Consider the following 57,671-nt stretch of genomic DNA (forward strand, 5'->3'; position numbering starts at 1 on the left):
CGTATGAATTCACGAGTCACTTACTTTGATAAGTCTTTGTGATATTCCGAAGAATATCTGCTGTCCTATCCCAGCAAGTGCCCACACGAATTGCATGGTCGATTTGTTAAAGAGCGTTGCTTGGCGCGCCGTCTGGCTGCTCAAGCGAGGGTCGAAATTATACATCTCAAAACCCGTGAGTCAACGCTTTTTTGCGATCTTTTTTCGTTGTGTTTTTCGAAACAAATCGTCGAAAAACCGCGTGAAAAAAGGGCTCCCAGTAACACCGAAATATCACCTGGAAGACCGACTCCGCTGCCACCTCAGCGGCAACGTGGGGGCGCATTCTACAGACCTAAGAACTGCCGTCAACGACTTTTGTGAAATATTTTTTACGAATTTAAAAGCGGTCAAAAAACCATCAAAACCCGCTCAAACAGCAGAACCAAAAAAGGCGCCTGACGGCGCCTTTTCATTATCTCGAACTGACTGGTTAACGAGTAAACAGATGGTGTTTCTTCTTACCCAGCTTGACCAGGTAGTACTTTCCGAACAGCGCTTTGTCTTCAGCAAAAACGTCAGCCGCTGCCATATTCTGATCCGCACCGATCGCTTCACCGTTAATCAGCACCGCTTTTCGTTGCAGTGCATCCTTGGCTTCACGGCCCGCTTTAACCATACCCGACTCGGTAAACAGTGTAGTCAACGGCTGCTCGGCCAACTGATCCAACGGCAACGCACTGGAAGGCAGACCGTCCAAGCTCAACTGCTGATAATCATCTTCGCTCAATGCAGAGGTATCGCCGCTGAACAGTGCTTGAGTAATCCGCTCAGCCGCCTGCAGACCTTCTTCACCGTGAACCAACCGAGTCACTTCACGCGCCAAAATACCTTGGGCCTGTGGCCGGCCCTGGGCCTGCTTGTCTTCCGCTTCAATCTGCTCAATCTGCTCGATCGGCAGGAAGGTAAAGTAGCGCAGGAACTTGTACACATCGGCATCCGCAGTACCGATCCAGAACTGGTAGAACGCGTAAGGCGATGTCTTACGAGGATCCAACCACACTGTACCCGCTTCGGTCTTACCAAACTTGGTGCCGTCGGACTTGGTAATCAGCGGCAGGGTCAGACCAAACACCTGGTTACGGTTCATCCGACGAGTCAGCTCGGTACCGCCGACAATATTGCCCCACTGATCACTACCGCCGATCTGCAGCGAGCAATCGTGACTCAGATTCAGCTGCTGGAAGTCATAAGATTGCAGGATCATGTAGGTAAATTCGGTAAAGGAGATACCGGCACCTTCACGATCGAGTCGTTGCTTGACCGACTCCTTGTGGATCATCGAGTTGACCGCGAAGTGTTTACCCACATCACGCAAGAACGTCAGCACATCGACGTTCTGAGTCCAGTCCAGGTTATTCACCACTTCGGCGGCATTGTCACCGGCATCGAAATCGATAAAGCGACTGACCTGTGACTTGATCCGCTCAACCCAGGTATTCACAACATCGGGCGTATTCAGCTTACGCTCCTCCGCCTTGAAGGAAGGATCACCAATCAGACCGGTCGCACCGCCGACCAGGGCCAGCGGCTTATGCCCGGCCATCTGGAATCGCTTCAGCGCAAGCAGCGGCACCAACGAACCGATATGCAGACTATCGGCGGTGGGATCGAAGCCACAATAGAGCGTTTGAGAACCTTCACTAAGGTGTTTATCCAGCTCGTCATTACCGGTGACCTGTGCGATCAACCCGCGTGACTCCAGATCCTTTAATAGTGCATTCTCAAACGTCATTTCTCTCACCCAAAAACAGAACCGCGACTGCGGTCGCAAAAAAGTCGCCGTATTCTACCGACTGGCTTCTATCGGCACAATTCAGCCTCTAACTGATTAAATAGATTTAAAACTGCTTATTTATTGAACTATTCCGCCGATAACGTACCTAGATCATGGATCGCTCACGTCGATTTTTTTATACTCGGGCGAATAATCGCCACCCAAGCCAACACTACAGCTGAGCCAATCCACAAGAGCCAATGCGACAACATCTCCAACTACTACGAATTTTGCCAACCCGCACCCATCTGATTGCAATTTCAGCCTGCGTGCTTTTCTTCGCAGGCGCGATGCTGCTGCCTTCCAGCGACGTGGCTGCTAACAAACAGCAGAGCATCACCCTCAAAGCACCGAAGAGCGACACAGCAGCCCCGCAGCAACTGGCGCCAATCCCAAAGCCGATCAGCGCCACCCCGGCTGCGACAACCGCCAGCCCAGCCAAAACCACGCTGGCTATGGTCACACCGATAGAACAACCGAAAGCTGTAGCGGCACCCACGGCAGTAGCGCCTGCTGCAAAGGCTGCCGAACCCGAGCAGCCTGCCGAAGAGTGGCTCAGCATTCAGATCCGCTCCGGTGACAACCTGACCACGCTGTTTAAGAAAGCAGGATTGGGGCCCAACCAGCTGTACCCGATGTTGAACGGCATAAAGCCCAGCAAAGCGCTGGCTCGCTTGAAACCGGGGCAATCTCTGGAGTTTTTGATTGAACAGGGCGAGCTGATCAAGCTTCGCCATATTACGTCACCACTGACACAGACCCTGGTCAGTCGTAGCGACGATAGCTATAAAATCGAAGCGATCGAATTCACCCCGGAGATCACCCACAGCTATCGTCAGGGCACCATTGAAGACTCGCTATTTCTCAGCGCCTCAGACGCCGGCCTCAGCCAGACCAAGATTATGGAGCTTGCCGGCATCTTCGGCTGGGATGTCGACTTCGTGCTGGATATCCGTAAGGGTGACAGCTTTGAAGTCGTCTACGAAGAGCGCTGGCTTGACGGCAAGAAGATCGGTGAAGGCAATATTGTCGCCGCCGAGTTTGTCAATCAGGGTAACGCGTTTCAGGCGATCCGCTACACCGACAGCAATGGTGACAGCAACTACTTCACCCCCGAAGGCAAAAGCATGCGCAAGGCGTTCCTGCGCACACCGGTCGACTTCACCCGCATAAGCTCCCGCTTCAACCCCAACCGCAAGCACCCGATTTTTAAAACCAAGCGGCCCCATCGCGGAGTGGACTATGCCGCGCCCACCGGTACCCCGATCAAGAGCGCGGGCGACGGCAAGGTTATTTTTGCCGGCCGCAAGGGCGGCTACGGTAAAGTGGTTATCGTCCAGCACGGTCAGAAATACACCACCCTGTATGCCCACATGAGCCGCATCAAGCCGGGCATGAAGCGCGGCAAGCGGGTCAAGCAGGGCAACACCATCGGTTACGTCGGCAGCACCGGCTATGCCACCGGCCCACACCTGCACTATGAGTTCCGACTCAATGGCGTGCACCGCAATCCGTTAACGGTAAAACTCCCCCAGGCAGCGCCGCTGCCCAAGAAGGAGATGAACCGCTTCAAGCAGCAGGCAGCCGAACATCTGGCCATGCTTGAAGGTTATCGCCAGACCCAACTGGCGAAGAACTAACGATGGCCGAGTTATCGGGCTACTTTATCGGCCTGATGTCGGGCACCAGTCTGGATGGCATCGATGCGGTAATTGTCCGCCTGGATTCTGAAGCCACCGCTGCGGAGCAAAGCACCCGGTTGGAGCTGATCGACAGCATCTCCCAGCCTTTGCCCACCGAGCTACGCCAACAGATCCTGCAACTGACACAGCCCGGCGACAACGAGATAGAGTTGCTGGGCCAGGTCGATGTGGCTTTCAGCCGCCTTCAAGCCGAGATCGTCAATCAACTTCTGCAGCAATCCGGCATCAAACCGGAGCAGATCCGCGCCATCGGCAGCCACGGCCAGACGCTGCGCCACCGCCCCGAACAGCCGATCCCTTTTACGCTTCAGGTTGGCGACCCGAACACCCTGGCCGAGGCGACCGGCATCTGTGTAGTCGCCGATGTCCGCCGTCGCGACCTGGCCGCCGGAGGCCAAGGCGCACCGCTGGTGCCGGCCTTCCATGCCCAGTTGTTCCGCCACCCTGAGCATCAACGGGCGATCGTCAATATTGGCGGTATGGCCAATGTCACGCTGCTACCGGCGGATGCATCCAGCCCGGTTATCGGTTACGACACCGGGCCCGGCAATGTGCTGCTGGACAGCTGGATTCAACGCCACCAGCAACAACCATTTGATCGCAACGGAGACTGGGCCGGTTCCGGTCGCTGCGATCAACAGCTGTTGCAACAACTGCTGTCGTTGGATTATTTCCGCCAGCCCGCACCCAAGAGTACCGGGCGGGAGCAGTTTAATATCGACTGGCTCGACCAGCAGCTAAGCCTGCAGTCCCTTTCGTTACGCCCCGAGGATGTACAGGCAACCTTGTTGGAATTCAGCGCCCGTACCATCGCCGACGCCCTGCAACAGCACCAGCCCGGCCCCAGCCAGCTGTTTGTCTGCGGCGGCGGCGCCCATAACCAGCTGCTGATGCTACGTCTGCAAAACCTGCTTCCCAAGATAACACTTTCCAGTACCGCAACGTTGGGACTGGAGCCAGATTGGGTCGAGGCCTGCGCCTTTGCCTGGCTGGCACAGCGCTGCCTGGCCCAGCTACCCGGCAACCTTCCTGCTGTAACAGGTGCCCGCGGCGAGCGGATCCTGGGCGGTATTTACCCGGCCTAAACAGCCCACCTATTCCCATCCCAATCGACTATCCTAAGCAGCGTATCTAGATGTAGATACGCAACAATCGGTTATTTATTCACATCAAGGACGATGCGATGAACAAATTTCCCACACCGCTGTTGGTGGTTATGCTCTGCACACCGCTACAGGTTCAAGCGGGCGATATCGGCCCCATCGATCAAGCCGGACAACGCCCAAGCGACAGCTTGCCAGCAATCGAGAAAAGGCAACGACCCGCGTTGATGCTCGCCTCGATCTATCATCCCGAGCCTGCCCCCGATACCTTCTGGATCAGTGAAAAATTCGATGGAGTTCGCGCCTATTGGGATGGCAAACAGTTGTTATCCCGCCAAGGCTACCCAATCCGGGCACCCGGCTGGTTTACCAAAGACTTCCCGTCTACCCCGCTGGATGGAGAGCTCTGGATCGGCCCTGGCCAATTCGAAGCCGTTTCGGCCGCTGCACGACGCTTTCAACCACTGGAGCATGAGTGGCGCCAGATTCGCTATCTGCTGTTTGACCTGCCGACCAGCCCACAACCCTACTGGCAGCGTCGTCTACAACTGCAAGCGCTGACCGAACGACAGCAGATCGCTCACTTGCGGGTGCCTGAATACTGGCGGGTGAAGAGCCAATCGGCGTTACAGCAACTACTGCAACAGCGGCTGGCGGCGGGTGCCGAGGGGCTGATGCTGAACCAGGCCGATGCACGCTACCAAGCTGGCCGCAGCAAAGCGCTGCTAAAACTGAAGCCTTACTTTGACGCCGAAGCCATGGTGCTCGCCCATCTTCCGGACAAGGGGAAGTACAGCGGCATGCTGGGGTCTCTGCTGGTACAGAACGATCAGGGGGTTCGCTTCAAAATCGGTACCGGCTTTACCGATCAACAGCGCCGGATTCCGCCTGCCATCGGCAGCCGAATCAGCTACCGCTACCGCAGCCTGACAGCGAAGGGAAAGCCCCGACACGCCAGTTTTCTGCGACCCTTTGAGCCGCTGTAGCTCAGACGGGATAGAAGCCCAAAAGAAAAAACCCCGAGCGGTAGCCGCTCGGGGTTTTGGGTAACACGCAATGGGTCGGCGATCAGACCGAGAATGAAGATCCGCAACCGCAGGTAGTGGTGGCATTCGGGTTCTTGATTACGAACTGAGACCCCTGCAGGCCCTCTTTGTAATCGACCTCGGCACCAGCCAGGTACTGGAAGCTCATCGGATCGACCAGCAACATCACGCCGTCTTTTTCCACCGAAGTATCATCTTCCGCCATCTCTTCGTCGAAGGTAAAACCATAAGAGAACCCAGAGCAGCCACCGCCGGTGACAAACACCCGCAGCTTCAGGTTGTCGTTCTCTTCTTCTTCGATCAGGCTTCGGACCTTGGCTGCTGCGGCGTCGGTAAACACCAGCGGAGTTTCCGCTTCGTCAGCATCCCAGGATTCAACCGCACTCATAATTCCTCCGGACGGTACGTCATATCTGTGCGCAATTATGCTATTAACCGATTAAAACAGTCAAGAATTAAGCCTTGAACAAGGAGCTGATCAGGGCAACAAGCCAACCAGTTCCAGTCCAGCCGTCTCCTCGAGGCCAAACATGATATTCATGTTCTGAACCGCCTGTCCGGCAGCACCCTTGACCAGGTTATCGATCACCGACAGCACCACCACGGTATCGTCATCCTGAGGCCGGTATACTGCGATACGGCAATGGTTGGCGCCCTTAACACTGCGGGTCTCGGGCAGGCTCCCTGCCGGCATCACATCGACGAAGGGCTCATCGGCATAACGCTCCTCGTAGATCTGCTGCAGGTTGTCACTTGGGTCTTTCAACACCCCGTACAGGGTGGCATGAATACCGCGGATCATCGGTGTCAGGTGCGGTACAAAAGTCAGCCCGACCGGGAAGCCCGCGGCTTCGGCTAAACCCTGCTTGATCTCCGGCAGGTGACGGTGACCGGCAACGCCGTAGGCCTTGAAGCTTTCGCTGGCTTCACACATCAGCATCGGCACACTGGCACCCCGACCGGCGCCGCTGACTCCAGACTTACAGTCCGCCACCAGCCGACGACGGTTGATCAGCCCCTGCTCCAGCAAAGGCAGGAAGCCCAGTTGAGCTGCGGTCGGATAGCAGCCCGGGTTGGCCACCAGCCGTGCATCGCGAATCTGCTCACGGTAAACCTCCGGCAGGCCATACACCGCCTCAGCAACCTGCTCCGGACAGGCGTGCTCCATGCCATACCATTTGGACCACACATCCAGGTCCTTGATCCGGAAATCCGCCGCCAGGTCGATCACCCGTACACCCCGTTCCAGCAACGCCGGCGTCTGCTGCATCGCGATCCCGTTGGGGGTTGCAAAAAACACCAGGTCACATTGAGCCAGCGTCTCCAGATCCGGCTCGGCAAAGGCCAGGTCTACATGGCCTCGCAGGTTCGGATACAGCTCGGATACCCCCTTGCCCGCTTCGGAACGGGAGGTAATTACACTGAGCTCGACCTGCGGGTGGCGGACCAGCAGGCGCAATAGTTCTACTCCGGTATAACCGGTTCCGCCGACAATCCCCACCTTAATTGCTGCCATCGTTCTGATCCTATCTATTCGTTTCAAGCAGTACAGCGCCACCTCAGCGGCTGTACGATAAAGAGGCCGTATAATAAGATGCCTGCTTGAAAATCAAAAGCGACGATTCCAACCTCACCCGCCCCTGGCCGCAAGAGACACCCACCCAATGCGCATGAACTCCCTGAGTCTTAACCATTTACGGCTTCGCCTCGGGGATACTGACGCTCTACCGCAATGGTTGCTGGTTGGACTACTGTCGGGATTACTTACCGGTCTGGTGATGCTGGCGTTTCACCACGCTCTCAACGCGCCTTTGGCGTGGTTCCTACCCGACGGTGATCCGGAAAATTTCGAGGCACTCCCCGCCTGGCTCCGATTCTGCCTGCCTATATTGGGTAGTCTGCTCCTCGGGCTGCTGATGTGGCGTTTTGCCAAGCACGCCCGGGTCGGCATCCCCCATGTGCTGGAACGATTGAGTTATCACCAGGGCCGGCTGCCCCTCCCCAACCTGATCATCCAGTTTGTGGCAGCCGTTGTCAGTTTGGCCAGCGGCCATTCGGGCGGCCGCGAAGGGCCGGCGGTGCATCTGGGTGCCGGTACCTCCAGCCTGCTGGGCCAGTATCTGCGTCTGCCCAATAACAGCCTGCGCACCCTGGTCGGCTGCGGCACCGCCGCCGCCATCGCTGCCGCCTTCAACACCCCGGTGGCCGGTATTATCTTCGCGATGGAAGTGGTGATGATGGAGTACACCGTGGCCGGCTTTATCCCGGTGATGATCGCCGCCATCAGCGCCACCCTGCTACTGCAACTGACTCTCGGCGACGACGTGGTATTTTCGGTCGCCTCGCTGGATATCCACCGGCTCGAAGAGGTCCCCTTTATCGTACTGCTGGGCATCGTGGTCGGGTTGCTGGCGGTGCTGTTCAGCAGGGTGCTGGTCACTACCGCCCGCTGGAATCGTCCCCCGCTGTTTCTGCGCCTGCAACTAGCCGGGCTACTGACCGGACTGTTGGCGCTACTGGTACCGGAGATCATGGGGGTTGGTTACGACAGTATCGGCACCATCCTTGATGGCCAAGGCGCCATCGGCTGGCTATTGACGCTGGCGATCGCCAAGCTGCTGATCACCGCGATAGTCATCGGACTCGGCGTTCCAGTCGGGCTTATCGGTCCGACTCTGTTTATCGGTGCCGCTGCCGGGGCCGCGTTGGGACTTATTGTCCATACCCTGAGCGCCGAAACCGCCTCCAGCCAGGCGCTCTACGCCATGCTCGGCATGGGAGCGATGATGGCCGCCACCCTGCAGGCGCCACTGGCTGCACTGCTGGCATTGCTGGAATTGACCCTGAATCCGAACATCATCTTCCCCGGCGCGCTGGCCATCATTACCTCGACTCTGACCTACCGCTACTGCTTCCGTCAGGGCTCGGCCTTCCAGGCTCTGCTGCTCAGCCGTGGCCAAGACTGGCGTCAGGCACCGCTGGAGCGTTTTCTGGAACGCACCGCGGCCCATAGCCTGATGCTGCCCAAGCCTCCAAATTGTGAGCGCCTGGTCGACCACGATCGTGCCGCTCAACTGGCCGGACTACCCCAAGAGTGGCTGCTGATCGACGGCGAGAACGGCCCCGCCGCTGTCCTGGCCCGGAGTGATCTGGAGCTATTCCTGCAGCAGCACAGAGAAGGGGCCGGCGGCCGGGTTCTGCAGGCCGACGAATTGATCGACCTGTTGGAGCTGCCGGGCCTGCGCCACGACCTTAGCGAACTGGACGCCCGCGCCACCCTGCGCGAAGCCCTGACCCGGATGAATGAAGACAATCGTGACGCCCTGTACCTGATTGACGACAAGGGCAATCCGATGGGCCTGCTGCTACGCAGCGATATCAACCACCATTTCAGCAACCAAAAGAGCGAATAATGCGACAGGGTCTTTACGCCATCACCGATTCAACACTGACACCGGATTCAACCCTGCTCGACCAGGTGGAGCAGGCACTGCGCGGCGGCGCGATGATCGTCCAGTACCGGGATAAATCCGATCAAGCCGACAAACGACTGCGTCAGGCCACAGAGCTGGCACAGCTATGTCGCCGCTACCAACGCCCGCTGTTGATCAACGACGATGTCCAACTAGCCCTAGACAGTGGTGCCGACGGTGTCCATCTGGGTCAGACGGACGGCAGCCTGGAGCAGGCGCGCCAACGCCTGGGGAACGACGCCATTATCGGCATCACCTGCCACGACTCGCTGGAGCTGGCACAACAAGCTCAGCAGGGTGGTGCCGACTATGTCGCCTTCGGCGCCTTTTTCAGCTCCGCCACCAAGCCCGACGCCCGTCCGGCGCCGATGAGCCTGCTAACCGAGGCTAAACAACAACTGTCGGTGCCGGTGGTAGCGATCGGCGGCATCAACAGGGATAATGCGGGCCAACTGATTGAGCAGGGAGCCGATATGATTGCCGTGATCGGCGATCTGTTTGGCCACCCGGATGTGCAAGCCAGCGCCCAAGTCCTGAGCGCTTGTTTTGCCTCCGAGTAGACCACCAACCGGCGGTGCCTAACATAGATCATGTTGTGACCGATGAAGGCATGATTTCATAGGCGACCATCCGAACACAGAACCAACGTATACGCTGTTACGACTTTTTACTGGAGTATCTTCATGTCCCGATCTGACACGCTGTTCGAACAAGCCAAGCAGTACATTCCCGGTGGAGTTAACTCCCCGGTCCGCGCCTTTAAGGCCGTTGGCGGTACCCCGGTGTTTGTCGACCGTGCCGAAGGCGCCTACCTGTACGATGCCGACGGTAAGCGCTATATCGACTACGTCCTGTCCTGGGGCCCGATGATTCTGGGTCACGCCCATCCCACAATCACCAAGGCGGTGATGGACAAGATGCAGAAAGGCCTGAGCTTCGGCACCCCCACCGAGATCGAAACCACCCTGGCCGCCAAGATCTGCGACATGCTGCCCAATGTCGATCTGGTCCGGATGGTCAACTCCGGCACCGAAGCGACCATGAGCGCGATCCGCCTGGCCCGTGGTTTCACCGGTCGCGACAAGATCATCAAATTCGAGGGCTGCTACCACGGCCACTCCGACTCACTGCTGGTCAAGGCCGGTTCCGGTGCTCTGACCCTGGGCGTGCCCAGCTCTCCGGGTGTTCCCGAAGGACTGGCCCAGCACACCGTGACCCTGACCTACAACGATATTGAAGGGGTTCGCCAAGCCTTCAGCGAAATCGGCGAGCAGGTTGCCTGCATCATCGTCGAGCCGGTAGCCGGTAACATGAACTGCGTGCCGCCGATCCCCGGCTTCCTCGAAACCCTGCGTGAGCAGTGTGACCAGTACGGTTCACTGCTGATCATCGACGAGGTCATGACCGGTTTCCGCCTCGGACCGCAAGGTGCCCAGGGCCACTACGGCGTTAAGGCCGACCTGACCACGCTGGGCAAGGTCATCGGTGGTGGTATGCCGGTCGGTGCCTTCGGTGGTCGTCGCGACGTGATGGAGCAGATTGCCCCGCTCGGCCCGGTCTACCAGGCCGGCACCCTGTCCGGCAACCCGATCGCGATGGCGGCGGGCCTGGCACAGATGGAACAGATCACCCAGCCCGGCTTCTACGAGCCGCTGTTCGAAAAGACCGAAACCCTGGTCCAAGGCCTGCGTCAGCGCGCCGAGAAAGCCGGTATCCCGTTCACCACCAACCATGTCGGCAGCATGTTCGGCGCCTTCTTCACCGATGTCGAGAAGGTGGTCAACTTCCAGCAGGCGATCAATTGCAATGCCGAGCACTTCAACCACTTCTTCCACGGCATGCTCGATGAAGGCGTCTACCTGGCTCCGGCCAGTTACGAAGCCGGCTTTATGTCAGCCGCCCACAGCGACGAAGATATCCAGGCAACCCTGGATGCGGCCGAGAAGATCATGAACTCAATCTGAGTCAGAACTCTGCGCGGTTAAGCGCCGAATCAGCCGGGTAAGGAGTCTCTCCCTACCCGGTTTATTTTGCTTTACAGCCCCCCATAACAGCGCAACATGAATCAACCTCACGTTGCGACGCAGCAAGCAATTCTCACCGGTCTTCCCGGCAATTACTGAACATTCCACCACCCCTGCCTGTTTGCACAGTATTTTTTTCACCTGTGCGACATCAATTTAGTCTTTTCGATCAGCGATCCTGTCGCCAACCTTTGCTGCATCTGCGCAACCATCGGAGAACCGGATCGGGGCATCGTGAAATATTAACAGCCATGATCGGCAGGCTTTCGGTTGGCCAAAAATAGTCAGGTGATACACTTTCAAATCAAATAGTTGTACTAAAGTTCAAACACCGGCCTTCCGGTGTTTTGTTTTTCAATCACCCCGTCAATCACCTAAAAACAACAACACGGCCCCAAAATCCATGAACAGATCGGTCAAAGCCAAACACCCTGAAATCGTCAATGTCCAGGAATTGCTGGCTAAGCGTTTGCCCAAAACCCGCGTCAAGGACGCCCAGCAGCTGGCGAGTCAATATTACAGCTGCAGCGTTTCCCGGGAGATCGCCCGTCTCGCTACCGAAGATCTCTACGGCGCGATCCTGTGTCTTTGGGATCTACTTCAACAACGACGCAGCGGGCAGGCGCTGGTTCGGCTTTATAATCCGACCCCGGAAGATCATCGCTGGCACAGCACCCACAGTATTCTCGAAGTGCTATCGGACGACATGCCGTTCCTGGTCGCCAGTATTTCGCTGGCGTTGGATAATGCCGGTATCACCATTCACCAGATCACCCATCCGGTGATCCAGGTCGAGCGCGACAAACAGGGTAAACTGAAGAAACTGCTGGAGTTGAATCAGCAGAGCGATAAGTCCCAGCCCGAAGCACTGATGCGGATCGAGATCGACCATCAACCGGACGAAGACTCCCGCCGCAAGGTGATCGAGACCGTCGAGCAGGTGATTCAGCAGGTTCGTCAGGCGGTCGAAGACTGGCCGCAGATGTGCGACACCCTGCGCCAGGCGATCGAGTGGAGTCGCAGCGAGGCGCGCCACTCCGACGGTGACGAGGCCGACGAATCGCTGGCGTTTCTGAACTGGCTACTGGATGATCATTTCGTCTTTCTCGGCTACCGCTATTACGAACTAGATCAAGGTAAGCAGACCCAAACCCTGCGCTATCAACAGGATAGCGGCTTGGGGCTATTCCGCGTGGTGCCCGAGGATCAGCAGGAGGTCCAACTCGACGGCTACCTGGGGCAACTGGCGCTCAAGCCGGACCTGCTGGTACTGACCAAATCCACCAGCCGATCCACGGTCCAGCGTCCGGCCTACCTGGATCGGATTGGCGTCAAGAAGATCGACGCCGACGGCAAGGTGCTGGGCGAATGGCGCTTCTACGGACTCTACTCCTCCACCGCTTACAGCGTGCCGCTGGAACAGGTACCGCTGCTGCGTCGCAAAGTCTCGAAACTGTTTGAGCGGGCCCACCTGACGCCCAACAGCCACAGCGGCAAGAACCTGCGCCATCTGGTCACCACCTTCCCGCGGGACGAGATGCTGCAGGCCGAATACGATCAGCTGGAGCAGATTCTGCTGGGGATGCTGGAGTGCGAGGAGCGCCGCCAGTTGCGGCTGTTCCTGCGTCCCGACACCTACGATCGCTACATCACCGCCCAGGTTCTGGTTCCGCGGGATCACTACGATACTGAGCTGCGCCAGAAGATGCGGCTGATTCTGCTGGAGGCCTTCGACGGCCATGCCAGCGAATTCACCGTACGCCTGAGCGACCATGCACTGGCCCAGATCCAGTTCACCGTGCACTGTCACAACGCCCACGAGAAGGCGGTCGATATCGAAGCCCTCGAGGCACGGATGAACGAGGCGATGGCCTCCTGGCAGGACCAGCTCCATGCCGCGCTGTCGGAGAAGGCCGGCGAAGCCGAAGCCAACCGACTGCTGCGCCTGTTCGCCAACGCCATGCCGGTGGCCTATCGCGACGATTTCAGTCCGCGTCGGACCGTCACCGACCTACAGCGACTGGCCGAGCTGCAGCCGGGTGAGTTGTCGACCTATCTGTACCGCCCACTGGAGGAGTTCGACAGCCTCCACTTCAAGGTCCTAGGCGCCGGTGACAGCCTGGCCCTGTCCGATGTACTGCCGATCCTGGAACATATGGGGGTTCGGGTTCTCAACGCCCGCCCCTACAGCATCAACTGCAGCAACGAGGATGAATTCTGGATTCTCGACTTCCGCCTGTCGGTGGCCGGCAGCTTCGATCCGGAGGACAGCCACCTCAAGCAGCAGTTCCAAGAGACCTTTACCCGCAGCTACTACAACCAGATCGAGGACGACGGTTTCAACGAACTGGTGATCGCCGCCGGGCTGAGTTGGCGTCAGGTGATGGTGCTGCGGGCGATCTGCAAATACCTGCTGCAACTGGCGATCCCGTTCTCGCAGAAATACATGGAGGAGACCCTCAGTCACAATCCACACGTGGCCCGCAATCTGGTCAAACTGTTCGAAACCCGTTTCGACCCAGATATGCGCCACGATCGCGACGACCGCAGCAAGATGCTGATCGAATCGATCGACGAGGCCCTGGAAGCGGTGGAAAACCTCGACCAGGACCGGATTCTGCGCCACTACCTGAGCGTGATTCAGGCGATGCTGCGGACCAACTTCTACCAGGTCGAGGCCGATGGCCTGACCCCGAAGGGTTACGCCTCCTTCAAGCTGGATACCGATTCGATCCCGGCCGCCCCACAACCGCGGCCCAAGTTTGAAACCTTTATCTACGCCCCCTGGGTTGAAGGGGTTCATCTGCGCGGCGGCAAGGTCGCCCGCGGCGGTCTGCGCTGGTCGGATCGGCGCGAGGATTTCCGCACCGAGGTGCTGGGACTGGTCAAGGCGCAGATGGTCAAGAACGCCGTGATCGTGCCGGTCGGCGCCAAGGGCGGCTTCGTGCCCAAGCAGCTGCCGACCCACTCCCGTGAGGCGATGATGGAGGAGGGAATCCGCTGCTACGAGACCTTTATCCGCGCCCTGCTCGACCTGGCCGATAACCGCCAGGACGGCAAGATCATCCCGCCGGAAAATGTGGTGCGCTACGACGACGACGATCCCTATCTGGTGGTCGCCGCCGACAAGGGAACCGCAACCTTCTCAGATATCGCCAACCGGATCTCAGTCGAATACGGCTTCTGGCTCGGTGACGCCTTCGCCTCCGGCGGCGCCAACGGCTACGACCACAAGAAGATGGGCATCACCGCCCGCGGCGCCTGGGAATCGGTCAAGCGGTTGTTCCTGGAGCGTGGTATCGACTGCCAGACCCAACCGTTCACGGCGGCGGGGATCGGCGACATGGGTGGCGATGTGTTCGGCAACGGCATGCTGCTGTCGAAGCAGACCAAGCTGGTAGCAGCCTTCAACCACCTGCATATCTTTATCGATCCGGATCCGGATCCGGCAACCTCCTGGGAAGAACGCAAGCGCCTGTTCGACCTACCCCGCTCCAGCTGGGAGGACTACAACAGCGAGCTGATCAGCCATGGCGGCGGAGTGTTCTCTCGGGCATCGAAATCGATCACCCTCAGTGACGAGATCCGCAAATTGCTGGATGTCAGCGCCAAGCGGCTGGCGCCCAACGAGTTGATCCAGGCGATCCTGAAAGCCCCGGTCGATCTGCTCTGGAATGGCGGTATCGGCACCTACGTCAAATCCGAGGGAGAAACCAATGACGCGGTCGGCGATCGCGCCAACGATGCACTGCGGATCAACGGCAACGAGCTGCGCACCAAGATTGTCGGCGAAGGCGGTAACCTGGGGATGACCCAGCGTGGCCGGGTCGAATACGCGCGCCAGGGCGGCCTGCTCAATACCGACGCGATCGACAATGCCGGCGGGGTCCACTCGTCGGATTACGAGGTCAACCTGAAGATCCTGCTCGACCAGGAGGTGGCGGCGCAGGATCTGACCGCCAAGCAGCGTAACCGACTGCTGGCCAGCATGACCGACGAAGTAGCCTCGCTGGTGCTGCAGCAGAACTACCACCAGAGCCAGATCCTGAGCCTGGTCCGACGTCGTTGCTCGGATCTGATCGACGACCATCGCCGTCTGATCCATATGCTCGAGAGCGAAGGTCGACTGCGCCGCCGGCTGGAGTTCCTGCCCAACGACGAGCAGCTCGAAGAACTGTCCCGCAGCGGAGCCGGCCTGACCCGTCCGGAGATCGCCGTGCTGCTGGCTTACAGCAAGCTGCGCCTGTTCGATCAGTTGATCGAAGGCCAGATCGGCGATGACGAGGATCTGGCCAAGGAGCTACCGAGCTACTTCCCGGTACCGATCCAGCAACAGTATCCCGAGCAGCTCGACCAACACCCGCTGCGTAGCGAACTGATCGCCACCCATATCACCAACCTGATCGGCAACCGCTTCGGTTCTACCATCATCCACTACCTGGAGGAGGAGACCCGGTGCGATCCGCTTGACGCGGTACGGGCGCTGTTGGCGGCACGGGATATCCTCGATATTCCGACACTCTGGCAACTGCTCGAAGAGGCCGAAGTCCGACTCGACAACGACCTGTTCAGTGATCTGATGCTGGAGCTGCAACAGGTTCTGAAACGCTCGGCGCTATGGCTGTTACGCAACAACGGCGCACCTTTGTCGATTGCCCGAATGCGGGGACTCTACCGCGATGGGGTGAAACAGGTCCTGGAGGCACTACCGGAACTGTTGAGCACGCAGCAGCAGGCCAACCCGAGGGACGCGCTGGTCGACGAAGCGGGTCTTCCCGACAGTTTGAAGCAGCTCGAGCGACTCTACTATCCGCTCGATATCGTGATGCTGGCTCACCAGTCCGGCCAGGGTGAACTACCGGCAACCGAAGCCTTTATCCTGCTGGAGAAACAGCTGGGGCTGTGGCAGCTGCGCGATCATATCGAGTCACTGCCGGGTAACGATCTGTGGGAACGCAAGGCCCGCATCAGTCTGGAAGACGAACTGGACCGGGGATTGGCCGGCACAGTGGCCAAGCTGCTCAACAGTACCGACCCGGAACTGAGCGTGGCCGAACGTCTGAGCCAGTGGCAACAGAGCAACCAGAACCTGCTCAAACACTTCCAGTCCACCTGCGACGAGGTCAACAGCCAGGATGCGCCTAATCTGTCGATGCTGTCGGTCGCGGTACGGGAGCTAAGCCTGCTGTATTGATTTACAGTCTTTATCCCAAAACGCCCCATTCGGGGCGTTTTTTTTATCAGCCAGATTGCCTGGCGACTACGCTTTCGTAGCGAGCAAAAAACAGGCGGGACGGCTTACCGGATCTGGACCTGACCTTGGGGCCAATTCGATCTTTTTATAGAGCCAAACGCAGTTTTTCGGCGAAATTCATTGAACATTATCCAGTCAGCTTCTACCGTCGGTCGAGATAATAACAACATTACAACACTGTTAAGGGGCACTGCTCATGTCGTTCTCAGTGACTCAAAAAATCTCCCTGGGATTCACCCTACTGGTCATCTCGATTCTGGTGGTCGGTGCTGGCGGACTCTGGGGTAGCAGCCATATCAACCAGCGTCTGCATCAAATCACCGAACGCTCGCTACCACTTAGCGACGCCAGTTCCGGCCAATTGATCTCACTGCAGCAAGCCGGCATCGCGATCCTGAAATTGCTGGCCGAGCAAGGTGCCGATAATGAGATGCGCGAACAGATGCAGCAGCAGTTCGAGCAGCAACTGGCACTGTTCGATCAGCAGCAGGAGCGCTTATTGCAGCTGGTCGGCGATGACACCCAGCTACAGCAGCTGAGCGGCCAGACCGCCGGCATCAAGGCCGAGTACGCCAGCGCGGCGGCCGAACTGATGACTCAGCACCAACAGCAGATCAGTGCCATCCTTCGGGTCAAGCAGAAGCAGAGCCGCTTCCAGCGTCAGATCGACAGCCTCAGCAACTGGGGCCAGCAGTATATCTCCCGCGCCGCCAGCAACCCCAATGCCGCCTTGGCCGAAGCCCGCGGGTTGATGCGGGCAACCAACGATCATAAAAGCCAGCTGATCAACTATCAGCAGAGCGGCGACTTCCCGACGTTGGAAGAGGAGCTCAATGACACCAAGGGTGAGCTGCAAAGCGCGTTCGACGAGCTACTGCAGGCCGATAGCAGCAGCGGCCGGGTCAAGGTACTGATCCGGGATCTGAACGAGCAGCTCTATTCCGACAACGGCCTGACCGCGCTCTATCGACAGGCTTATCTGGGTGCACAGCAACTCGAGCAGCAGCTTCACCGCACCGAAGAATTGCTGCAACAATCGCAGGATTCCGCCCAGCAGATGAGCCTGCTGGCCCAGCAACGCTCCGAGGCGCTGGAGATCGAAGCCGACCAGGCCAGCAAGGTCAGCCAGATGCTGATTATCGCCCTGCTGATCGGTGCGACGCTGCTGGCCATCGTCACCAGCCTGGCATCGGTCCGGGCCATCTCCCGGCCGCTACGCAAGACCCTGACTCGCCTGGCTGAACTGGCCGAAGGCGATATGCAGGTCCGTTTCCCGCAGAAGCAGGATGATGAGTTCGGTCGTCTGGGACGCGCACTCAACACCCTGGTTGATCAACTCTCGAGCACCCTGAATCAGATCAGTACCGGCGCCGATCAACTGAACCGGGTGGCTGAGAGCAACGCCGAGATCAGCCGCAGCACCACCGACTCGATGGCCAGCCAGAGCCAGCAGCTGGAGCTGACCTCCTCGGCCGCTGCCGAGCTGGAATCCACCGTTGCCGAAGTCGCCAGCCATGCCGAAAGCACCCTGGTAGCGGTACAGCAGTGCAACCAGTTGGGCAGCGATGCCACCGAGCAGGTTCAACATACCCACGAACGGATCGAACAGCAGAGCAAGGCGCTCGAATCCGCGGTCAAGGACAGCGATCAGCTACGCAACTACGGCCAGCAGATCGACTCGATCCTGGATACGATCGGGGATATCGCCGAGCAGACCAACCTGCTGGCGCTGAATGCTGCCATCGAGTCCGCCCGTGCCGGTGAGCATGGCCGTGGATTCGCCGTGGTCGCCGATGAAGTTCGCAAACTGGCCGGCCGGACCCAGAACTCGACCCACGAGATCCAGCAGATGGTCGAGAATATGCAGACCAGCATCCGCCGGGTCAGCGACGTGATCAGTGACAGTGTCGAGCAGTCCCGCCTGTGTGTCAGCAGTGCCGACAGTTCAAGAGATGCGCTGCAGCAGATCGATCAGGCCACCGCCGAGATCCATCGCATGAGCACCCAGATCGCGGAAGCTGCCACCCAGCAAAAGGTGGCGGTCGAAGAGGTCAGCCGAACCCTGGTGACCATCAACCAGGATGCCGGCGATACCGCCAGCGGCGCAGAACAGGTCTCCCATGCCAGCGAACAGCTGGTCGATATCGCACACCAGCAGCAGGACCTGATCAATCACTTCAAACTGCCGCAAAACAACACCGGACAGGAATCCTAATCCAATCTCGGAACGGCTTGAGCAAGCTCAAATTAGACCCCTGCTCTACGGCGGCCTGCTGGCCGCTGCCACCGGGTTTTTGCTACCATGCTCGCAACCCAGCCGAGGCGGATGCCACGCCCCGGCTTTAGTCATGTTAGGGATTCGAGTATGCAACTAACCCACCGTTTTCGACGCCTGCGTCGCACCAGCGCGCTGCGCGATATGGTCCGTGAAACTCAACTGTCCGTCGACGACCTGATCCTGCCGATCTTCATCGAGGAAGGGATCAGCGATCCGGTCGAGATCAAGACTCTGCCCGGCGTCAGCCGCTACCCTGAAGAGCAGCTGCCAGAACTGGTGCAGCAAGCCTGGGAGGCCGGTATCAAGTCGGTGATCCTGTTCGGTATCTCGCATCACAAGGACGCAATCGGCTCCGACACCTGGAACGAAGACGGCCTGCTGGCGCGAATGATCCGCAGCGCCAAGGAAGCCGCACCGGAGATGGTGGTAATCTCCGACAACTGCTTCTGCGAATACACCGAGCATGGCCACTGCGGGGTGATCTGCGACCACGACGTCGACAACGACGCCACCCTGGCCAACCTGCAGAAACAGGTGCTGGTCGCGGCCCGTGCCGGCGTCGATATGATCGCTCCGTCGGGCATGATGGACGGTATGATCGCGGCGATCCGCGAAGCGCTGGACGCCAACGGCTTCGAGCATATTCCGGTGATGTCCTACTCCACCAAGTTCTCCTCCAACTTCTACGGCCCGTTCCGTGAAGCGGTCGACAGCAACTTCAACGGTACCCGCGACAGCTACCAGCTCGACTACGGCAATCGCCGCGAGGCACTGGCTGAATCGCTGCGTGACGTTGAAGAGGGCGCGGACATCCTGATGGTCAAACCAGGCATCGCCTACCTCGACCTGCTCAGCGATATTCACCAGCACACCCACAAGCCGCTGGCGGTTTACCAGGTCAGTGGTGAATACGCGATGATCCAGTTCGGCCACCAGGCCGGCGCCATCGACGGCCCCTCCGTGATGATGGAGAGCCTGATCGCGTTCAAGCGCGCCGGTGCCGACCTGATCATCACCTACTTCGCGCTGGATGCCGCCAAGCTGCTGAAGCAGTAACGACCCACAGCTGTTACCCTGTTGCTGATCAACGGCAACAGGGCCTTTATATGAATAGCTCCATGCGCCACCCGGCCAGACAAGTGCTCTACCTGGCCTACGGCTCCAACCTTCATCCACAACGCCTTGGCGCCCGCCTGAGCCGATGTACCCTAGTTGCTCGAGTCGAAATTGCCGACCGACGCTTGGATTTTTCCAAGCGTGGCCGAGATGGCAGCGGCAAGTGCACCCTGACCGAACTTCCCGGCCATACCAGCTTCGGCGCCCTGTTCCAGATTCCTGCCGATCAGATTCCGCTACTCGATCGCATTGAAGGGGGCTACCAACGGTTGTCCATTGGGCTGGATCTCGATGGGAAGCGGCAGGAAGGCTTTACCTACCTTGCCGAACCGGCCTTGATCGAAACCACTCTGCTCCCGTTTGACTGGTACCTGGCACTGGTCACCCTGGGGGCGCGATACCTGGGACTTCCCCCTCAGTACCAACAGCAGTTGGCCATCCAGCAGAGCAGGCAGGATCTGCGTCCCGAGGCCGAGGTCAGTTATCAACAAATAGCACCGCTTGATCATCCGGATCATCGCCGCTGTCAGCACGAACTGCTGGAAGCGAAACTGATCGACTGGAGGATTTGATTGAATTGAGCGCCGAATCAGTCAGTGCGATAAACACCAGGGCGCTAATAGGAACCGCAATCAGGCGTCGCCCGGATTCGAACGACGCCTATCGCAGCCGGTATAACTGGTGGTTCGAACCAGCTTCAGTAGGTTGAAACACCACTTGGCTGGTCGTCAGCCTTCTGGCTCTCGAGCTGCTCGGTTTGCTGTTGTTCAACCGCCGGCTGTTGCTTTTCTTCCTGGCTGGGCAGGTACACATAGGTGTAGGTCAGCACCGCCAGGGTGAATAGGATGACGATGATTTCGCCTTTGCTGAAACCCGCTTGTGACTTCAGCGTCTTTTGCAATTGCTTGGGCATCGATAGTCCTTAGGAATGGGTTTATTCGACCTCGACCAGCTCGTAGCTGTGGCTGATCTCCACACCACCCTTCTCCAGCATGATCGACGCAGAGCAGTACTGCTCTGCCGACAAGCTGACGGCCCGCTTGACGTGGGCTTCCTTGAGATTACGACCGGAAACGACAAAGTGCAGATGGATCTTGGTAAATACCGCCGGTACCGCGTCAGCCCGTTCGGCCTCGATCTCGGTACGACAGTCGACCACATCCTGACGGGTTTTCTTCAGGATGCTCATCACATCGAAACTGGAGCAGCCGCCAAGTCCCAGCAACACCATCTCCATCGGTCGGGCGCCCTGATTCTTGCCGCCGTGATCCTCCGGGCCATCCATGGTGTAGGTGTGGCCGGTGCCGGTGGTGCCGTCGAAGCGGGCGTCGCCGCCCCAATTGATGCTGACTTTCATACGAGGAATTCTGCTCTTTTAATTATTCGGTTTGGAAATGTTCGGTTGTTTGTTGGCTCAGCGCTTAAGCAAACAGCGCCTGCAGCTCGCTGCCCGGCTCTTCGGCCCGCATAAAGGCTTCACCGACCAGGAAAGCATGGACATCATGGTCCCGCATCGCCTGCACATCGTCACGGTTAAGAATGCCGCTCTCGGTGACCACCAGACAGTCGGCCGGAATCGAGTCCAGCAGTTGATAGGTGTTGTTCAGGCTGACCTCGAAGCTATGCAGATCGCGGTTGTTGATACCCACCAGCTTGGCGTCCACTTTCAACGCCCGTTGCAGCTCTTCGGCATTGTGGACTTCGATCAGCACATCCATCCCCAGCTCAACGGCCAGGTCATGCAGGCTGCTCATCTGGGCATCATCCAGCGCCGCGACGATCAGCAGGATACAGTCCGCGCCCAGAGCACGGGCTTCGACCACCTGGTAAGGGTCGATAATAAAATCCTTGCGGATCACCGGCAGCTCGCAAGCGCGTCGGGCCTGTTGCAGGTAGGCATCGCCACCCTGGAAGAAGTCCACATCGGTCAGCACCGACAGACAGCTGGCACCACCCTTTTGATAGCTTTGCGCAATCGCGGCCGGATCGAAGTTCTCCCGAATCACCCCTTTGCTGGGCGAGGCTTTCTTGGCCTCGGCGATTACCGCCGAACGCCCCTCGGCAATAGTGCTACGCATCGAGGCAACAAACCCCCGGGGAGCGTACCAGTCGTCGGCCTGCTGGGATTCGATCTGACGGTACAGATCATCGATCGATACCTTGGCGCTACGCTCGGCAATCTCTTCACGCTTGCGTTGCAGGATCTTCAACAAAATGGTCGGGGTATTGGTATCCATGAACTACAAAAACCTTAGAAAATTATTCGGCTAGCTGGTTGGACAGTTCCACCAGCGCCGCAAGTTTGGCTTCGGCGCTTCCGTCCTGCAGGATCGCAGCCGCCTTGTCGACACCGGCCTGCAGCGACTCGGCCAGCCCGGCCACGTAGATCGCCGCACCGGCATTGAGTTTGATGATATCGGCGGCGGCACCGGCCTTGCCCGACAGTACTTCACGAACCAGCGCTAGCGACTGCTCGGCATTGTCGACCACCAGCGGATCCAGCGGCTGGCTATTCAGACCCAGCTGCTCCGGCGTCAGTATGTACTCACTGATCTGACCGTCTTTGAGCTCGGCCACCAGCGTCGGCCCGGCAATACTGATCTCGTCCAGACCATCTTCGGCATGTACCACCATCACATGACGGCTGCCCAGACGCTGCAGCACTTCCGCCAACGGCCGCACCCAGTCACGGCTGAACACACCAAGTACCTGGTTCGGTGCTCCGGCCGGATTGGTCAACGGGCCGAGCACGTTGAACACGGTGCGTACCCCCATCTCACGACGCGGGCCGATCGCATGCTTCATGGCACTGTGGTGAGCCGGCGCAAACATAAAACCGACACCCAGATGTTCGATACACCGGCCAACCTGTTCCGGTGACAGTCCCAGGTTCACTCCGGCGGCCTCGAGCAGATCCGCACTACCGCTGGAGCTGGAGATCGAGCGGTTGCCGTGCTTGGCTACCCGGCCTCCGGCGGCGGCCACCACGAAGGAGCCGGCAGTGGAGACATTGAAGATACCGGCACCATCGCCGCCGGTACCGCAGGTATCGACCACATGATCACCGCTGACCTGAACTCCCGAGGCCAGCTCGCGCATCACCTGGGCGGCACCAGCCACCTCGTCGACGGTCTCACCTTTCATTCGCAGTGCGATCAGGAAGCCGCCGATCTGAGCCTGGGTTGCCTCGCCGGTCATGATGGTACGCATCACCGACTGCATCTGTTCTGAAGTTAGGCTTTCGCCTTCGGTCAGGGCTTTGATCGCTGCCTGAATTTCCATCTGCATCTCCGCTTCTGAGCTATTGGCTTCGTGGGTCGGTATTTGGCTTGTTCGTACTTACTCGGGCTGAGTCAGTCTCACTCAGCGGTCGAGGAAGTTTTTCAGCATCTTATGACCGTGATCGGTCAGGATCGACTCGGGGTGGAATTGGACCCCTTCGATATCGAGGGTCTTGTGCCGGACCCCCATAATCTCTTCCACCAGCCCCTCTTCGGTCTCGGTCCAGGCGGTAACCTCGAGGCAATCCGGCAGACTCTCCTGCGCGATCACCAGCGAGTGGTAACGGGTGGCATCAAACGGGTTATCCAGGCCCTGAAACACCCCTTTGTCGTGGTGAAACACCTTGGACACCTTGCCGTGCATTACCTGGCCGGCGCGGACAATCTCACCGCCGAATACCTGGCCGATGCTCTGATGCCCCAAACAGATCCCCAGAATCGGCAGCTTTCCGGCGAAGTGCTTGATCGCCTCCATCGAGATCCCCGCTTCATTGGGGGTACAGGGACCGGGGGAGATCACCAGATGGTCGGGGTTTAGCGCCTCGATCTTGTCGATGCTGATCTCGTCGTTGCGGTAGACCTGCACATCGGCCCCCAACTCACCAAAATACTGCACCACGTTGTAGGTGAAGGAGTCGTAATTGTCGATCATCAGCAGCATGGGTAAACCTATCTATCGCGGGCTGTTCGGCCGTTACGGCTGTGGTTAAAGGCCGGTCATTATGTCGCAGTTATCGGGTAGATGCGAGTCCGCGCCCAAGCCGACTCAACGGCGCTTCAGCTCCGCCAGCAGGGCTTGGAAAGCGGCGGTCAGATCCGGATCACCGCCGGCCAACGACAGCCCCCGCTGAGCCAGCTGCTTCGCTCGAGTCCGATCGTTCATGTGCAGCCGCAGCCGTGCCAGTTGCAGATAAACCATCGGGTCGCGTGGCGAGATCCGCTGGGCCCGCTCCAGTTGCGCTAAAGCGCCGCGCATATCACCGCGAGACTCCATCGCATCGGCCTTTTCCATCAGTGCCAACAGTGCCGGTGACGGACCTGCATAAGTCACACTGCTGGGCGGCGCCTGCTGTGGCACCACCGGGGCGCTGGACTCGATCGGTTCGATCGGCTCGACCGGGTAGCTGCGGGCAGGCTCGCCCGCTTGCGGGTAGTCGGACTCCGAGCCGCTTGTGGCTGGGCTGTCAGGTTGCGGATAGCTTGGAGGCGGCGGATCGACCCGCGTCGAAGGCGAAATCGTACCGGTAGATGAGCGCTGGCTGCGATCTTCGATTGGAACGTTGTAATTGGGCGCCGCGCAGCCGGCCAGCAACAGCAGCAAGCCCAGCGGTAGCATTTTTGAGAGCATCGGATTCATCGACAGGTCCACGGCCAAAACCCCAGTTTAATCCCGGCGCTAACCGCCAAACAAGCGCCGGAACCAGTCGGAGGCCCGCCGCACCGGTGCCTGTATACCACAGTCGTGCTTACGCTGTGGTTCGGAGCCGACGATATACGGGACCAACCGCGCGTTGGGACAGCCCTGCTCGGTCTGCACTCCCAGGCTCTCATCGACCCACAGGTACTGCACATCCGGAGGTGGTACCGCCTGGTAACTGGCCGGACGCAGTTTGGCCATCAACTCGGCCCAGACCTGCAGCGCGCCACTGCTACCGGTCAACGGCGTCGGTCGGTTGTCGTCATGACCCAGCCAGACCACCGCCAGGTAGTCACCGGTAAAGCCGGCAAACCAGCTGTCTCGCTGATCGTTGGTAGTACCGGTCTTACCGGCCATATTGAGCGAATCCGGGAAGCGACGATACAACGATTTAGCCGTCCCCTCGCGCACCGTCTCCTGCAGCGCATATTGGATCAGGTGGATCGGTGCCGGGTCGAACTGCTGCTGCAATTCAAACGGATAACTCGACAGCAACGAACCCTCGGCGGTCAGCACCGAACGGATCGCCCGCTGCGGGGTCTCGAAACCGTTGGCGGCGATGGTCTGGTATAGCTGCGACACCTCCAACGGACTAAGGCTCAACGAGCCCAGCAAGGTCGCCGGATAGGGCTTGATATCACGCCGTACCCCCAGTCGTTCAAGCGCATCGATCACCCGCGCCATACCCTGATCCATCCCCAGATTGGCGGTGGCCAGGTTATAGGAGCGCGATAGCGCCTGGTGCAGCGGCACCCGACCATGGGCTTTCTTATCGAAGTTATTGGGGCTCCAGACCGAACCGTCCGGGTTTTGAAGTTGCAACGGCTGATCTTCAATAGGGGTCGACAGGGTGTACTGTTCGGGCCGTTCCAATGCCGCCAGATAGACGGCCGGTTTGACCAGCGAACCGATCGGCCGGATCGCATCCAGCGCTCGGTTAAAGCCCTGATAGCGCGGTTCACGATCACCAACCACGGCGACCACTTCGCCGGTCTGACTGTTGGCCACCACCATCGCGCCCTGCAGCCCCTTGAGTTTTTTGCCGTGATGTTTCTGCAATCGGGCCGTGACTTGCTTAAGGCTAGCTTCGGCCTGACGCTGTACGATCGGGTCCAGACTGGTGAACACCTGCAGCCCCTCGGATGAAAGGTCCTCCTGGCGGTACTCCTTACGCAGTTGGCGCTTGACCAGATCCAGGTAGGCCGGGAAGGCCCCCTTGGTCAGGCTGCTCTTGGCCACCACTCCCAGCGGTCGACGACTGAGCTGCTCTGCCTGAGCTTCGCTGATCAGGCCCTGCTGGCCCAATAGCTTCAATACCAGATTACGGCGCTGAGTAGCCCGTTCAGGTCGGCGCCGCGGGTCGTAGTAGGACGGTCCTTTGACCAAGCCGGCCAGCAATGCCAGCTGATCCACAGACAGGCTGTCGAGTGGCCTACCGAAATAGTAATTACTGGCCAATCCGAAACCGTGAATCGCCCGTGAGCCGGCTTGCCCCAGGTAGACCTCATTGAGGTAAGCCTGAAGAATTTCGTCCTTGCTGTAGTGCAGTTCCAGCAGCATCGCCATCGGCGCTTCGGTCAGCTTTCGTGCCAGGCTTCGCTCGCTGGTCAGGAAGTAGTTTTTCACCAGCTGCTGGGTCAGGGTACTGCCGCCCTGCACCAGGCGACCGGCGCGGACATTGGCCCACATCGCCCGCGCGATCCCCTTCAGTGAGATCCCGTGGTGAGTGTAGAAATTGCGGTCTTCGACGGCGATCAACGCCTGTACCAGCGTCTCGGGGACCTGATCGAGCTTAACCAGCTCGCGATCTTCGTTATCGGCCGGATAGATTCCACCGACCAGCACCGGCTCCAGCCGCGCTACCGCCAGCGAGCGCCCGCCGCTGCTGAGTGTCTGCAACCGACCATCGCCGAAGCGCAGGTCCAACGGTCGTGACGGTTCGGCACCGTCAGCAAACTCAAACCCACGACTGACCAGCTCGACCCGCCAGGACTGAACCTTGGCTTCGCCGGGACGACGCGGACGATCGACCATTCGATAGCCCAGCTGCTTCAGCTCGATCGCCAACTCATCGGCGCGCAGATCCCTACCGGCGTAGAGCTCCAGCGGTCGAGCATAAACCTTGGCCGGCAACGCCCAACGCTTGCCCTCGAACTTGCTGCGGATACTGGCATCCAGATAGACCAGCCCCAACGCCGCCAATACCGACAGCGCCAGCCCTAACTTGAACAGCAAACCCCACAGCGACCGACGCTGTCCGGATTTCTTAGCCTTGCCGGCTTTAGCAGCGGCCGCTTTTGATTTAACACTCTTTTTCGCCATGGCGCGCAGTATAATCGACTCTGTTGAATGAATGGGAACTGACCGAGATGACGAGTGCCGAACTGATCAACAATCTGCAGCATCCGCAACGGTTCGACCATCCGGTCACCACCTTCGAACTGATCGAAACCCATATCTCCTGGGTGCTATTGACCGGTCCTTTTGCCTATAAATTCCGCAAACCGGTCGATTTTGGTTTTCTCGACTTTACCACGCTGGAAAAACGCTTCGATGACTGCCTTCACGAGCTGCGATTAAACCGGCGTTTTTCACCCGCGCTCTACCATGGGCTGGTTAAAATCATCGGTACCCCTCAGGCACCGCAACGAGTCAACGTCGATGAAACCGAGCCACTCGATCCGCAGGCCCTCGACTATGGGGTGCAAATGCGCCAGTTCGAGCAGCCGCAATTGCTCAGCGAGCTTGAACTAAAGCAACAGCTACCCGAAGCCGAACTGCTGCATCTGGCCACCGAGCTGGCCGGAATTCACGCCCGGGCTCCCGCCGATCCCCCTGACCCGAGTCTGGGCAGCGTAGAAACCGTGCGCTACGTGATGCAGCAGAACTTTGATCAGTGTCGCCCCTATCTGGAGCTTCTCGAGTCCGATGAGCCGGATCTGTTGCAGCTGCTGAACCGGGTAGAACAGCAGTATCTGCAGCGCTTTGCCGCCCAGCAGGACTTGCTGCAACGACGCCAGGATCAGGGCCTGATCCGCGAATGCCACGGCGACCTGCATTTGGGCAATATCGCCCTGGTGGACGGCCGCGCCTGTCCGTTCGACTGCATCGAATTCAACCCGCGTTATCGCTGGCTCGATCCGCTTAACGACCTGGCTTTTCTGTTGATGGATCTGCAACTGCGCGGCCATCGGCAGCTGAGCTACCGACTGCTGAATCGCTATCTGGAGCAGAGTCCGGATTACACCGGCGCCGGCCTGCTGCCGCTGTATATGGCCTACCGTTCGATGGTACGGGCCAAGGTCAGCCTGCTGGGTAGCGGCGAGCCGGGTCTGCCGCTGCCCCCCGCGCTACGGGACGATCTGCTGCTACACCTGCAACTGGCGGAACAACTGCTGCAACCCACTCCGTCTGCGAAGCGGGGACGCTTGGTGCTGATGCAAGGCCCTTCCGGCAGCGGCAAAAGCTGGTTGTCGCAACAGCTTCTGGAGCAGCAACCCTGGCTGCGACTGCGCTCAGATCGACTCCGCAAACAGTTGCATCAACGGCAACCGGAGCTGCCCCGCTACGGCGACAGCCTCAACCAGGCCACCTATCGACAGCTGCTTAAGGACGGCTCCAGCCTGATGGCACAGGGCTTCGATGTGATTATCGATGCTGCTTTTCTCCGGGCGGATCAACGCCGTCCATTTATCGAGCTAGCCGGGCAGCATGACTGGTCGGTCAACATTCTGTGCTGCGATACCAACGCATCCCGATTGGCCGAACGGATCGAAATCCGGCAATCAAGCCAGGACCCATCGGAGGCTACCGTGGCGGTGATGGAGCAGCAGCTGCAGAATCGGGAGCCGCTGTCGGAGGAGGAGGCGGCGGTCAGTATCCAGATCGATACAGACCGACCGGAGCAGGTCGAAGCCTGCTTGAGACTGTTAAGTCGGAATTAGCTTATCCCTCGCGCTCGAGGTCGCGAACGATATTGCGCATGGTCTTCCAGGTCTCGACATCGATCGGACCGGCGTGACGATAACGCACGATGCCCTTGGCATCGACGATGTAAGTCTCCGGTGCGCCGTACACCCCTAGATCAAAACCCAGCTTGCCCTTGGGGTCGAAGATGTTGAACACGTAAGGGTTCTCGTACACCCGCAGCCACTTCTGGGCTTCCGGGGCGGTATCCTTGTAGTTCAAACCCACAATCGGGATATTGTCATCGCGGGCGATGCTCAGCAGCTGCGGGTGTTCGACCTTACAGGACGGACACCAGGTCGCCCAGATATTGACCAGGTGCGGCTGCTTGGGCAGATCCACCTTGGTCAATTGCTTAGCCTGATCCTGCAGGGCACTGAGTTCAAAGGCCGGGAAGGGCTTCCCCACCAGTGCAGAGGGCAGCTCACGCGGGTTCAGGGACAGCCCCTTGAACAGGAACGCCCCCAACACCAGTGCCAGGATGATCGGAATAAACAGTAATGCACGGCGCGTATTCATGATCTTAACTACTCCAAACTCGAATCAGCTGGACGCTTTAGCAGCGCCCATCCGTTTACGACTGTAACGTTTGTCCATCGCTGCCAGCAGGCCACCGATCGACATAAAGATGGCGCCTAGCCAGATCCAGCGCACAAACGGCTTGAACTGGAACCGAACCGCCCAGGCACCGTCCTCCAACTCTTCACCCAGCGCCACATAGAGATCACGAAACAGGCCCGGATCGATCGCCGCTTCGGTCATGATTTGACGGGTGGTGGTGTAGAAGCGCTTCTCCGGGGCCAGTGTCGTGTAGGGCCGGCCGTCTAGAGTGACTTCGAACACCCCTTGATCACTGATGAAGTTCGGACCTTCGATTTTACGCACATCGGTAAAGGTCAGGCTGTAATCGCCCAACGTCATGGTATCGCCGATCGCCATCCGCAGATCACGTTCGTCGTTGTAGATCGTCACCATGGTGATACCGACGATGGTGATACCGACGCCGATGTGGGCCAGCACCATGCCCCAGAACGCCCGCGACAGTTTGAATACCGCCGCCAGCTTGTCGGTCTTGTTGGCGACCTTGTTCATCACATCGCGGAACGAGATGAACAACACCCAGGCCATCAGGCCACCGCCCAGCGCGCCCCACCAGTCCATCGCACCGGCGTAGACAAACGGGGTGGCAATACCGGCCAGCACACAGAGCAGCGCGATAACACCGAGGGTGCGCCACATCTGGCCACCGTTACGCTTCCAGCGCGACAGGGTACCGACACCGATAAACAGCGTCAGCAGACTCATGAACGGAACGAAGAAAGCGTTGAAGTAGGGAGGCCCCACCGACAGTTTACCCATTCCCAGTGCGTCAACGATCAGCGGGTACAGGGTACCCAGCAGCACGGTGATACAGACCACGGTCAGGATAATGTTGTTGACCAGCAGGAAGCTTTCACGCGACACCAGGGTAAAGTTGGAGTCGCTTTTCACGCTCGGAGCCTTGAGGGCATAAAGCAACAGCGAACCGCCAACGGTGATTGCCAGCAGCACCAGCACAAACATACCACGGGTCGGATCGGTGGCAAAGGCGTGTACCGAGGTCAGTACCCCGGAACGCACCAGGAAGGTACCCAGCAGGCTCAGCGAGAAGGCGAAGATCGCCAGCAGCAGGGTCCAGTTCTTGAACACGCCGCGCTTCTCGGTCACCGCCAGCGAGTGCACCAGCGCGGTACCGATCAGCCAGGGCATAAAGGAGGCGTTTTCGACCGGATCCCAGAACCACCAGCCGCCCCAGCCCAGCTCGTAGTAAGCCCACCAGCTGCCCAGTGCGATACCCAGAGTCAGGAATACCCAGGCCACGTTGGTCCAGGGCCGCGACCAGCGTGCCCAGGCCGCATCCAACTTACCGCTCAACAGCGCCGCGATAGCAAAGGCGAACGCCACCGAGAAGCCCACATAGCCCATATAGAGCATCGGCGGATGGAAGATCAGTCCCGGATCCTGCAACAGCGGGTTCAGGTCGGCGCCGTCGGCCGGAAAATTAGGCAGGTAACGGGTAAACGGACTGGAAGTCAGCAGTACAAACAGGCCGAAACCGATGATGATGATCCCCATCACCGCCAGCACTCGCGCCAGGATCTCCTGTGGCATCTCTTTACTGAAGATGCTGACCGCGAAGGTCCAACAGGCCAGGATCCACAGCCACAGCAGCAGCGAGCCCTCGTGGCCGCCCCAGACCGCACTGAGTTTGAACTCCAGCGGCAGGGCCGTATTGGAGTGATTGGCGACATACTGAACCGAGAAATCATCGGTCCAAAAGGCGTAAAACAGACAGCCAAAGCTGAAGGTCAGCAGCGCAAACACGCCGGCAGTCAACGGACGGGCATAACCCATCAGCTGGGCGTTTCCGCTGCTGGCGCCCACCAGCGGCACGACCGCCAGGGCAATACTCAGGCACAGCGCTAGAATCAGCGAGAAGGTACCAAACTCGGGGATCATCGGCGCTTAACCTCCGGCCTTAGGTGTTGCATCCTGACCGTCAGCCGTCTTACCGGCTGCGTCCAGGGCTTCCTGTACTTCGGGGGGCATGTAGTTTTCATCGTGCTTGGCCAGCACTTCAGACGCTACAAAGATGCCCTGCTCGTTCATTTCACCCATCGCCACAATACCCTGCCCTTCGCGGAACAGGTCGGGCAGGATGCCGGTGTATTCAACGGTGATATCGGACTCGTAATCGGTCAGACCAAAGTTAACCTTCAGGCTCTGCTGGTCACGATTAACACTGCCGTCCACCACCATGCCACCGGCACGAATCCGCTGACCGATCGGTGCTTCACCGCTGGCGATCTGAGTTGGTGAGAAGAACAGGTTGATGTTCTGATTCAGCGCATAGAGCGACAAACCGACGGCGGCACTCACACCCACGACAATAGACAGCACTAGTGCCAGTCGTTTTTTGCGTTTGGGGGTCATCTTCAACTACCTCAAAAACTAGAATTCTTGCTCGGTCATGCAGGTTTACTGCACGACCTGATCGATCAATACGGTGACCGGCTGCTGATGGCCACTGACCGCCACCGGAGTCACCTGACCACGCAGGTCGCCCGGCTGCAGGTTGACATCACCAGAGCGGCTGACACTGGCCCGCAGCTGCACCTGCTGGTGGGCAGACAGCTTGGCCATCGGCGTCATTGCCATTGAATCGTCCAAAATCAGTTCGGCGGGCAGGTCGCTCAATTTCAGGCGCGCAGCTGCCAGCGGCATCTTCGGCCCATCGACCGGTTGGGCGAACACGAACACCGTGGTGTCGGCGGCCAAACCGTTGGCCAGTTCCGGCGCCAGCTCCACCCGTACCGGGATCAGCGCCGCCATGGCAGGATCGGTTTCACTAGGTGCAGCACTCGGTGCTGCCGGAATCTTCGGTTCGTAGACCACGCCCTGCTGGGCCAGATTGGCTTTGGCCTGCTCGATCATGTCGACCACACCGTTACGGCTGGGGCTTTCCGGATCGGTCTCGATCAGCTGGGTCCAATATTCGATTGCGGCGATGAAGTCGCCCTGGGTATAGGCCGCGATGCCCTGCAGTCCGAGAGCACCCGGATCCTCCGGATTCAGCTCCAAGGCCTTATCCAGTAGTTGTTGTACCTCGTCGGTTACCCGGTGATCGTTGACGAAGTAAAGCGCCTGGGCCTGCTGGCTCAAAATTTCGGCCTGCTCACCGATCAGATCGGTCAAGCGTCCGTAAGCCCAAGCCGCTTCCTTATAGTTCTCCAAAGTCATGTAGGTGCGGGCCAGGATAAACCAGCCTTCGGGGTTGTCCGGTGACGCCTGCATCCGCTCACGGAGCATTTCCACCTGCTCTTCCAGTGACTGCGGATCATGCCCCTGCTGCTCTTCACCTTGCTGAACCACCGGTGCCGCCGGAATCGCCAGTTTATCGCTGGCGCCCCATTTCAGGTACATCACGATCGACAGTACCGGAACCAGTACACTCAGCCCCACCGGCAGCCAGATCGGTCCGCGCGAAGCAGCAGCCGATTGCTGTTGTGCTTCGGGTTCGTCGACCTCCTGCAGCAGGTTCTGTTCCAGCTCCAGCTTCAGCTCATCGAAGGCAGTCTGATCCAGATTGCCTTGGGCCAGTTCCTTCTCCAGCTCAGTCAGTCGCTGCTTGAAAATTTCGATATTGAGCTGATTACGATCGACCGCGGAGAGTTGCTGCTGAGGATCTGCTTTGCGCAGCCAGGGCCACCAAATGAACACCAGCGTCAGCACGATCAATACGGCCATCATCGACCAAAAAAGCGTCATCATAATCAGTAATTACACCAAAGAGAGGGATCTCAAGTTTTCGGTTGTCACATCCGAACATATCGTTATTGCCGGTCAAGCGGCCCTCTGCGGGCACTTCACTGCTCCGGCGTCATCGTAGACAGCGAAGCGGGGCAAAAGTTTGACCGATTTTACGCCAGCGCAGCATTATACTGCTTTGGCCCCCTATCGACAGTGCACAACGGCCACCATCAACAGATTTTGATCAAGCCTAAAGCGATGACATATATCCCCGCATTGATCTAATGCAATTTCGGCCAAAGATAATGTTGCAGCCAAAGCACCTTAATGCAGACGAGAAATAAACGGGCTTGTTACCGTTGGTGAGGGATTAACAGCGGGAAAATCAGGATAAAGCGAGGAGAGCAAAACAAGGGAGGACGCAGCCCGTGAAGGGCTACGTCCAGTACTCTTACTTGAGCATGTATTCGATGGCGGCCTTCAGCTCGTCATCGGTACAGGTGGCGCACAGACCCATCGGAGGCATCGCACCCTTACCGGACTTAGCGATGGCCAGCAGTCCGTCGATGCCGCCAGCAGCTTCCATACGAGGAGCCCAGGCAGCCGCGTCCTTAGTCTTAGGAGCGTTAGCAACACCAGCAGCGTGGCAAGTTACACATGCTTTGTTGTAGACAGCTTCGCCGTCAGCAAATACAGCAGTGCTCATCAGAGCAGCGGCAGCAAAAGCAATTACTTTTTTCATAATAATCAACCTATTACCTTCTCAAAAGTGATAGCTCGTGAAGAGCAGTGGAGACTATACCAGAAGTGAGGTTTCTTGAATAACCGGGAATTGGTCTAATTTCCCGAGATATTCGGCCTTAGAGGCCCGATCTCCCTCTCAACTTCGTTCTCCAAATCCTGAAAAATTCTGTCGATGAGCATTGTTGATCAGGCAAGCTGAATGATGCCTTAAGGAAAGCCGGGGCGAGTTTTGGCTCAGTCTAGAGCCAACAGATCCTGGTAGTAATCCGGGTCGTCCCACTCCCGCGGCCCAAGAATCCGCTGCTGGACCATTCCCTGGGGATCGACGATCAGGGTATAGGGATAGACATTGACTCCCAGGGTATCGCTGGCAAATGCCATCTTGGCATCGCTAAGCTGGGGGAAACTGATCCCATGCTCGACGAGAAAGCCCTTCACCGGCTCGGCCTGCTGATCGACATTGACCCCGACGACCACAAATCGCGCCGGGTCGAGCGCCTCGCTCAAACGCTGCAACGCCGGCATCTCCTTCACGCAGGGCGCGCACCAGGTGGCCCACAGATTAACCACCAGGGTTTTACCGGCGTATTGTTGGAAAGATTGTGGCTTGCCATCCAGATCCGGCAGTACCACGTCGGCGATCGACGGTCCGGTCTCGGTCTCCGCTTCCGAACTGCAACCGGCCAATCCGATCATCAGCAGCGAAGCCAGCAACAGCGTGGCACAGCGTTTAATCATCTCCGGTTGAATCATGGCCAGCCCTGCAGTGATCGATGGGAACAGATGGAAATTGAGCGGCATCAAATTATCAGAACAAAGCGGTGATACCAACTGCCGGGCGGATTTAAAACCCGCAATCACTGTGGAATAATCGATCAACTCAACTGTCAGCCATCTCAGCCTGCGATTCTGCCCTATGATCAAACTGCCTACACTTCCGCTGCCGAATTTCCCCATCAGCCAGCTGCCTTTTTCCGCCCTGCCGATCTCGGCACCCAAGCCGGCACTTCCCGCCGAGCTGCTGAAGAAAGTCTCCGTTAAAGCGATGCAGCAGGCCGGTAAGATCCCTTTCCCGGTACAGCGCAAAGTGATGCTCAACCTGATGGAGCAAGCCTTCGCCGAGCCTTTAGAAGACGGCGACTTCGAATTCCTCGAAGGCAAGTGGCTGAAAGTTGAGATCAGCGACCTGCAGCTGCGTTGGTTCTTCAGCTACAGCGAAGAAGATGGATTGATCGCCAGCCCTGACGAGATCGAAGATGCCGGCATCCGCGGTAACCTGAAAGAGTTCGTACTGCTGGCGACCCGCAGCGAAGACCCCGACAGCCTGTTCTTCCAGCGCCGCCTGATGATCGAAGGCGATACCGAAGTCGGGCTGGAAGTGAAGAACCTGATGGATAGCGTCGATCAGGACAGCCTGCCGCCGATGATCAAACTGATCCTCAACAAGGGCGCGCCGCTGTTGAGCAAACTGCTGTAATACCTAGATACTTACAAACAAAAAAGCCGCCCGGATAGACTCCAGACGGCTTTTTGTACTTGCGATTAGGCTTACACCAAAGGCTGCCAACTGGATGCAATCACCGGAGCAAGCTGATCCTTCGCCTCTTGAGGCACAACCGCACCATCACCCGCGGGGACATCAAACTCAGCCATGGCGTTGACCAGTTGGTCGACAAGATTGTTGGTCAGCACTGAATCCGCTGTTTCAATTCGCTCGATTTGGTAGGAGCTGCTGCTGTACCAGTTTTCGATGCGAATTTGATCGCTGTTGCCAATGGTATCGATTACCAGGTCGTTGGCGTCTCGGGTGAGCCACAACTCTTCAGAGCTTATACCTCCACCAAATTCAATAACATCCGTCGCGCTGTAACCGCCGTTATGATCATTGATTACATCCTGACCATCACCGCGATTAAAGACGTAGGTATCCGAACTTGCATACCCTTCCAGACGGTCATTCCCTTCTCCGCCTATCCATCGAACGTGGTAATTTCTCTTCAGAGAGGCATTGGTCCGGCTGGTTAGCAACAGATCATCCCCCGCACCACCATCCAAAATGTCATCCCCGTGGCTTACCTTCAGGTAGTCATTACCATCACCTCCACGAAGTATGTCATCCGCAACCGTTCCGGATTGTGCTATCAGCGTATCGTCACCTGCGCCGCCATCCAGTAAGTTGCTCCCCCCTGAGGTTGTAATGCTGTCATTGCCTTCACCACCATACAGTTCGTTATTGCCAGCATTGTCAGTTAGGGTATCGTTGCCTCCTTCCCCGTAGAGCACATCACGTTGATTAGAGCCCTCCATCACGTCATCGGCATCACTTCCATGCCAGACAGAAACGATCTCCATCAGCTCAGCATTCGTCAAACTGCTGCCATCGGCAAAGTTCAACAACTCAATCTGATAAGCGCTATCTGACAACGCATTTTCAAGAGTGATCTGATCGTTCGCGATGCCATCAGGATCACTGATCTGTAGCACCAGATGACTTCCATCCCTTACCACCGAGATATGTTCACGAGTAATACCCTCACCAAATTCAATAACATCCGTCGCGCTGTAACCGCCGTTATGATCATTGATTACATCCTGACCATCACCGCGATTAAAGACGTAGGTATCCGAACTTGCATACCCTTCCAGACGGTCATTCCCTTCTCCGCCTATCCATCGAACGTGGTAATTTCTCTTCAGAGAGGCATTGGTCCGGCTGGTTAGCAACAGATCATCCCCCGCACCACCATCCAAAATGTCATCCCCGTGGCTTACCTTCAGGTAGTCATTACCATCACCTCCACGAAGTATGTCATCCGCAACCGTTCCGGATTGTGCTATCAGCGTATCGTCACCTGCGCCGCCATCCAGTAAGTTGCTCCCCCCTGAGGTTGTAATGCTGTCATTGCCTTCACCACCATACAGTTCGTTATTGCCTACGATAGCGGATATGCTGTTATCCATAGCATTACCAACAACAATTCCAGCCTGGCTTAAAGTATGATCCGTTGTATCTTCTAACAAGATTGCAATGCTATGTTCCTCTAGCAATGCTTGAACTGCCGGGGTTAATGCTGAGGCGGTGCGTAGTTGGTCGGCGAGGAAAGTATTGAGATTCCAGTTGCTCTGGTCTAACGAGTTATCCGTAACCTGATTCAGCTCCAGCAGATTGGCAACAGCATTTTCCGGGGCTCCTGAAAGCTCTGAAGAGAAAACCCCTTCCATCTCCCCAAAATCTAGTGCTAGCTCGCCATCTAACACCTGCAACCCAATCGAATCGACATAGGGTTTCAGGCGGGTTTGCATCAGCAGGGCGTCGTAGACGGATTGGCGCAGGCTTGAATAGGCTTGGTCGAGCAGGTCGTGTTGGGCGCCCGAGAGGGTGCTGGAGCCGTCGGTGGCTACGATGGTTTGGGCATTGCCGAATTCGTTATTATTGAAGACTTCCAGAACCTGCAGTTTATCCAGCATGGTCGTGGCCTGACCGGTGGCGTAGTCGCCCGTGTAGGCGCGCTGGTCACCGGGGTTGGAGGTATTCCATTCCTCAAGGCGTTCGGACAAGGTGTCGAAGTCGGCGCTGTTGGCCCATTCGATCAGCAGGTTATCGAGCAGGGCTTCCTGCTCCGTTTTACTTCCCGCGGCCGCATATTGGCTAAGAATGGCCGCCAGCGCGGGACTGAGGGCGGCGGCCTGGCGCAGGTCGCGCACGGCGCCGGAGCCGCGCATGTCGGGTGACCCTTCCAGCTCTTCCGGGATCGCAACTGTATCGGTAAATTCACGATGGAAGAGATTGGAAGCCAGATCCAGATCAGCCATATGCCCCGTGGTGCCGTCGGTGCGGGTGAAGCTGCCCGACAGCTGTGAGGTATTGCCGTCGCCATAATTAACGTTGTTGCTGCTGGACTGAACGGAGAGACTTTGGACTCCGGCTTCAGCCAGCGTCAGTAGTTCGTCGGCCTGGCTGATACCATCGCTGTTCAAGTCACGCCAGACTTTGAGGTCGGCAAACTGGCCGTCGGCGGCATCAACCACGCCGTCACCGTTTTGATCCAGATCCGCCAATGCGGCAAAGCCGTGCTCCGCGGTGCTACCGTCCGCCAACAGCGTACTGTCGCCGAACAGTTCGGCACCGTTATCGATGGTACCGTTGCCGTTACGATCCAACACCAGCAACCCATCATCGGAAGCGACCCAACCGGTGGCGTGCTTGATACCGTCGCCATCGTGATCAAAGAGTACGGAGCCATCGGTGGCGAGGGTTTCAATCCCGTCGCCGTCTAGGTCTAGGGTTAAGGGATCGCGACGACGGGGTGGTGGGGCGGTCCAGGATTGGGCATCGTTAAAGCCTGTACTGGTAAACTCGTGAATCCGACATGCAGTAGGTATAAATTTTCTTTCAGACCCGCGATTATAAACAGGATCAATGTTGGAAATTATATACTGATCAATTGAATCTATCCTTTCAACTGTATTCTTCAGATACCCATCCAAAAACTGATCAAAATATTCTTCCAAATCAATTTGATAAACATCGTCATAAGGAATCAGCTCTAGTAAAGATTCAATTACCTCTGATCGAGATCTAAAGTACAATCTATCAACAGCCTCTTTATTTTCTGGCGTCTGGTCATTCATATAATCAGCACAAGCTTGCTCAAGAGCACCGTCAGCCTTTATTGCCTCATACAAATCCTCAATTGAGTTTGCTATAATTGACTCGTAATTCATTTTAGCCTCCTTTGCTTATCAAAATATTCCATTTCCTTTTTTGCGTTATTACTTCCTAATAACGCAGCCTGTTTTGTAAGTTCTATTCCTTTTGACACGTCTTTCTTAACACCCAAACCCGATAAATAAAGAGAACTTAGCTGATATATCGACTCTGATTCAGAATGAGAAGCACCCTCCCGAAATAACATCAAAGCCTTTTTGTAATCTTTATCAACGCCTTTACCGTCCAGATAGAAACGACCAATACGACTTAATGCGATATGTATCCCTGCTTCTGCTGCCATTTCATAATATTCTTTACTTATCACATAGTCTTTATTTCCTCCTGCACCATACTCATACATCCTAGCCAAGTTGTAGATTGCGAAAACATAGCCATTACCAGCAGCAATCTCATACCACTTCCTAGCTTGTACTAAATCCCAATCTACCCCCCACGCTTTATGATAAAATACGGCTAAGTTATATTGAGCCTCTACCAAACCATCTTTCGCAGCTTGTTCCATCCAATAAAAAGCCTTCCCCTTATCAGGGTCAACAGCTATTCCATTAAGATAGATAAGTCCGAGATTGAATTTAGAAAATGAGTCACCTAGCCTTGCAGACTCATGAATACTACCTATATTAATTTCATGAGGTTCACTAACATCAATTAGCAGATCAATATAATCACAGTAACGACTGCAGTTATGATCATCAGCAGCTAATACCCCTAATGGTAAAAAACCAACAAGAATAAAAACAAAAGCCGCAAATTCTTTTTTCATAACCAACCCTCAAACCAACACCTATCACACAAAAGAGACCTATAGTAATTATTTATCTTTTTACACAGTAGCTGCTATCTTTCCCTAACACTCTCCTGCCGATACCTCAGCAGCGGTGCCAAAAAGTATTCACTTAATCGTCGTGTTCCAGTTTTAACTTAGTCAAAGTAGTCAAAGGGGTCAGACCCCATTCCTATAGGGCTTCCTGTTCCGCTTTGCTTCCCGCCGCCGCATATTGGCTAAGAATGGCCGCCAGCGCGGGGCTGAGGGCGGCGGCCTGGCGCAGATCCCGCACCGCACCGGAGCCGCGCATATCGGGCGAGCCCTCCAGCTCCACCGGGATGACAACGGTGTCGATATATTCGCGATAAAAAAGGTTGGAAGCCAGATCAAGATCAGCCATATGCCCTGTAGTGCCGTCGGTACGAGAGAAGCTGCCCGACAGCTGCGAGCTGTTGCCCTCGCCATAATTAACGGTGTCGCGGAATGGCTCAACGGAGAGGCTTTGCACACCGGCTTCGGCCAGCGTCAGCAGCTCATCGGCTTGGCTGATACCATCGCTATTCAGATCACGCCAGACTTTGAGATCGGCAAACTGGGCATCGGCGGCATCGACCAGGCCGTCACCGTTTTGGTCCAGATCCGCCAGCGCGGCAAAACCGTGCTCGGCGGTGCTACCGTCCGCCAACAGCGTACTGTCGCCGAACAGTTCGGCACCGTTATCGATGGTACCGTTGCCGTTGCGGTCCAACACCAGCAACCCATCATCGGCAGCCACCCAGCCGGTGGCATGCTTGATACCGTCGCCGTCGTGATCGAAGAGCACGGAGCCATCGGCGGCGAGGGTTTCTATACCGTCTCCGTCGAGGTCAAGGGTTAGCGGATCGTAGTGGACAAGGGGAGCGGTCCAGGATTTAGCGGAATTAAAAGATTGATTGACTGATTGATCAATATCGGACCATCCGTCAAAGTTATCAGTGTCTGATTCTACTCCTAAAACTCCGAACTTTGATGTCATATCGGATAGTACCGAATCTAGACTATCTGATATTTGATCAACAGTGTCCCCAACAGCGTTTGCAATATCAGAGATAGAATCACTGATATCAGATGCAAATTCATCCAGGCCCTCCCAATACTCATCTGGAATTGCCATCACTGCCATAGATAACCCTAGTGCAAAAACCTTCAATGCAGGGTGTGGTGCATAAGTAGTAACAGCCCCTGCTAGACCAGCAATGAAATCTGCAATATCTTTTGAAGATGCTGACCCATCATTTATTTTAGACATTAAGCTTGCAAAGCTAGCTGCCGAGCCTGCTACAGAAAGGCTATGGTTAAATGCTATTCCAAACGTTTCTCCAAACTTTGATACTTGATCTATAGGAATAGATTCAAGAATCTTAACTGATTGGCTTATTGTTGTTGAAAGCGCCCCTATATTATCTAGAGGACCACTATTTTGATCAGAAAGATCTTGAATAGATTTAATTGTTGAGACACCATCCTTGAACTCACCAGATGCCTCAATTAAAGCCTGAGCATGTTCCTTAGATAATATAACTATTGTCATAACTCATCATTGAATGTCATTTCAAATATTCTTAAACATAGAGCCTAACACCCCTCCAAAGAGGAGAGCTAACCATGAGCATATTAATACCTGAAGCCATAGCGGAATTATTTCTTTATTAACAACCTGTTTTATAAATCCTAACAAAACCAAAACCCCAATCGTGACCAACAAAGTTGAGACCAGATTTAAAAATAAACTCTCAACTTTTCCTGAAAAAAACACTCCCAGAAAAAGGCCTATAAACAATAATATAAAGTATATAGCCTGTATCAAAAACTGAACCGTTGTCATAATTTTAATTTCACACCATTTATTTAATAAATAAAACTCATCTTTCCCTAACACTCTCCTGACGATACCGCAGCAAGGGCGCCAAAAAGTATTCAATTAATTGCCTTGTCCCGGTTTTAACCTCAGCGGTCACAGCCATCCCCGGTATTAATTGTACTTTATTCCCTTCCACCTTCAGCCAGTCTTGATCCATTAACAGTTTCATTTTATAGATCAGTCCTTTCTCTTCGTCAGCCAAGGCATCGGCACTGACTTGGATAACTTCGGCCTCGATCAGGCCGTATTTGGTGAAGGGGAAGGTGTGGACTTTGATGGCGGCATCCATCTGTGCGCGGATAAAGCCGATATCTTTGTTGGCCAAGTAGGCTTCGACCACCAGTGCTTCTTCACGGGGGACGATCTGCATCAGTGGTTGGGCCGGGGTGACGACTTCACCGGGGGAGGCCAATACTAGCTCTTTGATGATGCCGTCGACCGGGGCGTAGAGGACCTGTCGTTGATTGCGATCTTGGGCTTTGCTTAGTTCTTCGGCCAGTGAGCGCTGTTGACGCCGACTTTCGGCCAGGGCTTCGAAGGCTTGGGCGCGGCTTTGGGATCGAAGCACCTGCAGTTGGGCTTGGGTCTCCTGTAATGCAGCCCGTAGTTGGCGCTGGCGCGCCTGCTCTTCGACCAGCTCCAGCTCGTTATCGACCCGTTCGGATTCCAGCTCCAGGTATTGATTGCGGGCGGCCATTTTGCGCTCGCTGAGCTGTTTCAGCGCGTCGGCTCGCTCGCTGATCAGCGGCAGGGTGGATTCCAGCCTGCGGATACGCGCCTGACTGGCGTCTTTATCGGCCAGCTTGGCGGCCTGGGTGCGCTTTAGCGCCTGGGTCTGGGCCTGGTATTGGGCCCACTGTTGATCGAACAAACTCTGGTGCAGTTGTCTCTGGGGTTCGGAAGCTTGCTGTGGCCAGATAATCAGTTGGTCGCTGGTGTCGGCTTCAGTGTCAGAACTAGCCAACCGGTTGGCCAGGGCTTGCTGGCGGGCCAGGTTCAGTCGGGTGGTGAGGAGTTCGTGTTGTAGGCGTTGTTGGTCGGCCTCGGTCTGGGTGGCATCCAGCTCCACCAGCGGCTGCCCTTGAATCACCGCTTCGCCATCTTTGACCAGAATTCGGCTGACTACACCTTTTTCCAACGGCTGGATCGGTTTGATCTTACCGCTGGGGACGATCTTGCCTTCGGCCACAGCGACGATGTCGACCTTGCCGACACAGGCCCAGGTCACACCGATCAGAAACAATCCGATCAGGGTCCACATCATCACCCGCCCCATCGGCGACGGTGGCCGGTCCTGGATTTCCAGCGCCGCCGGTAGAAACTCCAGCTCGTCACGGGCGATATGGTTATCACCGAGGCTGCCGCGCCGTTGCCAGGCATTGATCAGTGCGCGTATCGGGTTCATTCGCTGATGCCCTCCACGGTGGATTGGGCTGCAGTGGTTTGAGGCTGGTGCGGCTGATCGACTTCTCTTTGCGCCGCTCGACGCCGGGCCGCCGCGTTCGGCAGGCTGGACTGGAAGCTGTTAAGACGGGCGTATTCGCCTTTCTGTGCCAACAGCTGCTCATGGTTGCCGGACTCGATAATCCGCCCCCTGTCCATAACGATAATCCGATCGCATTGACGCACGGTGCTGAGCCGGTGGGCGATGATAAACAGGGTGCGGCCCCGGCTGATGGCGGCCATGTTGTCTTGAATAATCCGTTCGGATTCGTAGTCCAGTGCGCTGGTCGCTTCGTCGAAGATCAGGATTCGGGGGTCGGCGATCAACGCCCTGGCAATAGCGATACGCTGGCGTTGGCCGCCGGACAGGTTGCAGCCGTGTTCGCCGACCGAATTATCGTAGCCTTCGGGTAGTTCCAGAATAAATTCATGCGCACCCGCCAGTTTGGCGGCATGGACCACGGCCTCCATCGGCAAACCGGGGTTGGCCAGGGCGATATTCTCGCGGATCGAGCGGTTGAACAGGAAATTCTCCTGCAGCACCACACCGATATTTCTCCGCAACCAGGCCGTGTCGACCATCGCCAGATCGACGCCGTCCACCAGCACCCGGCCCGATTCGGGCACATAGAGCCGCTGCACCAGCTTGGTCAGGGTGCTTTTGCCGGAGCCGGAGCGACCGACGATGCCGATGACTTCGCCCGGGCGCACCTGCAGGTTGACGCCGTTCAATATCTGCGGCCCGTCGGGGCGGTAACGAAAGCCGACATGCTCGAAACTGACCGCACCTTTAAGGCTGGGCAGCGTACTGCGGTTGGGGTTGTAACCCGGCTCGCGGGGGGTATTGAGGATATCGCCCAGGCGCTTGAGCGAGATACCCGCCTGCTGGAAGTCCTGCCATAGCTGTACCAGCTTCAGGATCGGCCCGGTAACCCGCCCGGCGATCATGTTGAAGGCGATCAGTTGGCCCACCGACAGCTCACCGCCGATTACCAGATGGGCGCCCCACCAGATAATCCCCAGCGTGGTCAGTTTGCTGATAAACCCGGCAATCTGGTTGGCGATATTGTTTAGGTTCTGGCTACGGAAAGAAGCGGTGACATACTTGCTGAGTTGATCTTCCCAACGCCGCTGCATCTGCGGCTCCACCGCCATCGCCTTGAGAGTTTCGATACCGGTGACCGACTCCACCAGAAAGGCCTGGTTTTCGGCCCCATGCTTGAATTTCTGGTCCAGCCGGTGGCGCAGGATCGGGGTAATAAAGATCGACAGCAACGCATAGCAGGGCAAGGTGGCCAGCACGATCAACGTCAGGGTCGGGCTGTAATACCACATCACCGCAAAGAACACGAGGGTGAAGGAGAGGTCGATAATCAGCGTCAGCGCGGTACCAGTGATGAAGTTGCGGATGGTCTCCAGCTCACGAACTCGGGCGACACTCTGCCCCACCTGGCGGGCTTCGAAATAGGCCAGTGGCAATGCAGTGAGGTGATTAAATAACTTGGCCCCCAGCGCCACATCGACCCGGTTGGCGGTATGGGCAAACAGGTAATGACGCAAGCCGCCGATGGTAGCCTCGAAAAACGCCAGCACAAAGAAGCCGAATGCGAGCACATCCAGGGTGGTAAAGCCCTGGTGGACCAACACCTTGTCCATCACTACCTGGAAAAACAGCGGTGTGGCCAGCGCGAACAGCTGTAGGAAGAACGAGGCTATGATCACCTCGGTAAAATGCTTGCGATACTTCAGCAGCGCCGGGATAAACCAGCTGAGGTTAAACAACCCCTGCCCTTGTCCCTGTCCGCCACGCAACGCCAATCGAATCAGTTCGCCGGACCAGAGTTCTTCAAACTCCTGCTGATTTAGGGTTTGGGGTGCCCGCTGACCAGGCTGCTGTATCAAGACTCGCCAGTCAGCTTTATCGGCACCCGGTTCGGGTTCCGATACCTTGGCGACAATAAAATAATTGCCGTTGCGATCCCGGCCGATGGCCGGTAACGAGCGTGGCTGCAGGCCTTGAAGCGTGGTAGTGGATTGCTTGGCGCGAAACCCCAGAGCTTTGGCGGCCCGTAACAGATCTTGGGTATCCAGCGGTTGCTGGTCGCGGCCAAACTGGTGCTTGAGCTGATCCGGTTCGGCCGGAAGGCGATGAAAACGGGCTATAGAGACGAGGCTGTATAAGCCGGTGTCTAATTCTGGAGAAGATGGCTGCTCCGAATTGGTTGAAGCAGCCTGTGCAGAACTCAGCATATACAACATCCTTGTTGCTGATCACAATGCCGGACTCCATCCTGGGTCCATTTAATGATACAAAATATCTCACACCATTAAAGCGCGCACAACTTACTGTTTTAGATGCGCAAAACCTTATTTAACAGTTAGTGTTACGTAGCAAAACTGAAGTGCTTCAACAGCCCAAACTGCGGATCCAGTGTTATAACGTTTCTTTTAGCTCAGGCCAGTGTTTATCACCCTTCTGGATATAGCCGGGAATATCCTTGGACCAGGTTTTCTGCACCGACTTGGAGTAGTTCAAATACAGCTTGCCGTCGACAATCGTCCAGGCCGACGGGTCGATGCTGGCGGTGTAGTTGTTGGCCACCGCGTAGGCACAGTAACCGCCATACTGGGGGGCATAGGCGGTCGGATTCTGAATAAAGCGATCGCGGTTTTCCGCACTGCTGAAGCGCCAGTTGGCACCCTGCCATTTGTAGGAGTAATCACTGTCCCCACGAACGGGTTTGGATTCAGTGAAGTAGGCCACCGGGTCGTAGCCTTCGATGGCGTTGTTGCCCCAGCCCTGGGTATTCACCGGGCCGGCCTGAACGCTGCTCCAAAGCAGCAAAGAGGTCAGCAGGACGAGCAGAGATTTCATTCGGATGCTCCTGATTAGAACGGATTTGGGAGCATAGACGGTTGAAATCGTCATTTGTTGCAGCGCTGATTCCGACCAAGAATCAAACCCGCAATAAAAAAGCCACCGGGGTCGGTGGCTTTCTGAATCGGGATGCCCTGCGGATCAGGATTGGTGAGTATTCACCAACCCGGCATCGTCGTACCAATAACCGTTGACCGCATCCTGCGGGATGATCGGAATCTGATTCGAGTTACCGTCCAGTTGATCGCGGAACTGCTTGATCACCGACGCCATCTCCTCACCCTGCGGACTCAGGCGAACGATATCGACCCCGATCCGTTTCATCTCGTCCAGCTCCGGCAACAGGTTGTAGGTCTGGCCGGACAGGGTCTGGATACCATTGATGGTGAACACCTCCTGGTCTTCCTGACTGCTCATCGGCAGGCCGTCGGGGTATTCCAGGCAGACATATTGGCATCGATCTTTGGGCAGGTTTCGAGCCCGGGCGGTGAAGCAGCGCGCCGAATAAGCCAACGGCATCAGTCCGTAGCTGAACACTTCGGTCTCCAGCTCGCCATCGATTCCCATCGATTGGGCATCGGTCAGGATATCGGCCAGTGCCTTGCCGGACAGTTCCACCGGCATGACCCAGCGGCGCATGCCGTTGTCGTAGAGGTTTTTCAGGGTACGGGCGTTGTAGATGTTGATCGAGGTGCCGGCCACGAACGGCAGCTTGCGCTCGGCCATCAATTGCACCGCACCGATGTCGTTGGCTTCGATCATCAGTTCGCCGTTGTCGCACAGCCGACGCAGGGTTTTCAGCTCTGACTCGGCTTCGATCAGCGCCAGCGAAGACAGCACGATCTGCTTGCCGGCCGCTTTGCCCGGCTCTTTACCCGACTGCGCCAACTCCTGGCCCAGCTCGATCCACTCGGCAGTTTTCAGCTCACGCCGCTTGGAGCAGACGCTCTCGCCCAGATAGATGATATCGACCGGTTGCTCGATCATGTCGCGATAAAAATTGTAGACCCGTTCGCGGTCCCAGAAGAACAGTAGTGATCCCAGTGAAAGTTGCATAGTGACCTCGATTCTCCTGCATTACTGCCACGGGCGCGAATAAGCGCCCAGGGTGGTTTGGGTGCCTTCGGATACCCCACCCAGTGTTGCCATCCACTCCGGTTTCGGGCTGTAACCCGCCGGATTCGCCTGCATTGCGTCGATCGCCTGACGCCAAACGCTGACCACCTGCTCGACATAGGCCGGGCTACGTTGACGACCTTCGATCTTGACCGCCCCGACGCCGACTTCACGCAGCTCCGGCAGCAGTTCCAGGGTGTTCAGGCTGGTCGGCTCCTCCATCGCGTGGAAGGTATGTTCACCCACCTGGAATCGGCCCTTGCACAGGGTCGGATAGCCGGCTTTCTCGCCCGGCTCGAAGCGGTCGATCAAGACATTATTGAGACGGGTTTCCAGTCCGCCATCATCCTGCTCTTCCCAGCGAACCGCATGGGCCGGAGAACAGGCGCCGCACTTGTTGGGCGACTGGTCGGTGATGTAGGAGGACAGGTGACAACGGCCTTCGGCCATGATGCACAGCGAGCCGAACGCGAACACTTCCAGATCCACCGGACTCTGAGCCGCCACCTGGCGTACCTGAGCCATCGACAGCACCCGCGGCAACACCGCGCGGCGGATATTGAACTGCTGCTGGTAATACTTCAGGCTCTCGTAGTTGGTCGCCGACCCCTGAACCGATAGGTGCAACGCTAGTTCCGGGTGTTTTTCGGCCGCATAACCCAGCACGCCCATATCGGCGGCGATCAGGGCATTCACCCCCAGATCGGCGGCCATATCCACCGCCGCCTGCCAACGATGCCAGCCTTCGGGTTGGGGATAGGTATTCACCGCCACGAACACCTTGACCCCTTTATTGCGGGCATAGTCGAGCGCCCGGTGGGCCTTTTTGTCGTTGAAATTCAAACCAGCGAAGTGGCGGGCATTGGTATCGTCTTTGAATCCGATATAAACCGCATCGGCGCCGTTATCGACCGCGGCTTTGAGAGACGGGTAGTTACCCGCCGGACAGACCAACTCCATAGTTAATTCCTAAGTTAGCTGATTCCTAAACTGATTGGTTGCTACTGCAGAGCAATTGGCCGCCAAGCCGGACTGGAAGCCGTCACCTGAAGGCGAGTCAAAATTACCCGAGCATATAGGTCAGGCAAGGTAGCAAAGCCGCCCTGAGGCTCCCATGATCCTTATCAATTTGAGCCGCCCGCCCGTACGACGCCCACCGCCAATCTGGAAACTGAATTCATAGCCAGCCGCAGCGGCCTGACTCTCAAGAGATGACAATCATACCCAAAAACCATTCAATTCATAGGGCTAATTAAATCCAGTTTTTGTTCGAGCGCAGACGCCGTGCCGAGCCAGGTCAGCCAGGCCGGGACGCCGTTGGAAACAGAGAATGAAAGTGAATTTAACAGGATGGAAACAGGCAGCGGTCTGTCTCGAACAGAACCGCTGCGCAGAGCCGGATTACGCCAGCTCGGAGAAGGGGATAAATTCGACCAAATCGCCCGGTGCAATCTGGGCATCGGCCGGAATCACCGCGTAACCCTCGGCCCAGGCCACCGACGTCAATACTCCAGAGCTCTGGTTGGTATAGGGCTTGAGCACCAGTTGGCCGTCCTGTTCAACCCGACGGACCCGCAGGTATTCACGACGCTTTTGCGCTTTGCTGCGCTGGTAGTCGATCGGCAGCATCACCGACTTGGGATGCAGCTCACCGGCGCCCTGCAGTTTCATCATCACCGGACGGGCCAGAACCTGGAAGCAGAGCATCGCCGATACCGGGTTACCCGGCAGGCCGATAAACGGGGTTTGACCCACACGACCGAACGCCAACGGTTTGCCCGGCTTGATCGCCAGTTTCCACAGGCTGATCTCGCCCAGTTGCTCGACCGCCGCCTTGATATGGTCCTCTTCGCCCACCGACACACCGCCGCTGGTGATCAGCAGATCGGCCTTTGCGGCAGCACCCTGCAGCGCCTCGATGGTCGCCGCACGGGTATCTTCGATGGTTCCCAGGTCGATCAGCTCCATGCCCAGCTGCTGAATCAATCCGGTCAGGCTGTAGCGGTTGGAGTTGTAGATCTGTCCCGGGCCGGCAACTTCACCGGGCTGAGCCAGCTCATCACCGCTTGAAAGTAGCGCAACCCGCAGCGGACGGTAACAGGGCAGCTCGGCGATACCGATGCTGGCCAACACCCCCAAGTGCTGCGGTTGCAGTCGGGTACCGGCCTTAACCACGGCATCACCATTGGCGATATCCTGTCCCCGCCGGCGGATATGGTCGCCCAGCGGGATCTCGGTTGGCATCTTGACCTGCTCGCCGTCACGCTCGGTATTCTCCTGCATCACCACCGCATCGGCTCCCTCGGGGACCGACGCGCCGGTAAAGATTCGGGCCACGGTACCCGGCTGCAGCGGCTCAGGATCGACCCCGGCCGGAATACGCTGGCTGATAGTCAACGGTTTACCCGCTGCGGCCGCCAGATCGGCCACCCGCACCGCGTAACCGTCCATCGCGCTGTTATCGGCCGGCGGCACATCCAATCCGGCGCATAGATCTTCAGCCAACACCCGCCCGAGGGCGGCGGTCAGATGAACCTTTTCAACCGGTTGTTGGCCACCCTGAACCGAATCCAGCAACTGCGCCAACGCCTGCTCAAACGGCATCAGGCCCGGCTGGCTGCAGCAATCGGTCAACGGCTTATCTCCACCTTTACCGCCGCATCCGCTCATGAGCGCACACCCTTGCAGTAACCCGAGCCTTTCACCGATACCATCTCTACAAAGTTGCACGGCTTATGGCGGGCATCGAGTTGTTCGCGAATGATGCCGTCCCAGGCCATCCGGCAGGCGCCGGTCGAACCCGGCATACAGAAAATCACGGTCCGGTTTGCCACCCCGGCCACGGCCCGCGATTGAACCGTTGAGGTGCCGATCTGCTCGTAGGACAGCTGTCGGAACAGCTCGCCGTAACCTTCGATCTGCTTGTCGAACAGCGGCATCACCGCTTCAGGCGTGGTATCGCGGGCGGTAAAGCCGGTACCGCCGGTGATCAGCACCGCCTGGATCTCCGGATCGGCGATCCACTGGGAAACCTTGGCACGCAGTTGATAGACATCATCGGGGATGATCGCCCGATCACCGGTGTGGTGACCGGCCTCTTCCAACCGCTCAACCAGGGTATCACCGGAAGTGTCGTTGTCCGGCGTACGGGTATCGGACAAGGTCAGCACGGCGAGAGTCAGGGGGACGAATTCGGTATTGGCGTGGTGGGCCATGGGGGACAATCTCCTGTTTACGGCTTGCCGCAGACGGACGCGAAGCTGCGGTCGAATCCACAGATTGTGTCAGCCCCCTCAGTCGTTGACAATGTCTATCCGGATTCAATCACGAGCACGAATTAATATGGATCAAATCTGTCGGATCGACGAAATCGAAGAGGGCCAGAGCAAGGGTCTGGACTGGGGCGAGCACAAGCTGATCGCGGTCAAACACCAGGGCCAGCTGTACCTCTATCTGAACCGCTGCCCCCATCGCGGCATTCCACTGGAGTGGCAGCCGGACCAATTTCTCGATCTGGAGCGTCAGTTTATCCAGTGCTCGACCCACGGTGCGCTATTCCGGATCGAAACCGGCGACTGTATTCAGGGTCCCTGCCAGGGCCAAGCCCTGCAGCCGATCGAATTCAGTCTGCGCGACGGGGAGGTCTGGGCCGATCCGATCCCGTCAGAACCGAACTGAGCTGCGGCCTCGACGATCCGCTCAAGCCGGTCACCGGCTTAATCCAGTCGCACCGGCAGCTGGCGGACCAGTTCGATCCGCTCCGGGCTAATCTCGGCCTGATACGCCAGCAGTTCAACTCCGGCCTGCTGGGCCTGGCGCAACGCCTGACCATAGGCCGGGTCGATCTGATCGGCAGGTTCCACCGCTTCGATCCCGGTGTGGGGAACACAGAACAGCAGCACCGCGCGATGCCCTTGGGCCACCATCTGCTCCAGCTCACGCAGGTGCTTGCGCCCCCGTTCGGTGACCGCATCGGGAAAGCGTCCTACACCCTCTTCCTGCAACAGCGTGACCTGCTTCACCTCGACGTAACAGTCCGGTCGTCCCTGCGGCTGCTGCGACAGCAAGAGATCGATCCGGCTGTTCTCCTCGCCGTAGCGCACCTCCCGGCGCAACTGGGGATACCCCTGCAACTCGGCAATCCAGCCGTTGAGGATCGCCTCCTCCACCAAACCGTTGGCCCGGGCGGTATTGACGCTGGCCAGGTACTTGTCTTCGACTTCAACCAGCTCCCAGGTACAGGGATACTTGCGCTTCGGATTGAGCGAATCCCGGTACCAGACCCGACTCCCGGGTTCGGCACAGTTCCGCATCGAGCCAGTGTTGGGGCAGTGCAGGGTCATCAGGGTGCCGTCAGCCAATTCGACATCGGCCAAAAACCGTTTATAGCGTTTCAGCAATCTGGCCGGTTGCAACGGCTGCTCGTATTTCATCTAAAATTCCCTGTGGCTTGGGGGCTAAATTGGTTACCGATACCAACCCGCGACCAAAGTTCAACAGCGCTAAAGCCCTAGTAAAGCTGCGTCATTTTCACTTCCACTGCGCCCCTAACAGCGCTATAAGGATTAATCGGAAGCGGCTGCACTGGCGCACCGGATACTTATCTGTTAGTTTCTTGCGCCTGTTTCGGATCAGCTATTATTTGATCCCGCAGCATGGAATCAGACCAACGCCGAATCGGACGTTGGTGAATGGATTGATCGCGGCGGCGTCCGCATGGTTTTTATAAGAAGTGAGGCAGACTATGCCAGATAAAGAATCACTGCTGAAACACTACGAGCCGTACCAGCCTGCTGAAGGCGAAGAGTACATGAATGAACCTCAGCTCGAGCACTTCAGAAACATTCTGAACGCCTGGAAACAGGAGTTGATGGAAGAGGTCGACAGCACCATCAACCACATGCAGGAAGAAGCGGCCAACTTTGCCGATCCTTCCGACCGCGCCAGCCAGGAAGAAGAATTCAGTCTGGAGCTGCGTACCCGTGATCGTGAGCGTAAGCTGACCAAGAAGATCAATGAAACCCTCGAGCGCATCGATGCCGACGATTATGGCTTCTGCGACTCCTGCGGTATTGAGATCGGCATCCGCCGACTGGAAGCCCGCCCGACCGCCACCCTTTGCATCGACTGCAAGACTCTGGCAGAGATCAAAGAGAAGCAGCTGGGCAGCTGATAAGCAGGTGCCGTCGCTCCGGCAGCGGCACCGTTACTTGCTCCGCGCACTTTGACTCAGCACGCCACTGCGGCCACCGACTACATCGGCCGCTTCGCCCCCTCGCCCACCGGATCACTCCACTTCGGCTCACTACTGGCCGCGCTGGCGAGTTATCTCGACGCCCGCAGCCAACAGGGCCGCTGGCTGGTTCGAATGGAAGACCTGGATCCGCCCCGGGAGGTCCCCGGTGCTGCCGACCAGATCCTGCACACCCTGGAAACTTTCGGTTTTGAATGGGATGGCCCGGTCTGGTACCAGAGCCAACGGCATCCGGATTACCAACAAGTTCTCGAGCAACTGATCGCGACCGGTGCCGCCTACGGCTGCGACTGCTCCCGTAGTCAAATCCTGTTACGTAAAAGCCGCGTCTATGACGGCTACTGCCGCCAGCGCCAGCCGATCGAGTCCGATCTACCGCTGGCGATCCGCCTGTGCGTCGACGACGAAACCATCGTCTTTACCGATGCGATTCAAGGGCCACAACGACAGCAGTTGGCCACCGAGGTGGGCGATTTTGTGATCCGTCGCCGTGACGGCCTGTTCGCCTACCAATTGGCGGTGGTGATCGATGACGCAGCCCAGGGGGTCAACCAGGTGGTCCGCGGTTACGATCTACTCAGCTCCACCGCCCGGCAGATCCATCTGCAGCAACAGCTAGAGCTGCCGACACCGAGCTATGCCCATATTCCAATACTGGTGAATGCTATGGGTCAGAAGCTGAGTAAACAGACCTACGCCAGCGCCATCGACGCCACCAATCCTGGCCCAAGCCTATACCAGGCGTTGCAGCTGTTGGGGCAACAACCCCCAGAGTCGTTGCGGCAGGCGCAAGCCCATGAGATCCTGACCTGGGGTTGCGAGCACTGGCAACTGACCCAGATCCCGCGGCAGCCGCATCTGCCCGAATCCCTGCTCGAAACTGAACACCGCTGACGGTCAGGAGGAACCCGCCCTTGTCGATGTACCGTTTGGTCGCCGTACTGGTGCTGAGCATCTACCTGCTGTCACCGAGTATGATCGACTCCTGGAGCAACATGGAGCGCCCCTGGTACTCCCCGTTCATGATCTGGTTGACCCTGATCGGCGCTGTTGCTTGGCTGGAACATAAGCGGAGCAGCGATGATCTTTAGTCTGCCCCTGCTGTTTTCGATCAGCGCCGGCTTTTTGCTGTTGCTGTTCGGCATCGCAGCCGCCACCAATCGCAACTATATCTCCAAGCGGATCTCGAGCCACCCGGCCGTATTTATTGCCGCGCTAGGGGTCTACGCCAGTGCCTGGACTTTTTACGGCACCATCGGGCTGGCACAGAACTACGGCTACGCCTACCTGGCGGCCTACTTCGGCGCCTCGCTGACCTTTGTCCTGGCGCCGGTCATCCTGCAGCCGTTGTTGCGGATCACCAAGTCCTACCAGCTCAGCTCGGTGGCCGACCTGTTCGCGTTCCGGTTCCGCAGCCAACTGGCCGGCACCCTGGTCACAATCCTGATGTTGTTGGCCAGCCTGCCGCTGATCGCGACCCAGATTGAGGCGGTCACCGACAGTATTCGGCTGCTCTCGGGGGAACAGAATACCGACCTGATCGCGATGGCTTTCTGCGCCACCACGGCGCTGTTCTCGGTATTGTTCGGCACCCGTCACCCGTCGGTGCGGCATCGAACCGCCGGACTGGTAACGGCGATGGCGGCCGGCGTGGTATTCAAACTGGTTGCGATGGTCGCGCTGGGACTGTTCGCCATCTACGGCGTATTCGGCAGCAACGCCGAGATGGAGCAGTGGCTGGCCAACCATGCCATCGAAGCCACCTCACTGTATAAACCGGTCGAAGGCGACTACTGGCGCACCCTGCTGTTCGGGTTTATGGCCTCGGCGGTGGTCGCCCCCCATATGTTCCACCTGCTGTTTACCGAAAACAGTGATGCCCGAGCGCTGAACAAGGCCAGCTGGGGCTTTCCGCTGCTGCTGTTACTGCTGTCGGCGGCTATCCCGCCGGTGCTCTGGGCCGGGCTGGCGCTGGATATTCCAGGACGACCGGAATATTTCGGCCTGCTGCTGGGGCTGCACACCAACGCCCCCTGGCTGACGATGCTGACCTATATCGGCGGTCTGGCTGCGGCCGCCGGTTTGATCATTCTGTGCACCATCGCACTGGCCGGGATGGTGCTGAACCACCTGGTGCTGCCCTACGTCAGCAATCACAACAGTGAACCACTCTACAACCGCCTGGTGCTCAACCGTCGCCTGCTGATACTGCAGATCACCCTGCTCAGCTACCTGTTCTACCTGGCCACCAATGGTCGCGCCGAGCTGCACCATATGGGCTTGATCGCCTTTATCGCCTTTATGCAGTTCCTTCCCGGCCTGTTGGCCACCCTGTTTTGGCCCGGCGGCAACCGGCAGGGCTTTATTCTGGGCCTGTTGCTGGGCATGGGGATCTGGCTGATGTCGATGCTGATGCCGCTGTTACCGGAGAGCTCGCGGGTTGCGCTGGAGCTGAACAGCGGTAACTGGCACGAGGTTGCCACCCTGGCGCTGGCGGCCAACGTGATCGTGTTCCTGATGATTTCGTCGCTCAACAAACCCAGCCAGGCTGAACGCCTGGCCGCCAACTCCTGTGTTCTTAGCGCCCTGCACCGGCCCCAAAGCACCCGTCCGCCACTGGCCGACGTGCCTGCGCTGATTCAACACCTCAGCGAACGGCTCGGTGACGACGTCGCCCATCGCGAGGTTGCCGAAGCACTGCAACAGCTGCAGCTGTCGGAATCCGAAACCAACCCCCAGGCGATCGAACAGCTACAGGACCAACTGGAGCATAACCTGTCGGCGCTGCTGGGCCCGGTGGAGGCGTTCTCGGTGATGAGCCTGGAGGCCAGCGACAACAGCGGCTACCGGCGCCGGGACATCCACCTGCTGGAAAGCCACCTGGAGCAATCCCGTAGCCGCCTGTCGGGGCTGGCGGCCGAACTCGACGAGTTGCGGCAGCTGCACCGTACCACCCTGCAGCGCCTGCCCGTCGGGGTCTGTTCGCTCGGTGAAGCCGGCGAAATCCTGTTGTGGAATGTGGAGATGGAGCAGTTCACCGGCGTGCCCGGCTCCCAGGTCATCGGTCACCGGCTGGAGATACTGCCGCCGCCATGGCGTGAACTGCTGAGCCAGTTCGCCGAACAGCCGAGCAACCAACTGCTCAACCAGCGACTGACAACCGACAATCAGGCGCGCTTCTTCAGCCTTCACAAGGCCTCGCTGCACGAACAACGCCTCGGTGCGCTACCGCCGACCCAGGCCAACAGCCTCTACAGCAACCGTCTGCACCCCCACGCCGGTCAGGTACTGCTGCTGGAAGACCAGACCGAAAACCAGTTGTTGGCCGACGAGCTGGCCCACAGCGAACGCCTGGCCTCAATCGGCCGCCTGGCGGCCGGCGTAGCCCACGAGGTCGGCAACCCGATCACCGGTATCGCCTGCCTGGCGCAGAACCTCAAATACGAAACCGACCAGGATGAGATAAACCAGACCGGCGAACAGATCCTGCAACAGACCGCCCGGGTCGACAACATCATCAAGTCGCTGATGAGCTTCGCCCATACCGGCACCCAGTACCGACCGGGATCCCAGCAGCGGCTGTCGCTGCATCTCTGCGTCGAGCAGGCGATCGAACTGGTCCGCCTCGACAGCCGCCGCAAACAGCTCAACTATCTCAACCTGTGCCCTCCGCAGTTGCAGCTCCACGGCGATATGCAACGACTGCTGCAGGTGTTCATCAACCTGCTCAACAATGCCGCCGACGCCTCCGAAGACGGCCAGAGCATCCGGATTGAAAGCGAACAGACCGACGACAGCCTACTGGTTCATATCGTCGATCAGGGCAGCGGGATTCCCAAGGAACTGCAGAGCCGCCTGTTCGAACCCTTCTTCACCACCAAAGAGCCCGGCGAAGGCACCGGCCTTGGATTGGCGCTGATCTACAACATCATCGAAGAACATTACGGCAGCATCCAGATTGAAAGCCCCGCCGATGTTGCACAAAATAGAGGGACCCGGGTCACCCTGACCCTCCCCCGGGCCCAGGACCTCACCGGCAGTAACCGAGAAAACGATTGATGAGCAACATCCTGATCGTCGAAGACGAAGACGTAATCCGTACCGCGCTGAAGAAGCTGCTCGAGCGAAATGACTACCAGGTCAGCATCGCCGGGTCGGTCGATCAGGCGCTGGAACAGTTTCGGCTCGACGACTTCGACCTGGTCATCAGCGACCTTCGGTTGCCGGGCCGAGAGGGCACCGACCTGATCGAACTGGCCGGCCAGACCCCGGTACTGATCATGACCAGCTACGCCAGCATGCGCTCGGCCATCGAAGCGATGAAGCAGGGCGCGGTCGACTATATCGCCAAACCGTTCGACCATGAGGAGATGCTGCAGAGCATCGCCGCGATTCTCAGCCAGAGCGCAGCCGCTCAGCAGCCAGCCCCGGCGCCGAATACTCCAGCAGCGGACGACAGCAGCCCTGGCGATGAATCCGACGAGCTCAGCGCCGGCCAGATGCTGGGACGCAGCCAGCCGATGCTGGAGCTGTTCTCACGTATCCGCAAGGTCGCCCGTACCGATGCCACCGTATTGATCCAGGGCGAATCGGGCACCGGTAAAGAGCTGGCCGCCCACTCGATCCATCAGCAAAGCCAGCGCCACGACGCACCGATGATTTCGGTGAACTGCGCGGCAATCCCGGAAACCCTGATCGAATCGGAACTGTTCGGCCACGAAAAAGGCGCCTTTACCGGCGCGGTCAACACCCACCGGGGCCTGATCGAAGCGGCCAATGGCGGCACCCTGTTTCTGGACGAGATTGGTGAACTGCCGCTTGAGGCCCAAGCCCGCCTGCTGCGGGTACTGCAGGAGGGTGAGATCCGCCGGGTCGGCTCGGTGCAACCGATGCAGGTGGACATCCGCCTGATCGCAGCCACCCACCGCGACCTCAAGGCCCTGACCCGGACCGGTAAATTCCGTGAGGACCTGTTCTACCGACTCTACATTATGGAGATCGCGATGCCGCCGCTGCGCGATCGCGGCGAAGACATCATCGAACTGGCCAACAAATTCCTGCTCAAGGCCTGCGCCCGGATGGGCTGCGCGGCGATGCAGCTCTCCCCTCAGACCCGCCAGGCGATGCTCGCTTACCAGTGGCCCGGTAATGTCCGGGAGCTGGAAAATGCGATCGAACGGGCGGTGATTTTGAACGAAACCGATCAGATCACCCCGGAGCTGTTAGGGCTGGACCCACAATACAGTGCCCGTCAAACGGAACAGAGCGCTACGGAGGCCTACCGCAGTCCTTCGGTGAGTCATGAAAAACCGGTCGGCGAACCTTTTATGGACAGCGACAGCTCAACCCAATCGGCCGCCCTGTCTCTGGAGGACTACTTCCAGCGTTTTGTGCTCGACAATCAGGATCAGATGACCGAGACGGAACTGGCCAAGCGGCTGGGTATCAGCCGTAAGACCCTCTGGGAGCGTCGTCAGAAACTGGGCATCCCAAGAAAGCCCAAGTAATTCCCCAACACCATTCTGAATACGGCAACCGATGCCGGTCTGCCGTTCCCCACCCGCTCACCCTGCGGGCCCTGCAACTATTTTTATTTCAGCCCTCAAGTTGTCGGACCGGCGCTACGTTGCTCCTGTTCCTATCGCCAGTCCCCAACAGCCTCCCAACCGTGACAAACTGATCTGTGGACCGAATTGCAGGAACGGGACGACACAGCGACGACAACCCCCTAACCAAAAGTCTAATTGCCCCACAGGACGATTCTAGAAGCCGGGAAAAGTGTTACGTAACAACACACCCAACTGTTACCCTCACGGTTACAAGGGGTAACACTTCCCCACCCAAAACCTGGCATAAATGTTACCTATGCCAAGATATATTTTTTAAATAACTGTTATTAAAGGTTTTTTATAAGTTGGCACAGCGCCTGCTATAGTTATTCGCAACAACAACAAGAAATCCTGTACCTAGAACTCAATAAAAATAAAAAGGGTTCAGTGGTAACGGGAATGTTCCAAACAAAAATAACAAATGGAACACCGCTGGCCGCTTTTGGAAATGGTTGCCTTCGA

The 57,671-nt window shown here is 57.6% G+C and carries 46 protein-coding genes; 18 read left to right on the forward strand and 28 right to left on the reverse strand.

The window, feature by feature from the left end:
• Positions 1-472: 472 nt before the first annotated feature.
• A complete protein-coding gene (tyrS, locus tag DV711_RS17955; protein WP_114697131.1) occupies positions 473-1,774 on the reverse strand; it encodes a tyrosine--tRNA ligase in 1,302 nt (433 codons plus the stop codon).
• Positions 1,775-2,106: 332 nt separating this feature from the next.
• Here tyrS and DV711_RS17960 point away from each other — a divergent pair, with 332 nt between their 5' ends.
• From DV711_RS17960 to DV711_RS17970, 3 genes are all read left to right on the forward strand, one after another.
• Positions 2,107-3,456: an OapA family protein gene (locus tag DV711_RS17960; protein WP_243633882.1), complete on the forward strand. Its 1,350-nt coding sequence runs from the start codon at positions 2,107-2,109 to the stop codon at positions 3,454-3,456.
• A 2-nt stretch (positions 3,457-3,458) separates the two neighbouring features.
• A complete protein-coding gene (locus DV711_RS17965) occupies positions 3,459-4,604 on the forward strand; it encodes an anhydro-N-acetylmuramic acid kinase (protein WP_114697133.1) in 1,146 nt (381 codons plus the stop codon).
• A 98-nt stretch (positions 4,605-4,702) separates the two neighbouring features.
• On the forward strand, positions 4,703-5,608 hold the full coding sequence (locus DV711_RS17970) for a DNA ligase (RefSeq protein ID WP_243633883.1): 906 nt from the start codon (positions 4,703-4,705) through the stop codon (positions 5,606-5,608).
• Between the two features lie 82 nt (positions 5,609-5,690).
• Here DV711_RS17970 and erpA read toward each other — a convergent pair whose 3' ends face one another.
• Together erpA and argC are read right to left on the reverse strand one after the other, a co-directional pair.
• Positions 5,691-6,056 (reverse strand): iron-sulfur cluster insertion protein ErpA, encoded by a 366-nt coding sequence (gene erpA, locus DV711_RS17975; RefSeq protein ID WP_114697134.1) that lies wholly within the window; start codon positions 6,054-6,056, stop codon positions 5,691-5,693.
• A gap of 90 nt (positions 6,057-6,146) precedes the next feature.
• Positions 6,147-7,184: an N-acetyl-gamma-glutamyl-phosphate reductase gene (argC, locus tag DV711_RS17980; protein WP_114697135.1), complete on the reverse strand. Its 1,038-nt coding sequence runs from the start codon at positions 7,182-7,184 to the stop codon at positions 6,147-6,149.
• Positions 7,185-7,332: 148 nt separating this feature from the next.
• On the opposite strand from argC, the gene DV711_RS17985 reads away from it, so the two are divergent.
• The 7 genes from DV711_RS17985 (at position 7,333) to DV711_RS18015 (ending at position 20,385) form a co-directional block, all read left to right on the forward strand.
• Positions 7,333-9,081 (forward strand): chloride channel protein, encoded by a 1,749-nt coding sequence (locus DV711_RS17985; protein WP_114697136.1) that lies wholly within the window; start codon positions 7,333-7,335, stop codon positions 9,079-9,081.
• Positions 9,081-9,701, forward strand: coding sequence for a thiamine phosphate synthase (thiE, locus tag DV711_RS17990; RefSeq protein WP_114697137.1), 621 nt, complete (start codon positions 9,081-9,083; stop codon positions 9,699-9,701). The genes DV711_RS17985 and thiE overlap by 1 nt, the downstream gene beginning before the upstream one ends.
• A gap of 123 nt (positions 9,702-9,824) precedes the next feature.
• On the forward strand, positions 9,825-11,105 hold the full coding sequence (hemL, locus tag DV711_RS17995) for a glutamate-1-semialdehyde 2,1-aminomutase (protein ID WP_114697138.1): 1,281 nt from the start codon (positions 9,825-9,827) through the stop codon (positions 11,103-11,105).
• 463 nt (positions 11,106-11,568) lie between these two features.
• Positions 11,569-16,359, forward strand: a complete 4,791-nt coding sequence (locus tag DV711_RS18000) for an NAD-glutamate dehydrogenase (protein WP_114697139.1) — start codon at positions 11,569-11,571, stop codon at positions 16,357-16,359.
• 256 nt (positions 16,360-16,615) lie between these two features.
• Complete coding sequence (locus tag DV711_RS18005; protein ID WP_114697140.1) at positions 16,616-18,634, forward strand: methyl-accepting chemotaxis protein; 2,019 nt, start codon at positions 16,616-16,618, stop codon at positions 18,632-18,634.
• 150 nt (positions 18,635-18,784) lie between these two features.
• Positions 18,785-19,753: a porphobilinogen synthase gene (hemB, locus tag DV711_RS18010; RefSeq protein WP_114697141.1), complete on the forward strand. Its 969-nt coding sequence runs from the start codon at positions 18,785-18,787 to the stop codon at positions 19,751-19,753.
• Between the two features lie 50 nt (positions 19,754-19,803).
• A complete protein-coding gene (locus DV711_RS18015) occupies positions 19,804-20,385 on the forward strand; it encodes a gamma-glutamylcyclotransferase family protein (RefSeq protein ID WP_114697142.1) in 582 nt (193 codons plus the stop codon).
• A gap of 125 nt (positions 20,386-20,510) precedes the next feature.
• Here the strand turns inward: DV711_RS18015 and DV711_RS18020 are convergent, their stop codons facing one another.
• The 7 genes from DV711_RS18020 to mrcB all read right to left on the reverse strand — a co-directional run bounded on the left by DV711_RS18020 (position 20,511) and on the right by mrcB (position 26,833).
• Positions 20,511-20,726, reverse strand: a complete 216-nt coding sequence (locus tag DV711_RS18020) for a hypothetical protein (RefSeq protein WP_114697143.1) — start codon at positions 20,724-20,726, stop codon at positions 20,511-20,513.
• Between the two features lie 21 nt (positions 20,727-20,747).
• Entirely contained in the window at positions 20,748-21,170 is a 423-nt protein-coding gene (locus DV711_RS18025; RefSeq protein ID WP_114697144.1) for an OsmC family protein, read from the reverse strand.
• A gap of 64 nt (positions 21,171-21,234) precedes the next feature.
• Complete coding sequence (gene trpC / locus DV711_RS18030) at positions 21,235-22,050, reverse strand: indole-3-glycerol phosphate synthase TrpC (RefSeq protein WP_114697145.1); 816 nt, start codon at positions 22,048-22,050, stop codon at positions 21,235-21,237.
• A gap of 22 nt (positions 22,051-22,072) precedes the next feature.
• A complete protein-coding gene (gene trpD, locus DV711_RS18035) occupies positions 22,073-23,095 on the reverse strand; it encodes an anthranilate phosphoribosyltransferase (protein ID WP_114697146.1) in 1,023 nt (340 codons plus the stop codon).
• An 81-nt stretch (positions 23,096-23,176) separates the two neighbouring features.
• The gene (locus DV711_RS18040; protein ID WP_114697147.1) at positions 23,177-23,755 is read right to left on the reverse strand and encodes an anthranilate synthase component II; all 579 of its coding nucleotides are present in this window, start codon (positions 23,753-23,755) and stop codon (positions 23,177-23,179) included.
• Between the two features lie 105 nt (positions 23,756-23,860).
• Positions 23,861-24,451 carry a tetratricopeptide repeat protein gene (locus DV711_RS18045; protein WP_133297484.1) on the reverse strand — a complete coding sequence of 197 codons (591 nt, stop codon included), beginning with the start codon at positions 24,449-24,451 and terminating at the stop codon, positions 23,861-23,863.
• A 39-nt stretch (positions 24,452-24,490) separates the two neighbouring features.
• A complete protein-coding gene (mrcB, locus tag DV711_RS18050) occupies positions 24,491-26,833 on the reverse strand; it encodes a penicillin-binding protein 1B (RefSeq protein ID WP_114697149.1) in 2,343 nt (780 codons plus the stop codon).
• A gap of 47 nt (positions 26,834-26,880) precedes the next feature.
• Between mrcB and DV711_RS18055 the strand changes: the two genes are divergently transcribed.
• The gene (locus DV711_RS18055) at positions 26,881-28,455 is read left to right on the forward strand and encodes a bifunctional aminoglycoside phosphotransferase/ATP-binding protein (RefSeq protein WP_133297485.1); all 1,575 of its coding nucleotides are present in this window, start codon (positions 26,881-26,883) and stop codon (positions 28,453-28,455) included.
• Position 28,456: 1 nt separating this feature from the next.
• Here the strand turns inward: DV711_RS18055 and DV711_RS18060 are convergent, their stop codons facing one another.
• From DV711_RS18060 to DV711_RS18085, 6 genes are all read right to left on the reverse strand, one after another.
• On the reverse strand, positions 28,457-28,996 hold the full coding sequence (locus tag DV711_RS18060; RefSeq protein ID WP_114697151.1) for a DsbE family thiol:disulfide interchange protein: 540 nt from the start codon (positions 28,994-28,996) through the stop codon (positions 28,457-28,459).
• 24 nt (positions 28,997-29,020) lie between these two features.
• Positions 29,021-30,976: a heme lyase CcmF/NrfE family subunit gene (locus DV711_RS18065; protein WP_114697152.1), complete on the reverse strand. Its 1,956-nt coding sequence runs from the start codon at positions 30,974-30,976 to the stop codon at positions 29,021-29,023.
• Positions 30,977-30,982: 6 nt separating this feature from the next.
• On the reverse strand, positions 30,983-31,450 hold the full coding sequence (gene ccmE, locus DV711_RS18070) for a cytochrome c maturation protein CcmE (protein ID WP_114697153.1): 468 nt from the start codon (positions 31,448-31,450) through the stop codon (positions 30,983-30,985).
• 45 nt (positions 31,451-31,495) lie between these two features.
• Positions 31,496-32,788 (reverse strand): c-type cytochrome biogenesis protein CcmI, encoded by a 1,293-nt coding sequence (gene ccmI, locus DV711_RS18075; protein ID WP_114697154.1) that lies wholly within the window; start codon positions 32,786-32,788, stop codon positions 31,496-31,498.
• 430 nt (positions 32,789-33,218) lie between these two features.
• Positions 33,219-33,509 (reverse strand): c-type cytochrome, encoded by a 291-nt coding sequence (locus DV711_RS18080; RefSeq protein ID WP_114697155.1) that lies wholly within the window; start codon positions 33,507-33,509, stop codon positions 33,219-33,221.
• Positions 33,510-33,745: 236 nt separating this feature from the next.
• Positions 33,746-34,312: a TlpA family protein disulfide reductase gene (locus DV711_RS18085; protein WP_165840166.1), complete on the reverse strand. Its 567-nt coding sequence runs from the start codon at positions 34,310-34,312 to the stop codon at positions 33,746-33,748.
• Positions 34,313-34,427: 115 nt separating this feature from the next.
• Here DV711_RS18085 and ubiT point away from each other — a divergent pair, with 115 nt between their 5' ends.
• Positions 34,428-34,988, forward strand: coding sequence for a ubiquinone anaerobic biosynthesis accessory factor UbiT (ubiT, locus tag DV711_RS18090; RefSeq protein ID WP_207802686.1), 561 nt, complete (start codon positions 34,428-34,430; stop codon positions 34,986-34,988).
• A gap of 71 nt (positions 34,989-35,059) precedes the next feature.
• On the opposite strand, the gene DV711_RS18095 is transcribed toward ubiT, so the two are convergent.
• The 11 genes from DV711_RS18095 to moaB all read right to left on the reverse strand — a co-directional run bounded on the left by DV711_RS18095 (position 35,060) and on the right by moaB (position 49,561).
• A complete protein-coding gene (locus DV711_RS18095; protein ID WP_133297486.1) occupies positions 35,060-38,236 on the reverse strand; it encodes a calcium-binding protein in 3,177 nt (1,058 codons plus the stop codon).
• A complete protein-coding gene (locus DV711_RS18100; RefSeq protein ID WP_114697158.1) occupies positions 38,233-39,006 on the reverse strand; it encodes a tetratricopeptide repeat protein in 774 nt (257 codons plus the stop codon). The genes DV711_RS18095 and DV711_RS18100 overlap by 4 nt, the downstream gene beginning before the upstream one ends.
• 193 nt (positions 39,007-39,199) lie before the next feature.
• Positions 39,200-40,579, reverse strand: a complete 1,380-nt coding sequence (locus DV711_RS19410) for a hypothetical protein (protein ID WP_133297487.1) — start codon at positions 40,577-40,579, stop codon at positions 39,200-39,202.
• A 21-nt stretch (positions 40,580-40,600) separates the two neighbouring features.
• Complete coding sequence (locus tag DV711_RS19530) at positions 40,601-40,927, reverse strand: hypothetical protein (protein WP_165840165.1); 327 nt, start codon at positions 40,925-40,927, stop codon at positions 40,601-40,603.
• A complete protein-coding gene (locus DV711_RS18115; RefSeq protein WP_114697161.1) occupies positions 40,911-42,314 on the reverse strand; it encodes an HlyD family type I secretion periplasmic adaptor subunit in 1,404 nt (467 codons plus the stop codon). Before DV711_RS18115 ends, DV711_RS19530 begins: the two co-directional genes overlap by 17 nt.
• The gene (locus DV711_RS18120) at positions 42,311-44,602 is read right to left on the reverse strand and encodes a type I secretion system permease/ATPase (protein ID WP_114697162.1); all 2,292 of its coding nucleotides are present in this window, start codon (positions 44,600-44,602) and stop codon (positions 42,311-42,313) included. Before DV711_RS18120 ends, DV711_RS18115 begins: the two co-directional genes overlap by 4 nt.
• A gap of 184 nt (positions 44,603-44,786) precedes the next feature.
• Positions 44,787-45,227 carry a YHS domain-containing (seleno)protein gene (locus DV711_RS18125; RefSeq protein WP_114697163.1) on the reverse strand — a complete coding sequence of 147 codons (441 nt, stop codon included), beginning with the start codon at positions 45,225-45,227 and terminating at the stop codon, positions 44,787-44,789.
• Positions 45,228-45,371: 144 nt separating this feature from the next.
• The gene (locus DV711_RS18130; RefSeq protein ID WP_114697164.1) at positions 45,372-46,286 is read right to left on the reverse strand and encodes a U32 family peptidase; all 915 of its coding nucleotides are present in this window, start codon (positions 46,284-46,286) and stop codon (positions 45,372-45,374) included.
• 21 nt (positions 46,287-46,307) lie between these two features.
• On the reverse strand, positions 46,308-47,306 hold the full coding sequence (gene ubiU, locus DV711_RS18135) for a ubiquinone anaerobic biosynthesis protein UbiU (RefSeq protein ID WP_114697165.1): 999 nt from the start codon (positions 47,304-47,306) through the stop codon (positions 46,308-46,310).
• A gap of 441 nt (positions 47,307-47,747) precedes the next feature.
• A complete protein-coding gene (locus DV711_RS18140) occupies positions 47,748-49,016 on the reverse strand; it encodes a molybdopterin molybdotransferase MoeA (RefSeq protein WP_114697166.1) in 1,269 nt (422 codons plus the stop codon).
• Positions 49,013-49,561, reverse strand: a complete 549-nt coding sequence (moaB, locus tag DV711_RS18145) for a molybdenum cofactor biosynthesis protein B (protein ID WP_114697167.1) — start codon at positions 49,559-49,561, stop codon at positions 49,013-49,015. The genes DV711_RS18140 and moaB overlap by 4 nt, the downstream gene beginning before the upstream one ends.
• Before the next feature lie 127 nt (positions 49,562-49,688).
• Here moaB and DV711_RS18150 point away from each other — a divergent pair, with 127 nt between their 5' ends.
• Positions 49,689-50,024: a Rieske (2Fe-2S) protein gene (locus DV711_RS18150; RefSeq protein ID WP_114697168.1), complete on the forward strand. Its 336-nt coding sequence runs from the start codon at positions 49,689-49,691 to the stop codon at positions 50,022-50,024.
• A 38-nt stretch (positions 50,025-50,062) separates the two neighbouring features.
• On the opposite strand, the gene sfsA is transcribed toward DV711_RS18150, so the two are convergent.
• Complete coding sequence (gene sfsA, locus DV711_RS18155) at positions 50,063-50,779, reverse strand: DNA/RNA nuclease SfsA (protein ID WP_114697169.1); 717 nt, start codon at positions 50,777-50,779, stop codon at positions 50,063-50,065.
• 311 nt (positions 50,780-51,090) lie between these two features.
• On the opposite strand from sfsA, the gene dksA reads away from it, so the two are divergent.
• The 5 genes from dksA to DV711_RS18175 are packed head-to-tail and all read left to right on the forward strand — an operon-like array spanning position 51,091 to position 57,107.
• Entirely contained in the window at positions 51,091-51,519 is a 429-nt protein-coding gene (dksA, locus tag DV711_RS18160; protein WP_114697170.1) for an RNA polymerase-binding protein DksA, read from the forward strand.
• A gap of 51 nt (positions 51,520-51,570) precedes the next feature.
• Positions 51,571-52,494, forward strand: coding sequence for a tRNA glutamyl-Q(34) synthetase GluQRS (gene gluQRS, locus DV711_RS18165; RefSeq protein ID WP_114697171.1), 924 nt, complete (start codon positions 51,571-51,573; stop codon positions 52,492-52,494).
• 26 nt (positions 52,495-52,520) lie between these two features.
• Entirely contained in the window at positions 52,521-52,691 is a 171-nt protein-coding gene (locus DV711_RS19535) for a hypothetical protein (RefSeq protein WP_165840167.1), read from the forward strand.
• Positions 52,681-55,659: a sensor histidine kinase gene (locus DV711_RS18170; protein WP_114697172.1), complete on the forward strand. Its 2,979-nt coding sequence runs from the start codon at positions 52,681-52,683 to the stop codon at positions 55,657-55,659. The genes DV711_RS19535 and DV711_RS18170 overlap by 11 nt, the downstream gene beginning before the upstream one ends.
• Positions 55,659-57,107, forward strand: a complete 1,449-nt coding sequence (locus DV711_RS18175; protein WP_114697173.1) for a sigma-54-dependent transcriptional regulator — start codon at positions 55,659-55,661, stop codon at positions 57,105-57,107. Before DV711_RS18170 ends, DV711_RS18175 begins: the two co-directional genes overlap by 1 nt.
• The last annotated feature ends 564 nt before the right edge of the window (positions 57,108-57,671 follow it).

This window comes from Motiliproteus coralliicola, assembly GCF_003345655.1.
GTDB classification, from domain to species: Bacteria; Pseudomonadota; Gammaproteobacteria; order Pseudomonadales; family Balneatricaceae; genus Motiliproteus; species Motiliproteus coralliicola.

What these genes read in the sequence shown, in the direction of transcription:
- argC (WP_114697135.1), bottom strand. Translation starts at nt 7,184, where the DNA reads ATGGCAGCAATTAAGGTGGGGATTGTCGGCGGAACCGGTTATACCGGA.
- DV711_RS17965 (WP_114697133.1), top strand. Translation starts at nt 3,459, where the DNA reads ATGGCCGAGTTATCGGGCTACTTTATCGGCCTGATGTCGGGCACCAGT.
- DV711_RS18045 (WP_133297484.1), bottom strand. Translation starts at nt 24,451, where the DNA reads ATGAATCCGATGCTCTCAAAAATGCTACCGCTGGGCTTGCTGCTGTTG.
- DV711_RS17970 (WP_243633883.1), top strand. Translation starts at nt 4,703, where the DNA reads ATGAACAAATTTCCCACACCGCTGTTGGTGGTTATGCTCTGCACACCG.
- dksA (WP_114697170.1), top strand. Translation starts at nt 51,091, where the DNA reads ATGCCAGATAAAGAATCACTGCTGAAACACTACGAGCCGTACCAGCCT.
- sfsA (WP_114697169.1), bottom strand. Translation starts at nt 50,779, where the DNA reads ATGAAATACGAGCAGCCGTTGCAACCGGCCAGATTGCTGAAACGCTAT.
- DV711_RS18120 (WP_114697162.1), bottom strand. Translation starts at nt 44,602, where the DNA reads ATGCTGAGTTCTGCACAGGCTGCTTCAACCAATTCGGAGCAGCCATCT.
- DV711_RS18175 (WP_114697173.1), top strand. Translation starts at nt 55,659, where the DNA reads ATGAGCAACATCCTGATCGTCGAAGACGAAGACGTAATCCGTACCGCG.
- erpA (WP_114697134.1), bottom strand. Translation starts at nt 6,056, where the DNA reads ATGAGTGCGGTTGAATCCTGGGATGCTGACGAAGCGGAAACTCCGCTG.
- moaB (WP_114697167.1), bottom strand. Translation starts at nt 49,561, where the DNA reads ATGGCCCACCACGCCAATACCGAATTCGTCCCCCTGACTCTCGCCGTG.
- thiE (WP_114697137.1), top strand. Translation starts at nt 9,081, where the DNA reads ATGCGACAGGGTCTTTACGCCATCACCGATTCAACACTGACACCGGAT.
- DV711_RS18095 (WP_133297486.1), bottom strand. Translation starts at nt 38,236, where the DNA reads ATGAATTACGAGTCAATTATAGCAAACTCAATTGAGGATTTGTATGAG.
- DV711_RS17960 (WP_243633882.1), top strand. Translation starts at nt 2,107, where the DNA reads ATGCTGCTGCCTTCCAGCGACGTGGCTGCTAACAAACAGCAGAGCATC.
- trpC (WP_114697145.1), bottom strand. Translation starts at nt 22,050, where the DNA reads ATGGATACCAATACCCCGACCATTTTGTTGAAGATCCTGCAACGCAAG.
- DV711_RS19535 (WP_165840167.1), top strand. Translation starts at nt 52,521, where the DNA reads ATGTACCGTTTGGTCGCCGTACTGGTGCTGAGCATCTACCTGCTGTCA.
- DV711_RS18100 (WP_114697158.1), bottom strand. Translation starts at nt 39,006, where the DNA reads ATGAAAAAAGAATTTGCGGCTTTTGTTTTTATTCTTGTTGGTTTTTTA.
- DV711_RS18125 (WP_114697163.1), bottom strand. Translation starts at nt 45,227, where the DNA reads ATGAAATCTCTGCTCGTCCTGCTGACCTCTTTGCTGCTTTGGAGCAGC.
- DV711_RS18065 (WP_114697152.1), bottom strand. Translation starts at nt 30,976, where the DNA reads ATGATCCCCGAGTTTGGTACCTTCTCGCTGATTCTAGCGCTGTGCCTG.
- DV711_RS18170 (WP_114697172.1), top strand. Translation starts at nt 52,681, where the DNA reads ATGATCTTTAGTCTGCCCCTGCTGTTTTCGATCAGCGCCGGCTTTTTG.
- DV711_RS18005 (WP_114697140.1), top strand. Translation starts at nt 16,616, where the DNA reads ATGTCGTTCTCAGTGACTCAAAAAATCTCCCTGGGATTCACCCTACTG.
- tyrS (WP_114697131.1), bottom strand. Translation starts at nt 1,774, where the DNA reads ATGACGTTTGAGAATGCACTATTAAAGGATCTGGAGTCACGCGGGTTG.
- DV711_RS18080 (WP_114697155.1), bottom strand. Translation starts at nt 33,509, where the DNA reads ATGAAAAAAGTAATTGCTTTTGCTGCCGCTGCTCTGATGAGCACTGCT.
- DV711_RS18085 (WP_165840166.1), bottom strand. Translation starts at nt 34,312, where the DNA reads ATGCCGCTCAATTTCCATCTGTTCCCATCGATCACTGCAGGGCTGGCC.
- ubiT (WP_207802686.1), top strand. Translation starts at nt 34,428, where the DNA reads ATGATCAAACTGCCTACACTTCCGCTGCCGAATTTCCCCATCAGCCAG.
- ccmE (WP_114697153.1), bottom strand. Translation starts at nt 31,450, where the DNA reads ATGACCCCCAAACGCAAAAAACGACTGGCACTAGTGCTGTCTATTGTC.
- DV711_RS18150 (WP_114697168.1), top strand. Translation starts at nt 49,689, where the DNA reads ATGGATCAAATCTGTCGGATCGACGAAATCGAAGAGGGCCAGAGCAAG.
- DV711_RS18115 (WP_114697161.1), bottom strand. Translation starts at nt 42,314, where the DNA reads ATGAACCCGATACGCGCACTGATCAATGCCTGGCAACGGCGCGGCAGC.
- DV711_RS18020 (WP_114697143.1), bottom strand. Translation starts at nt 20,726, where the DNA reads ATGCCCAAGCAATTGCAAAAGACGCTGAAGTCACAAGCGGGTTTCAGC.
- hemB (WP_114697141.1), top strand. Translation starts at nt 18,785, where the DNA reads ATGCAACTAACCCACCGTTTTCGACGCCTGCGTCGCACCAGCGCGCTG.
- DV711_RS18130 (WP_114697164.1), bottom strand. Translation starts at nt 46,286, where the DNA reads ATGCAACTTTCACTGGGATCACTACTGTTCTTCTGGGACCGCGAACGG.
- DV711_RS17985 (WP_114697136.1), top strand. Translation starts at nt 7,333, where the DNA reads ATGCGCATGAACTCCCTGAGTCTTAACCATTTACGGCTTCGCCTCGGG.
- mrcB (WP_114697149.1), bottom strand. Translation starts at nt 26,833, where the DNA reads ATGGCGAAAAAGAGTGTTAAATCAAAAGCGGCCGCTGCTAAAGCCGGC.
- DV711_RS18060 (WP_114697151.1), bottom strand. Translation starts at nt 28,996, where the DNA reads ATGAATACGCGCCGTGCATTACTGTTTATTCCGATCATCCTGGCACTG.
- hemL (WP_114697138.1), top strand. Translation starts at nt 9,825, where the DNA reads ATGTCCCGATCTGACACGCTGTTCGAACAAGCCAAGCAGTACATTCCC.
- DV711_RS19410 (WP_133297487.1), bottom strand. Translation starts at nt 40,579, where the DNA reads ATGACAATAGTTATATTATCTAAGGAACATGCTCAGGCTTTAATTGAG.
- DV711_RS18015 (WP_114697142.1), top strand. Translation starts at nt 19,804, where the DNA reads ATGAATAGCTCCATGCGCCACCCGGCCAGACAAGTGCTCTACCTGGCC.
- DV711_RS18025 (WP_114697144.1), bottom strand. Translation starts at nt 21,170, where the DNA reads ATGAAAGTCAGCATCAATTGGGGCGGCGACGCCCGCTTCGACGGCACC.
- DV711_RS18040 (WP_114697147.1), bottom strand. Translation starts at nt 23,755, where the DNA reads ATGCTGCTGATGATCGACAATTACGACTCCTTCACCTACAACGTGGTG.
- DV711_RS18140 (WP_114697166.1), bottom strand. Translation starts at nt 49,016, where the DNA reads ATGAGCGGATGCGGCGGTAAAGGTGGAGATAAGCCGTTGACCGATTGC.
- ubiU (WP_114697165.1), bottom strand. Translation starts at nt 47,306, where the DNA reads ATGGAGTTGGTCTGTCCGGCGGGTAACTACCCGTCTCTCAAAGCCGCG.
- DV711_RS18000 (WP_114697139.1), top strand. Translation starts at nt 11,569, where the DNA reads ATGAACAGATCGGTCAAAGCCAAACACCCTGAAATCGTCAATGTCCAG.
- ccmI (WP_114697154.1), bottom strand. Translation starts at nt 32,788, where the DNA reads ATGATGACGCTTTTTTGGTCGATGATGGCCGTATTGATCGTGCTGACG.
- DV711_RS18055 (WP_133297485.1), top strand. Translation starts at nt 26,881, where the DNA reads ATGACGAGTGCCGAACTGATCAACAATCTGCAGCATCCGCAACGGTTC.
- trpD (WP_114697146.1), bottom strand. Translation starts at nt 23,095, where the DNA reads ATGGAAATTCAGGCAGCGATCAAAGCCCTGACCGAAGGCGAAAGCCTA.